The organism is Pseudomonas fluorescens (assembly GCF_004683905.1).
Classification (GTDB): domain Bacteria; phylum Pseudomonadota; class Gammaproteobacteria; order Pseudomonadales; family Pseudomonadaceae; genus Aquipseudomonas; species Aquipseudomonas putida_A.
The window spans coordinates 3,031,807-3,088,065 of the sequence record NZ_CP038438.1; the positions used below are offsets into that span (position 1 = coordinate 3,031,807).

The 56,259-nt window shown below is 59.7% G+C and carries 54 protein-coding genes (2 of these 54 cut by a window edge); 16 read left to right on the forward strand and 38 right to left on the reverse strand.

The window, feature by feature from the left end:
• From E4T63_RS13800 to E4T63_RS13820, 5 genes are all read left to right on the forward strand, one after another.
• Positions 1–433, forward strand: partial view of an AMP-binding protein gene (locus tag E4T63_RS13800; RefSeq protein WP_135295771.1) — the 3' portion only. 1,232 nt of this gene lie to the left of the window's left edge; 433 of the gene's 1,665 nt are visible here — the last part of the coding sequence; its start codon lies off the left edge, out of view; the stop codon is at positions 431–433.
• 15 nt (positions 434–448) lie between these two features.
• The gene (locus tag E4T63_RS13805) at positions 449–1,210 is read left to right on the forward strand and encodes an SDR family NAD(P)-dependent oxidoreductase (protein WP_135295772.1); all 762 of its coding nucleotides are present in this window, start codon (positions 449–451) and stop codon (positions 1,208–1,210) included.
• Between the two features lie 12 nt (positions 1,211–1,222).
• Positions 1,223–2,416: an acetyl-CoA C-acyltransferase gene (locus tag E4T63_RS13810; RefSeq protein WP_135295773.1), complete on the forward strand. Its 1,194-nt coding sequence runs from the start codon at positions 1,223–1,225 to the stop codon at positions 2,414–2,416.
• 145 nt (positions 2,417–2,561) lie between these two features.
• Positions 2,562–3,689 carry an acyl-CoA dehydrogenase gene (locus tag E4T63_RS13815; RefSeq protein WP_135295774.1) on the forward strand — a complete coding sequence of 376 codons (1,128 nt, stop codon included), beginning with the start codon at positions 2,562–2,564 and terminating at the stop codon, positions 3,687–3,689.
• A 15-nt stretch (positions 3,690–3,704) separates the two neighbouring features.
• Positions 3,705–4,478: an enoyl-CoA hydratase gene (locus E4T63_RS13820; protein WP_007968973.1), complete on the forward strand. Its 774-nt coding sequence runs from the start codon at positions 3,705–3,707 to the stop codon at positions 4,476–4,478.
• 106 nt (positions 4,479–4,584) lie between these two features.
• Here the strand turns inward: E4T63_RS13820 and E4T63_RS13825 are convergent, their stop codons facing one another.
• From E4T63_RS13825 to arnB, 14 genes are all read right to left on the reverse strand, one after another.
• A complete protein-coding gene (locus E4T63_RS13825; RefSeq protein WP_003224706.1) occupies positions 4,585–5,736 on the reverse strand; it encodes an acyl-CoA dehydrogenase family protein in 1,152 nt (383 codons plus the stop codon).
• Positions 5,737–5,739: 3 nt separating this feature from the next.
• Positions 5,740–6,846, reverse strand: a complete 1,107-nt coding sequence (locus E4T63_RS13830) for an enoyl-CoA hydratase/isomerase family protein (protein ID WP_135295775.1) — start codon at positions 6,844–6,846, stop codon at positions 5,740–5,742.
• A 253-nt stretch (positions 6,847–7,099) separates the two neighbouring features.
• Positions 7,100–7,789, reverse strand: a complete 690-nt coding sequence (locus E4T63_RS13835; protein WP_135295776.1) for an HPP family protein — start codon at positions 7,787–7,789, stop codon at positions 7,100–7,102.
• Positions 7,790–7,943: 154 nt separating this feature from the next.
• Positions 7,944–9,122, reverse strand: a complete 1,179-nt coding sequence (locus E4T63_RS13840; protein ID WP_135295777.1) for an MFS transporter — start codon at positions 9,120–9,122, stop codon at positions 7,944–7,946.
• 204 nt (positions 9,123–9,326) lie between these two features.
• Entirely contained in the window at positions 9,327–9,845 is a 519-nt protein-coding gene (locus E4T63_RS13850; protein ID WP_135295778.1) for a GNAT family N-acetyltransferase, read from the reverse strand.
• 79 nt (positions 9,846–9,924) lie between these two features.
• Complete coding sequence (locus E4T63_RS13855) at positions 9,925–11,523, reverse strand: ArnT family glycosyltransferase (protein WP_135295779.1); 1,599 nt, start codon at positions 11,521–11,523, stop codon at positions 9,925–9,927.
• The gene (locus E4T63_RS13860; RefSeq protein WP_135295780.1) at positions 11,520–12,899 is read right to left on the reverse strand and encodes a UDP-glucose dehydrogenase family protein; all 1,380 of its coding nucleotides are present in this window, start codon (positions 12,897–12,899) and stop codon (positions 11,520–11,522) included. The genes E4T63_RS13855 and E4T63_RS13860 overlap by 4 nt, the downstream gene beginning before the upstream one ends.
• The gene (gene arnF / locus E4T63_RS13865) at positions 12,896–13,309 is read right to left on the reverse strand and encodes a 4-amino-4-deoxy-L-arabinose-phosphoundecaprenol flippase subunit ArnF (protein WP_098963993.1); all 414 of its coding nucleotides are present in this window, start codon (positions 13,307–13,309) and stop codon (positions 12,896–12,898) included. Before arnF ends, E4T63_RS13860 begins: the two co-directional genes overlap by 4 nt.
• Complete coding sequence (gene arnE / locus E4T63_RS13870; RefSeq protein WP_098963994.1) at positions 13,306–13,650, reverse strand: 4-amino-4-deoxy-L-arabinose-phosphoundecaprenol flippase subunit ArnE; 345 nt, start codon at positions 13,648–13,650, stop codon at positions 13,306–13,308. The genes arnF and arnE overlap by 4 nt, the downstream gene beginning before the upstream one ends.
• Complete coding sequence (gene arnT / locus E4T63_RS13875; protein ID WP_098963995.1) at positions 13,647–15,296, reverse strand: lipid IV(A) 4-amino-4-deoxy-L-arabinosyltransferase; 1,650 nt, start codon at positions 15,294–15,296, stop codon at positions 13,647–13,649. Before arnT (E4T63_RS13875) ends, arnE begins: the two co-directional genes overlap by 4 nt.
• Positions 15,293–16,177 carry a 4-deoxy-4-formamido-L-arabinose-phosphoundecaprenol deformylase gene (gene arnD, locus E4T63_RS13880; protein WP_098963996.1) on the reverse strand — a complete coding sequence of 295 codons (885 nt, stop codon included), beginning with the start codon at positions 16,175–16,177 and terminating at the stop codon, positions 15,293–15,295. The genes arnT (E4T63_RS13875) and arnD overlap by 4 nt, the downstream gene beginning before the upstream one ends.
• On the reverse strand, positions 16,177–18,168 hold the full coding sequence (arnA, locus tag E4T63_RS13885) for a bifunctional UDP-4-amino-4-deoxy-L-arabinose formyltransferase/UDP-glucuronic acid oxidase ArnA (RefSeq protein WP_135295781.1): 1,992 nt from the start codon (positions 18,166–18,168) through the stop codon (positions 16,177–16,179). The genes arnD and arnA overlap by 1 nt, the downstream gene beginning before the upstream one ends.
• Positions 18,165–19,196 carry an undecaprenyl-phosphate 4-deoxy-4-formamido-L-arabinose transferase gene (gene arnC, locus E4T63_RS13890; RefSeq protein ID WP_134786352.1) on the reverse strand — a complete coding sequence of 344 codons (1,032 nt, stop codon included), beginning with the start codon at positions 19,194–19,196 and terminating at the stop codon, positions 18,165–18,167. The genes arnA and arnC overlap by 4 nt, the downstream gene beginning before the upstream one ends.
• Positions 19,193–20,341, reverse strand: coding sequence for a UDP-4-amino-4-deoxy-L-arabinose aminotransferase (gene arnB, locus E4T63_RS13895; protein ID WP_027611948.1), 1,149 nt, complete (start codon positions 20,339–20,341; stop codon positions 19,193–19,195). Before arnB ends, arnC begins: the two co-directional genes overlap by 4 nt.
• Before the next feature lie 438 nt (positions 20,342–20,779).
• Between arnB and E4T63_RS13900 the strand changes: the two genes are divergently transcribed.
• The gene (locus E4T63_RS13900; RefSeq protein ID WP_027611947.1) at positions 20,780–21,670 is read left to right on the forward strand and encodes a site-specific integrase; all 891 of its coding nucleotides are present in this window, start codon (positions 20,780–20,782) and stop codon (positions 21,668–21,670) included.
• On the opposite strand, the gene E4T63_RS13905 is transcribed toward E4T63_RS13900, so the two are convergent.
• The 6 genes from E4T63_RS13905 to E4T63_RS13930 all read right to left on the reverse strand — a co-directional run bounded on the left by E4T63_RS13905 (position 21,671) and on the right by E4T63_RS13930 (position 29,735).
• Complete coding sequence (locus E4T63_RS13905; RefSeq protein WP_135295782.1) at positions 21,671–22,729, reverse strand: ABC transporter ATP-binding protein; 1,059 nt, start codon at positions 22,727–22,729, stop codon at positions 21,671–21,673.
• Complete coding sequence (locus E4T63_RS13910) at positions 22,726–24,321, reverse strand: ABC transporter permease (RefSeq protein ID WP_135295783.1); 1,596 nt, start codon at positions 24,319–24,321, stop codon at positions 22,726–22,728. Before E4T63_RS13910 ends, E4T63_RS13905 begins: the two co-directional genes overlap by 4 nt.
• A 3-nt stretch (positions 24,322–24,324) precedes the next feature.
• Complete coding sequence (locus tag E4T63_RS13915) at positions 24,325–25,338, reverse strand: iron ABC transporter substrate-binding protein (protein WP_135295784.1); 1,014 nt, start codon at positions 25,336–25,338, stop codon at positions 24,325–24,327.
• Between the two features lie 186 nt (positions 25,339–25,524).
• Positions 25,525–27,042 carry an ArnT family glycosyltransferase gene (locus E4T63_RS13920; RefSeq protein WP_135295785.1) on the reverse strand — a complete coding sequence of 506 codons (1,518 nt, stop codon included), beginning with the start codon at positions 27,040–27,042 and terminating at the stop codon, positions 25,525–25,527.
• On the reverse strand, positions 27,039–28,760 hold the full coding sequence (gene arnT, locus E4T63_RS13925; protein ID WP_135295786.1) for a lipid IV(A) 4-amino-4-deoxy-L-arabinosyltransferase: 1,722 nt from the start codon (positions 28,758–28,760) through the stop codon (positions 27,039–27,041). The genes E4T63_RS13920 and arnT (E4T63_RS13925) overlap by 4 nt, the downstream gene beginning before the upstream one ends.
• A gap of 294 nt (positions 28,761–29,054) precedes the next feature.
• Positions 29,055–29,735 (reverse strand): histidine phosphatase family protein, encoded by a 681-nt coding sequence (locus tag E4T63_RS13930; protein ID WP_098964002.1) that lies wholly within the window; start codon positions 29,733–29,735, stop codon positions 29,055–29,057.
• A gap of 316 nt (positions 29,736–30,051) precedes the next feature.
• Here E4T63_RS13930 and E4T63_RS13935 point away from each other — a divergent pair, with 316 nt between their 5' ends.
• Positions 30,052–31,362, forward strand: a complete 1,311-nt coding sequence (locus tag E4T63_RS13935) for a sensor histidine kinase (RefSeq protein WP_135295787.1) — start codon at positions 30,052–30,054, stop codon at positions 31,360–31,362.
• On the opposite strand, the gene E4T63_RS13940 is transcribed toward E4T63_RS13935, so the two are convergent.
• From E4T63_RS13940 to E4T63_RS13960, 5 genes are all read right to left on the reverse strand, one after another.
• Positions 31,320–31,871, reverse strand: coding sequence for a PqiC family protein (locus E4T63_RS13940; RefSeq protein WP_135295788.1), 552 nt, complete (start codon positions 31,869–31,871; stop codon positions 31,320–31,322). The two genes, E4T63_RS13935 and E4T63_RS13940, sit on opposite strands and share 43 nt — an antisense overlap.
• A gap of 16 nt (positions 31,872–31,887) precedes the next feature.
• On the reverse strand, positions 31,888–33,543 hold the full coding sequence (locus E4T63_RS13945; protein WP_135295789.1) for an intermembrane transport protein PqiB: 1,656 nt from the start codon (positions 33,541–33,543) through the stop codon (positions 31,888–31,890).
• 117 nt (positions 33,544–33,660) lie between these two features.
• Complete coding sequence (locus E4T63_RS13950) at positions 33,661–34,962, reverse strand: NAD(P)/FAD-dependent oxidoreductase (protein ID WP_135295790.1); 1,302 nt, start codon at positions 34,960–34,962, stop codon at positions 33,661–33,663.
• A complete protein-coding gene (locus E4T63_RS13955; protein ID WP_041063835.1) occupies positions 34,959–36,047 on the reverse strand; it encodes a polyamine ABC transporter substrate-binding protein in 1,089 nt (362 codons plus the stop codon). Before E4T63_RS13955 ends, E4T63_RS13950 begins: the two co-directional genes overlap by 4 nt.
• 204 nt (positions 36,048–36,251) lie before the next feature.
• The gene (locus tag E4T63_RS13960) at positions 36,252–37,610 is read right to left on the reverse strand and encodes a glutamine synthetase family protein (RefSeq protein WP_095135836.1); all 1,359 of its coding nucleotides are present in this window, start codon (positions 37,608–37,610) and stop codon (positions 36,252–36,254) included.
• A 161-nt stretch (positions 37,611–37,771) separates the two neighbouring features.
• On the opposite strand from E4T63_RS13960, the gene E4T63_RS13965 reads away from it, so the two are divergent.
• The 5 genes from E4T63_RS13965 to E4T63_RS13985 all read left to right on the forward strand — a co-directional run bounded on the left by E4T63_RS13965 (position 37,772) and on the right by E4T63_RS13985 (position 43,355).
• Entirely contained in the window at positions 37,772–38,668 is an 897-nt protein-coding gene (locus tag E4T63_RS13965; RefSeq protein ID WP_027611934.1) for a helix-turn-helix domain-containing protein, read from the forward strand.
• Between the two features lie 95 nt (positions 38,669–38,763).
• A complete protein-coding gene (locus E4T63_RS13970) occupies positions 38,764–39,273 on the forward strand; it encodes a sigma-70 family RNA polymerase sigma factor (RefSeq protein WP_135295791.1) in 510 nt (169 codons plus the stop codon).
• The gene (locus tag E4T63_RS13975; protein ID WP_135295792.1) at positions 39,273–40,235 is read left to right on the forward strand and encodes a FecR domain-containing protein; all 963 of its coding nucleotides are present in this window, start codon (positions 39,273–39,275) and stop codon (positions 40,233–40,235) included. Before E4T63_RS13970 ends, E4T63_RS13975 begins: the two co-directional genes overlap by 1 nt.
• Before the next feature lie 67 nt (positions 40,236–40,302).
• Positions 40,303–42,705, forward strand: a complete 2,403-nt coding sequence (locus tag E4T63_RS13980; RefSeq protein ID WP_135295793.1) for a TonB-dependent receptor — start codon at positions 40,303–40,305, stop codon at positions 42,703–42,705.
• A gap of 134 nt (positions 42,706–42,839) precedes the next feature.
• On the forward strand, positions 42,840–43,355 hold the full coding sequence (locus tag E4T63_RS13985) for a cupin domain-containing protein (protein ID WP_135295794.1): 516 nt from the start codon (positions 42,840–42,842) through the stop codon (positions 43,353–43,355).
• Positions 43,356–43,538: 183 nt separating this feature from the next.
• Here the strand turns inward: E4T63_RS13985 and E4T63_RS13990 are convergent, their stop codons facing one another.
• From E4T63_RS13990 to E4T63_RS14025, 8 genes are all read right to left on the reverse strand, one after another.
• Positions 43,539–44,150, reverse strand: a complete 612-nt coding sequence (locus tag E4T63_RS13990) for a dTMP kinase (protein ID WP_135295795.1) — start codon at positions 44,148–44,150, stop codon at positions 43,539–43,541.
• A 95-nt stretch (positions 44,151–44,245) separates the two neighbouring features.
• Positions 44,246–44,710, reverse strand: coding sequence for an SRPBCC family protein (locus E4T63_RS13995; RefSeq protein WP_135295796.1), 465 nt, complete (start codon positions 44,708–44,710; stop codon positions 44,246–44,248).
• Positions 44,711–44,811: 101 nt separating this feature from the next.
• Entirely contained in the window at positions 44,812–45,198 is a 387-nt protein-coding gene (locus E4T63_RS14000) for a nuclear transport factor 2 family protein (protein WP_096796037.1), read from the reverse strand.
• A gap of 59 nt (positions 45,199–45,257) precedes the next feature.
• Positions 45,258–45,638 (reverse strand): nuclear transport factor 2 family protein, encoded by a 381-nt coding sequence (locus E4T63_RS14005; protein WP_135295797.1) that lies wholly within the window; start codon positions 45,636–45,638, stop codon positions 45,258–45,260.
• A 69-nt stretch (positions 45,639–45,707) separates the two neighbouring features.
• Entirely contained in the window at positions 45,708–46,451 is a 744-nt protein-coding gene (locus E4T63_RS14010) for an SDR family oxidoreductase (protein ID WP_135295798.1), read from the reverse strand.
• A gap of 32 nt (positions 46,452–46,483) precedes the next feature.
• The gene (locus E4T63_RS14015; protein ID WP_135295799.1) at positions 46,484–47,587 is read right to left on the reverse strand and encodes an alkene reductase; all 1,104 of its coding nucleotides are present in this window, start codon (positions 47,585–47,587) and stop codon (positions 46,484–46,486) included.
• A 119-nt stretch (positions 47,588–47,706) separates the two neighbouring features.
• The gene (locus E4T63_RS14020) at positions 47,707–48,990 is read right to left on the reverse strand and encodes a cation:dicarboxylate symporter family transporter (protein WP_135295800.1); all 1,284 of its coding nucleotides are present in this window, start codon (positions 48,988–48,990) and stop codon (positions 47,707–47,709) included.
• Positions 48,991–49,103: 113 nt separating this feature from the next.
• On the reverse strand, positions 49,104–49,529 hold the full coding sequence (locus E4T63_RS14025; protein ID WP_039762906.1) for a VOC family protein: 426 nt from the start codon (positions 49,527–49,529) through the stop codon (positions 49,104–49,106).
• 154 nt (positions 49,530–49,683) lie between these two features.
• Here E4T63_RS14025 and E4T63_RS14030 point away from each other — a divergent pair, with 154 nt between their 5' ends.
• Together E4T63_RS14030 and E4T63_RS14035 are read left to right on the forward strand one after the other, a co-directional pair.
• Positions 49,684–50,562: a LysR substrate-binding domain-containing protein gene (locus E4T63_RS14030; protein WP_135295801.1), complete on the forward strand. Its 879-nt coding sequence runs from the start codon at positions 49,684–49,686 to the stop codon at positions 50,560–50,562.
• A 202-nt stretch (positions 50,563–50,764) separates the two neighbouring features.
• On the forward strand, positions 50,765–51,424 hold the full coding sequence (locus tag E4T63_RS14035) for a carbonic anhydrase (RefSeq protein WP_095135815.1): 660 nt from the start codon (positions 50,765–50,767) through the stop codon (positions 51,422–51,424).
• Positions 51,425–51,486: 62 nt separating this feature from the next.
• On the opposite strand, the gene E4T63_RS14040 is transcribed toward E4T63_RS14035, so the two are convergent.
• Together E4T63_RS14040 and E4T63_RS14045 are read right to left on the reverse strand one after the other, a co-directional pair.
• Entirely contained in the window at positions 51,487–52,200 is a 714-nt protein-coding gene (locus E4T63_RS14040; RefSeq protein WP_135295802.1) for an SDR family NAD(P)-dependent oxidoreductase, read from the reverse strand.
• A 59-nt stretch (positions 52,201–52,259) separates the two neighbouring features.
• On the reverse strand, positions 52,260–52,472 hold the full coding sequence (locus E4T63_RS14045; RefSeq protein ID WP_095135811.1) for a tautomerase family protein: 213 nt from the start codon (positions 52,470–52,472) through the stop codon (positions 52,260–52,262).
• A 200-nt stretch (positions 52,473–52,672) separates the two neighbouring features.
• On the opposite strand from E4T63_RS14045, the gene E4T63_RS14050 reads away from it, so the two are divergent.
• The gene (locus E4T63_RS14050) at positions 52,673–53,596 is read left to right on the forward strand and encodes a LysR family transcriptional regulator (protein WP_134786394.1); all 924 of its coding nucleotides are present in this window, start codon (positions 52,673–52,675) and stop codon (positions 53,594–53,596) included.
• 210 nt (positions 53,597–53,806) lie between these two features.
• Here E4T63_RS14050 and E4T63_RS14055 read toward each other — a convergent pair whose 3' ends face one another.
• The 3 genes from E4T63_RS14055 to E4T63_RS14065 all read right to left on the reverse strand — a co-directional run bounded on the left by E4T63_RS14055 (position 53,807) and on the right by E4T63_RS14065 (position 55,522).
• Complete coding sequence (locus E4T63_RS14055; RefSeq protein ID WP_098964018.1) at positions 53,807–54,055, reverse strand: CsbD family protein; 249 nt, start codon at positions 54,053–54,055, stop codon at positions 53,807–53,809.
• 146 nt (positions 54,056–54,201) lie between these two features.
• Entirely contained in the window at positions 54,202–54,894 is a 693-nt protein-coding gene (locus E4T63_RS14060; RefSeq protein WP_245223375.1) for a DUF695 domain-containing protein, read from the reverse strand.
• Between the two features lie 43 nt (positions 54,895–54,937).
• Complete coding sequence (locus E4T63_RS14065) at positions 54,938–55,522, reverse strand: TetR/AcrR family transcriptional regulator (RefSeq protein ID WP_007967154.1); 585 nt, start codon at positions 55,520–55,522, stop codon at positions 54,938–54,940.
• 196 nt (positions 55,523–55,718) lie between these two features.
• On the opposite strand from E4T63_RS14065, the gene E4T63_RS14070 reads away from it, so the two are divergent.
• Positions 55,719–56,259, forward strand: the 5' portion of a protein-coding gene (locus tag E4T63_RS14070) for a type 1 glutamine amidotransferase domain-containing protein (RefSeq protein ID WP_135295803.1). 137 nt of this gene lie beyond the right edge of the window; the window shows 541 of its 678 coding nt (coding positions 1–541); the start codon lies at positions 55,719–55,721; its stop codon lies off the right edge, out of view.

A 56,259-nucleotide genomic window follows, 5' to 3' on the forward strand; every position in this document is an offset into this window, starting at 1 on the left:
CTTCGTCGGCGATTACTACCTCAGCGGCGACACGGTGGAATGGAACCCGGACGGCAGCATCAGCTTCGTTGGGCGTAGTGATGACGTGATCACCACTTCCGGCTACCGCGTCGGCCCGTTCGACGTCGAAAGCGCGCTGATCGAACACCCGGCGGTGGTCGAAGCCGCCGTGGTCGGCAAGCCTGACCCGGAGCGCACCGAGTTGGTCAAAGCCTTCGTCGTGCTCAACCCGCAATACCGCGCCGAACCGGCGCTGGCCGAAGAGTTGCGGCAACACGTGCGCAAGCGTCTGGCCGCGCACTCGTACCCGCGGGAAATCGAATTTGTCAGCGAATTGCCGAAAACCCCAAGCGGCAAATTGCAGCGCTTTATCTTGCGCAACCAGGAAATCGCCAAGGCTCAAGAGGCCGCGGCGCACAACGTTTCAGCTTGAATCAGGAAGTCAGTCATGCAGATCGAGAACAAGGTTTTTATCGTCACCGGCGGCGCCTCCGGCCTGGGTGCGGCCAGCGCTGAATTGCTGGTCAGCGCCGGCGCCAAAGTGATGCTGGTGGATTTGAATGCCGAAGCGGTAGCAGCCCAGGCCCAGCGCCTTGGCGCGCAAAGTGTGGTGGCCGATATCAGCAATGAAGCCGCTGCCGAAGCTGCGGTGCAGGCGACGGTGAAAGCCTTTGGCAGCCTCAACGGTCTGGTCAACTGCGCCGGCATCGTTCGCGGCGAGAAGATCCTCGGCAAGAACGGCCCGCATGCGCTGTCGAGTTTTGCCCAGGTGATCAACGTCAATCTGATCGGCAGCTTCAACATGTTGCGTCTGGCCGCGGCGGCCATCGCCGAGAGCGAAGCCAACGCCGACGGTGAGCGCGGGGTGATCATCAACACCGCCTCGGTCGCTGCGTTCGACGGCCAGATCGGTCAGGCCGCGTATTCCGCCTCCAAAGGCGCGATCGCCAGCCTGACCCTGCCGGCCGCCCGCGAACTGGCGCGCTTCGGTATCCGCGTGATGACCATCGCCCCGGGCATTTTCGAAACCCCGATGATGGCCGGTATGACCCCGGAAGTGCGCGAGTCGCTGGCCGCTGGCGTGCCGTTCCCGCCGCGTCTTGGCAAACCTGCCGAGTACGCCGCGCTGGTTCGGCATATCATCGAAAACAGCATGCTCAATGGTGAGGTGATCCGTCTCGACGGCGCCTTGCGCATGGCCGCCAAGTAAGGAGGATTTGTCATGACTATTGCCAACGATCCGATTGTTATCGTCAGCGCCGTCCGCACCCCGATGGGCGGCTTTCAGGGCGAACTGAAAAGCCTCACCGCGCCGCAACTCGGTGCTGCCGCGATCAAGGCAGCGGTTGAGCGCGCCGGGGTTGCCAGCGACGCGGTTGATGAAGTGTTGTTCGGTTGCGTATTGCCGGCCGGCCTCGGTCAGGCGCCGGCGCGGCAGGCGGCACTGGGTGCCGGGCTGGATAAATCGACGCGCTGCACCACCGTCAACAAAATGTGCGGCTCGGGCATGGAAACCACCATTCTCGCCCACGACATGCTGCTGGCCGGCAGCGCCGATGTGGTGATCGCCGGTGGCATGGAAAGCATGTCCAATTCGCCATACTTGCTCGACCGTGCTCGCGCCGGTTACCGCATGGGCCATGGCCGGGTGCTCGACTCGATGTTCCTCGACGGCCTCGAAGACGCCTACGACAAGGGCCGTCTGATGGGCACCTTCGCCGAAGACTGCGCCGAAACCAACGACTTCAGCCGCGAAGCCCAGGATGCCTTTGCTATCGCTTCGACCACCCGCGCCCAGCAGGCGATCAAGGACGGCAGCTTCAAGGCCGAGATCGTTCCGCTGACCGTGACGGTGGGCAAGGAACAAGTGCTGATCAGCAACGACGAGCAGCCGCCGAAAGCCAAACTGGACAAGGTCGCCTCGCTGAAACCGGCGTTCCGCGAAGGCGGCACGGTAACGGCGGCCAACTCCAGCTCGATCTCCGACGGCGCGGCGGCACTGGTGCTGATGCGCCAGTCGCAAGCGCAGAAACTCGGGCTTAAACCGCTGGCGGTGATTCATGGTCACGCGGCGTTTGCCGACACGCCGGGCCTGTTCCCGGTGGCACCGATTGGCGCGATCAAGAAGCTGGTGAAGAAGACCGGTTGGGGGTTGAACGAGGTCGATCTGTTCGAGATCAACGAAGCGTTCGCCGTGGTGGCGATGGCCGCGATGACCCATCTGGAAATCCCCCACGACAAGCTCAACGTGCACGGCGGTGCCTGCGCGCTGGGCCATCCGATCGGTGCCTCGGGTGCGCGGATTCTGGTGACCTTGCTCTCGGCCCTGCGCCAGAAAAACCTGAAACGCGGGATCGCGGCGATCTGCATCGGCGGCGGTGAAGCCACGGCAATGGCCGTGGAATGCATCTACTGAGGCCAACGCCCTTTCTCCCTGTGGGAGGGGGCTTGCTCCCGAAGGCGGTGTGTCATTCAGAAATTGTCTGACTGACACGGCCAATTCGGGAGCAAGCCCCCTCCCACAATGAATAGGCGGTGCGACTTGAATTTAAGGATTCACCATGATTCCCAACGAAGACCAAACCCAGATCCGCGACATGGCCCGGCAGTTCGCCGAGGAACGGCTGAAACCGTTCGCCGCCGAGTGGGATCGCGAGCATCGTTTCCCCAAGGCAGCCATTGGCGAGATGGCCGAATTGGGCTTCTTCGGCATGCTTGTGCCGGAGCAGTGGGGCGGCTGTGACACCGGCTACCTGGCGTACGCCATGGCCCTGGAAGAAATCGCCGCCGGCGACGGCGCCTGCTCGACCATCATGAGCGTGCACAACTCGGTGGGCTGTGTGCCGATCCTCAAGTTCGGCAACGACGATCAGCGCGAACGCTTCCTCAAACCGCTGGCCAGCGGCGCGATGCTCGGCGCATTCGCCCTGACCGAACCGCAGGCCGGTTCCGACGCCAGCAGCCTGAAAACCCGCGCACGGTTGGAAGGCGATCACTACGTGCTCAACGGCTGCAAACAGTTCATCACCTCCGGGCAGAACGCCGGGATCGTGATCGTGTTTGCGGTGACCGATCCGAGTGCCGGCAAACGCGGGATCACGGCGTTCATCGTGCCCACCGATTCGCCCGGCTACAAAGTCGCCCGGGTCGAAGACAAGCTCGGCCAGCACGCGTCGGACACCTGCCAGATTCTGTTTGAAGACGTGAAGGTGCCGGTCGCCAACCGCTTGGGTGAGGAGGGCGAAGGCTACAAAATCGCCCTGGCCAACCTCGAAGGCGGGCGGGTCGGCATCGCCTCGCAAGCGGTGGGCATGGCCCGCGCTGCGTTCGAAGCGGCCCGCGACTATGCACGTGAGCGCGATACTTTCGGCAAACCGATCATCGAGCACCAGGCGGTGGCCTTCCGTCTCGCCGACATGGCCACGCAGATCGCCGTCGCCCGGCAAATGGTGCATTACGCCGCGGCCCTGCGCGATAGCGGTCAGCCGGCGCTGGTCGAGGCTTCGATGGCGAAACTGTTCGCCTCGGAAATGGCCGAGAAGGTTTGCTCAATGGCGTTGCAGACGCTGGGCGGTTACGGTTATCTCAACGACTTCCCGCTGGAACGCATCTACCGCGACGTGCGCGTGTGCCAGATCTACGAAGGCACCAGCGACATTCAGCGCATGGTTATTTCGCGCAATCTCTGACAAGGAATCTTGCCCATGACTTACGAAACGATTCTGCTGGAAAACCACGGCCGCGTCGGCCTGATCACCCTCAACCGCCCACAGGCGCTGAACGCCCTGAACGCGCAACTGGTCAGCGAAGTGAACCATGCCCTCGATGGTCTGGAAGCGGATGCGAACATCGGTTGCATCGTCATCACCGGTTCGAAGAAAGCCTTCGCCGCCGGCGCCGACATCAAGGAAATGGCCGAACTGACCTATCCGCAGATCTACATGGATGATCTGTTCAGCGACAGCGACCGTGTGGCCAACCGCCGTAAGCCGATCATTGCTGCGGTCAACGGCTTTGCCCTCGGTGGCGGCTGCGAACTGGCGCTGATGTGCGACTTCATCCTGGCCGGTGACAACGCCAAATTCGGTCAGCCGGAAATCAACCTCGGCGTGCTCCCGGGCATGGGCGGCACCCAGCGCCTGACCCGCGCGGTGGGTAAGGCCAAGGCCATGGAAATGTGCCTCAGCGGGCGGATGATCGATGCGGTGGAAGCCGAACGCTGCGGCATCGTTGCGCGGATCGTGCCGAGTGATGAACTGCTCGACGAGGCGTTGAAAGTCGCTGCGGTGATCGCCAGCAAGTCGTTGCCGATTGCGATGATGATCAAGGAAAGCGTCAACCGCGCCTTTGAGGTCAACCTGACTGAAGGTGTGCGCTTCGAGCGCCGGGTGTTCCATGCGGCGTTTGCCACCCAGGATCAGAAGGAAGGCATGGCGGCGTTTGTGGCCAAGCGTGCGCCGGAGTTTCAGGGTAAATAATGCGCTGACCTGACTGACGCCTTCGCGAGCAAGCCCGCTCCCACATGGGATTTGTGTACGACGCAGATCCAATGTGGGAGCGGGCTTGCTCGCGAAGCTTTTGGCGTTACAACTGGTAGTTCTTCAGCTCCCGCGCAATTACCATCCGCTGAATCTCGCTCGACCCCTCGTAGATCTGGGTAATCCGCGCATCGCGGTAGTACTTCTCGACCGGATAGTCCTCCAGATACCCATACCCGCCATGAATCTGAATCGCCGAGGAGCAGACCTTCTCGGCCATTTCCGAGGCGAACAGTTTGGCCTGCGACGCCTCCGACAGGCACGGTTTGCCCGCCGTGCGCAGGCGCGCCGCGTGCAGGATCATCAAGCGCGCCGCGTTGATTTGCATGTGCATGTCGGCCAGCAGGTTGGCGATGCTCTGGTGTTCGTTGATCGGCTTGCCGAACTGGATGCGATCGCGGGAGTAAACCAGCGCCGCTTCAAACGCCGCCCGGGCGATACCCAAAGCCTGCGCGGCGATGCCGATGCGGCCGCCTTCGAGGTTGGACAAGGCAATCGCCAGACCCTTGCCGCGCTCGCCGAGCAGATTGGCCTCGGGAATGCTGCAGTTGTTCAGGGTCACCGCGCAGGTGTCGGAGGCGCGGATGCCCATCTTGTGTTCGGTGCGATCGACGATGAAACCCGCAGTATCGGTGGGCACCAGGAACGCAGAAATGCCTTTCTTGCCCAGATCCGGATCGGTCACCGCAAACACGATTGCCAGTTTCGCCCGTTTGCCATTGCTGACGAATTGCTTGGCGCCGTTGATCACCCACTGGCCGTCGCGCAGTTCGGCGCGGGTGCGCAGGTTGTGCGCTTCGGAGCCGGCCTGCGGTTCGGTGAGGCAGAAGCAGCCAATCGTCTGGCCACTGGCGAGATCCGCCAGCCAGGTCTGTTTCTGCGCTTCGCTGCCGTAGTTGAGCACCGGGCCGCAGCCCACCGAGTTGTGAATGCTCATGAACGCGCCGGTCGCGCCATCGCCGGCAGAGATTTCTTCCACCGCCAGCGCATAGGCCACGTAATCGACGTAAGTGCCGCCCCATTCCTCGGGCACCACCATGCCGAGCAAACCGAGTTCGCCCATCTTCGCAACCAGCGCGTCGTCGATCCAGCCGGCCTTTTCCCAGGCTTGCGCATGCGGCGCGATTTCGCCACGGGCGAAGTCCCGGGCCATGTCGCGGATCATCACTTGTTCTTCAGTCAGTTCGAGATCGTGCATGGCTCAGCTCCCGCTCTCAGTAAAACCGTGAAAGAAACTCGCGACATGCCCGGCGTCCAGCGCAGCAAGGGTCGGCGGGTTCCAGCGTGGTGTCTTGTCTTTGTCGATCAGCAGGGCGCGCACGCCCTCGATCAGGTCGCCGCGTGCGAACCACTGGCGATCCAGATGCAGTTCGAGGGCGAAACAGTGTTCCAGGCTCAGGTGCCGACCGCGCCGGAGCATCTCCAGGGTCACGGCCATCGCCAGTGGCGAGCGGGTCTCCAGCAGGTCAGCGGTGCTCGTCGCCCACTCATGGCTGTCGGCGACGGTGACTGCGCGCAGTTGCTCGACAATGCTCGGCACGTCCGGCAGGGCGAAGAAGTGGTCGATGGCCGGGCGCAGTTTCTCCAGCGGTGCATCGGCCAGGGTTTGCACGCCGTTTTTGGCGAGCAGGCCCTGCAGATCCTTGAGCGGCGTGTCGCGCCATTCCAGGTGATCGAGTTGTTCGTCGAGGCTCGACAGTTTGCTGCTGTCGACAAACCAGTCCGCCAACCCGCAGTACAACGCATCGGCCGCGCGAATCTGCACGCCGCTGACGCCCAGATAGATCCCCAGTTCACCGGGAATCCGTGAGAGGAAATAGCTGCCGCCGACATCGGGGAAATACCCGATCGCCACTTCCGGCATCGCCAGCCGGCTCTTTTCGGTGACCACTCGCAGATCCGCGCCTTGGACCAGGCCCATGCCGCCGCCGAGGACGAAACCGTCCATCAAGGCCAGCACCGGTTTGCGGTAATGATGAAGCGTCAGGTCGAGGGCGTATTCCTCGACGAAGAAATCTTCGTGCAGCGTGTCGCCGCTTTTGAAGCTGTCGTACAGCGAACGGATATCGCCACCGGCGCAGAACGCCTTCTCACCGGCACCGCGCAGCACCACGGCGTGCACGCTGGCGTCAGTCGCCCAGGCATCGAGTTGCTGCTGCAACTGACGAACCATGTCGAGGGTGATGGCGTTGAGACCGGCGGGGCGGTTGAGGGTCAGGTGACCGATGTGATTGCGAACCTCGGCCAGCACTTCGTCTGGCGTGGCATCCATGGACGGCGTCCGCGGGGATGAAGCCTGAGCAGTCATCACTAACTCCCTGCTTTTATTGTCTTTATTCGAGAAGCTCGCGCGCGAGCGTTGACGGATCGTAACAGTGCAAATTTGCCGTGTACAACCGGGATATGTGCAGGGGGAGTTTGCGTTTTTGCAGCAGGTTGAGGATTGCCTTTGTGGCGAGGGAGCTTGCTCCCGCCGGGTTGCGAAGCGGCCCGACACCACGGGTTTACGACTGCTGCGCAGCCGAGCGGGAGCAAGCTCCCTCGCCACAATGATGCGGTGGTTATCGGGTGAAGACTTCGCCGATGCTGCGGCGTTTGGCGTGCAGCTCGCTGGCATGAATCAATTGTTCGAGGTCTTCAGGGGTGACGTCGATAAACGCTTCCATGTCGGCCAGTGCCAGTTTCAAATCCTCAGCGGTAATGGCCTGGCTATCCACCGGCACCAGTGCCGGCGCTGGCTCGGCCGGGCGTTTCGGATAGCGGATGCGCGTCAGGTTGTTGTAGGCCAGCGCGCTGAGCAGCATGCACGCGGCGGCGAGCATCACCGGTTCCATGGCTTTCCAGTCCATGGCGATGGTGGCCGGATCGGCCAGTACCAGCGTCAGCGCCAGTGCGCCGGCCGGCGGATGCAGGCAACGCAGCCAGCACATCAGGATCAGCGCCATGCCCGCCGCCAGGCAGGCGCTTCCCAAGGTGCGACCGAGGACGTGGGCCACCAACAGCGCGACCACGCTGGCGCACAGGTAGCCGCCGATGATCGACCAGGGTTGCGCGAGTGCGCCGGAAGACACGGCAAACAGCAACACGGCCGAGGCGCCCAACGGCCCGATCAGGTGGTACGCGACCTCGATGCCGAACACCTGACTGCACGCCCAGACGCTGAACAAGGTGCCCAGCGCCATGCCGATCGCGGCGCGGCTCCATTCGGTGGGGCGGGTGTTGATGGCGGCGGGCAACCAGCGAGCGAGCATGTGAATCGGGTCCTTGCAGTAAATTCGGGGCAAAAAAAAGGACTTGTCCGTTTCGGAAAGTCCTCGAAGCGTTCCAACTATTGGGGGAGGAACGCGCACAGTGTGCCGTGCAAAGTCGATGCTGACAAATTCATATAAATGCTGCTTCAGTGCATTATTTTTGAATTATCGCCACGCGGCGTCCGCTGACAAAACACAAATACCCACCCAGCCCCGCCAGAGCGCTCAGGGCGTAGAACATGCTCGGCGCCGGCGTGTGCATCAGCAGGAACCCGCACATCACCGGACTCAGCGCACCGCCCAGTGCCGCGAGGTTCTGCGCACCGTAGTAACTGCCGCGCAGCTCTTCGGGAGCGAGGGTGTCGACGAAGAGGAAATCCGCCGGATAGATGATCATCTCGCCGAGGGTGAAGATGAACATCGCCACGCACCAGCCGACCAGACTGTCGGCCATGCTGAAACCGATCAGGCCGACGATGAACAACGCGGTGCCGCCGGCAATCCAGAACCGCAGGTGCTCGCGCTTGAGAAAGCGCCCGATCTGGTATTGCAGCAGGATCACCGTGATCGCGTTGCAGGCGAGCAGGGCGGCCATGGTGTCGAGGGTCTGCTCCTGCGTGTGGGTCACCAGCAGATACTGCGACAGGTACAGGGTGAAGCGCCCGTGAACCAGGGTGCTGAGCAAGCAACCGAGGGTAAACAGGATCATCGTGCGGTCGTTTTTCAGGATGATCAGCGTCTTCAGGAAGCTCTGCGGCTGGCTCGCCTGCGACAGCGGGCTGACCTCGCGAGAGACGCCCAGCAGCAGGAAAACGCTGCCAGCGGCAATTAGCCCCGCGACGATAAACGGCGCTGAAGGCTGAACCCCAGCAATTACCACGCCGATCATCGGGCCGACGGCGTAGCCAATATTGGTCAGCGTGTAGTTCAGCGAAAACGCCTTGACCCGCTGGCCCACCGGCAGGTTTTCACTGAGCATCGCTTTGGAGCAGATCAGGAACAGCGCAGAGGCGGTTTCACTGATGATCAACACCAGCGTGACCAGGTACAGATTCTGCGCGAAGGTCAGCAGCATCAGGCCGACACCGCTGGAGAGCATGGTCAGGATCAACAGCTGACGCTTGTCGAGGCGATCGATGATGTAGCCGCCGTACAGTGACAACAGCGTGGCACTGAACACGGCGATGCCCAACAGCAGACCGACATCCTGTGGGTTGAGGCCCAGTTTGTTGCTGAGAAACAAGGTCAGCAGCGGACTGATCAGGGCACGGCTGATGACGATGCTCAGCGAGGTGATCATCAGTCGGCGGATGAGGCGGGAGTAGGTGGCCACGAGGAGATCAATGTCCTTATTTCAGAATGCGCGGGTGAGCCTTGCCATCCTCACCGGGTCGCGCTCGGCGGTCAACCTGACACACCGCAAATCCGTGTGGGAGCGGGCTTGCTCGCGAAGGGGCCGGCACATCCAGCATCGTTATCAGCGGGCACACCGCCTTCGCGAGCAAGCCCGCTCCCACAGAGGGGATTGGCGGTGTTATCAATAGAGGGGCAGGAGCATGGCGCAGCGTCGCTCGGCGGCAAAGCCATGCTCGATTTCTTTCTGCAGAGCATCGAGCAAATGCGCTTCGTGCTCACCGGGTGCGACTTCCACAAACCCCATCCGCTGATAAAACGGCGCATTCCACGGCACGTCGCGAAACGTGGTCAGGGTCACGGCGTGCATCTGCTCACGGCGGGCATGTTCAATCGCGGCCAGCAGCAGTTGACGGCCCACGCCTTGTCCCTGAAACGCGAGGCTGACCGACAGTTCTTCAATGTGCAGCAAGTTGTCGAAATCCAGCGCGCGGATAAACCCTGCGAGTTGCGCCGAGGTGGTTTCGGCGACCCAGACGTGTGCATTGTCGATGGCATGGCGGTGTTGCGCGGCGCTGGCCACGTCGGTGTCGGCAAGCCAGGCGAGGGTCGGATCTGTGCGAAACAGCTCGGCGGCCGAGCGTTCGATGGCGGGGAGGGCGGCGGCATCATTCTGCCGCGCCCGGCGTACAACAAAACTCATGGTAAAAATCCCTGTAGGAGCTGCCGCAGGCTGCGATCTTTTTCCTGAAAGCGCAAAAGATCGCAGCCTCAATCAGTTCCTACAAGGGCTTCAGATACAACAGCACGTAATCGTTCTTGTCGAAACGCCCCGTCAGCACGGGTTGCAGGCTGGCCAGCGAGGTGCCTTGCAGCGATTGCAGGTCCTTGCTGTCCATCATCAGCCAGGCCGGGGCTTTGAGGGCTTCGAGTTGCTGGACTGTTTCGGTGAACTGCGGTTGCAGATCCTGCTCGACGTTGACCATGAACTTGATCGCCTTGGCGTCTTTGCCCATGCCGTGCAGCACCAGCGGGGCCGGGTTCTGCTGCACCTGCGCGAAGGCAGCACGACTGAAGGCCTGCGTGTCGTACAGACGTCGCTCTACCGGTTCGAACACCGCGGCATACACCGTCCACAACGCCAATACCGAGCACAGCGCCAACACTTCGGCCCGCCAGCGCGGGACCATCAGGCGCGACAACGCGAGCAATTGCAGAACGCCGAGCACGACCAGCACCAGGGTGATGCCGTCCAGCTGCTCGGGAAAACGGCGCTTGGCAACCAGCAGGGCCACCATCAACAGCCCCGGTGTCACCAGCCAAATGCCTTGAATTACCCCACGCAATACGCGGAACACTCGTCCGTGCAGCACCTGAAACGGGTACGCCGCGATGATCGCCGCCATCGGCAACATCGGCAGCAGGTAACGCGCCTTCTTCGCCTGTGGAATCGACAGACCGACCATGACGATCAGCCCGGCAGCCGCGCAATATTGCACCAGACGCAACGCCGGGCCGCGCTGATGCGGTTTGCTCAGCCAGGTCGCGGCCAACGCCAGGATCGCCAGCGGATACGCCAGTGCGTAATTGCCCATCGAGCTGGTGAAGTAATACAGCGAACCGCTGACGCCTTCGCTGCCGTCCATGCGCCCCATGAACTGCATGCGGATCACGTCCTGCAGGAAGGCTTCGCCACCGCTGAGTTTCGCCAGCCACAACAGCAGGCTGACACACGCTGCGAGTAACACAGAAGCGATCACGCCGAACACGAAGAGGCGTTTCCACTCACGGTTGAGCAGGTAGTAACTGCAGAGCATGCCGGTCGGTACCACCAGGCCGATAGGCCCGCGAATCCCGAAGCCCAGCAACAACAGGACAAAGATCAGCGGCCAGCGCCGGCGCGAGCCGAAGTGGTCGTGCGCGTAACCCAGATAAAACACCGACAGCGCCACGGCGGCGAGCATCAGGTCTTGCGACACCGCGCGCACTTCGGTGACAAAGGTGCTGGTGAGCATCAGCAGCGCAATACTGATCAGCGCCCAGCGCTGCGAATGCACCGCCAGCAAGCGATACATCAACGTCACGATCACGCCGCCGGCAATGGCGCTCGGCAGCCATGCCGTCAGGGTGTTGATCGCGCCGAAGGGCAACGACAACAACCAGATGAACAGCGTCGAGAGCGCTGAATAGTCGGCGTAAGGTTGACCGTATGTGGTCGGGAATACCGTTGGCCCGTGTCGCAACATTTCCTGGGCAAACAGTACGAACCGTGAATCGAAGCCAATGGGAGCCTGTCCGTAAACCCCGGCGATAAACAACAGCAGTGCCAGCAGCCCTGCGATCAGGGACTGCCGGCGGATGACAGGCGACAACGTGATCAAGCGACGTCCGCAGTGTTAGGCCACTGCTGCAGCGGGATCGGCAGTTTGCGCGAATCGCCTCGGCCGATCGGGAAGTACTTGAAGCCGTTGCGTGCCAGACGCTCGGCGTCGTACAGGTTGCGGCCGTCGAAGATCACCGGGGCTTTCAGACGCTGCTCGATCAGGTCGAAATCCGGCGCCTTGAACTGCTGCCATTCGGTGCAGATGATCAGCGCATCGGAACCCGCCAGCACCGATTCCGGAGTGCCCATCAGCATCAGTTTTTCTTCGTTCGGATACAGATGCTGGGTTTCCTGCATCGCTTCCGGGTCGAACGCGCGAACGCTGGCGCCAGCGGCGAACAACGAATCGAGCAGTACACGGCTCGGCGCGTCGCGCATGTCGTCGGTGTTTGGCTTGAACGCCAGGCCCCACAGGGCGAAGGTCTTGCCGCGCAGATCACCTTTGTAGAACGCATTGATGCGGTCGAACAGCTTGTGCTTCTGCCGCTCGTTGATCGCTTCGACCGCTTGCAGCAGGTCGCTGGAGCAATGCGCCTGTTCGGCACTGTGGATCAGCGCGCGCATGTCTTTCGGGAAGCACGAACCGCCGTAACCGCAGCCTGGGTAGATGAAGTGGTAACCGATGCGCGTGTCGGCACCGATGCCCTGACGGACTGACTCGATGTCGGCGCCCAGGTGTTCGGCCAGTTCGGCGATCTGGTTGATGAAGCTGATCTTGGTCGCCAGCATGCAGTTGGCGGCGTATTTGGTCAGCTCGGCGCTGCGCAGGTCCATGAACATGATGCGGTCATGGTTGCGGTTGAACGGCGAGTACAGGTCGCGCATCACATCGCGCACTTCGTCACCTTCGCAGCCGATGACGATGCGGTCCGGACGACGGCAGTCGGACACCGCCGAACCTTCCTTGAGGAATTCCGGGTTGGAGACGATATCGAACTGCAGCTCACGACCGGCCTTGTCCAGTGCGGCTTGAATGTGTGCACGCAGGGTGTCGCCGGTGCCGACCGGCACGGTGGATTTCTCCACCAGGATCAGCGGCTGCTCACGGTGGCGCGCCACGGCGTCACCTACCGACAGCACGTATTTCAGATCGGCCGAGCCGTCTTCGCTGGACGGTGTACCGACGGCGATGAACGCAACACGACCGTGCTGTACGGCAAGTTTTTCATCGGAGGTGAAATGCAGGCGGCTGGAGTCCAGGCCTTCGCGCACCAGGCTCGACAGGCCCGGTTCGAAGATGCTGACGTGACCCTGACGCAGCAGTTCGACTTTCTTCTGATCGATGTCCATACACACGACGTCGTGACCGACTTCGGCCAACACGGCGGCCTGCACCAGGCCGACATAACCGCTACCAAATACTGTGATTTTCATGGAGCACTCCTGAATTCGGGCGCACGAGACGGACGAGTGTTAATAGTGATGACCCCGAGCATGACCAGTGCCACGCCCAGCGATTTAGTGAAACTGAACGATTCGTTGAACAGCGGCAGACTGGCCGCCAGCAGGTACACCAGCGCGTAGCTGATGCTCAATAGTGAATAAGCCCGGCCCAACGGCAGATCGCGCAATGCCGCGAGCCAGCAGAGCATCGACAGGGCGTAGGCGAAAATCGCCGCCAGCACCACGGCCATTGCCGACAGATCGACACTGCCGGCGCTCAGCGCCGTCAGCCATTGTTCCGGTTGTGGCAGGCGCGTCATGCTCCAGCGCATGCCCAGTTGGGCGCCACTGACCAGCATTACGCTGCCCAGAGCAAAACCGATTCCACGAGCCTGGTTCATGACTGTTGCCCCAGCAAAACCACGCCGCCGATCACCAGCGCCACGCCCAGCCAATGCTGGCGGTCGATGGGCTCGCGAAAGACGAAGCGGGCAATCAGGGTGATCAGCACGAAGTTGAGGCTGAGCATCGGGTAAGCGATGCCCACTTCAAGACGTTGCAACACCAGCAGCCAGACCAGTAGCCCGCTACCCAGCGAAAACAGCGCCAGCCACAACCACGGCGAACGCAGTTTGGCGGCCCACGACGACTCAACGCCGCGCCAGCTCTCCACGGCGAATTTCTGCGCGACTTGCCCCAGGCACGTCAGCAGACACGCCGTCAGTAACAGCAACCAGCTCATGACGGATCCTTGGGCAGCACCATGATCACCAGATTGCCCGATTCGTAACGGGTACCGTCCTTGGGCAACAGGTCCAGCTCTTCGAGCTCGTCCTGGCCCTTGACGCGCATCAGCACACCGACCGATCCGCTGCGGCGCGCTTCGCGTACCCATTGTTGAACGTTGTCCTTGGTGAGTCGGCGCTCGGCGCCTTCCGGGTAGGAAAGACCGTATTTGAGTTCGCCGACCGTGTTGTACAGCGCGACCTCCGGTTGTTTCATGCGCCAGGCCAGCGCTGCCGCCGCGCCCAGATCATTGCTCAGCAGGTGCGTGGTGCCGGACAGTTCGGTGACGTGGTGGCGGATGAACTGATCCGGGGTTTTGTTGGCCACCACCGATTTGGGCAACGCCGCCGGCAGGATCCCGGCCAGTAACAGACTGCCCAGCGCCGGTGCCGCCCAGCACTGCAACGGCAGGAACGCTTGCGCCAGGTTGGCGATGATCCAGCCGATCAGGGCGATGAACACCAGCACCAGGCTGTGCAGTTCGTGGTCGTACACCGGTTTGTTCAGTTGCAGGTAAACCAGTGCGATCAGCGTGACCACACCCAGCAGCAGGTTCAGCAGACCGTTGATCCCCAGTGCCCGACCTTGTTCCAGACGCAAGCGATCAGCCAGCGCATTACCCAGCAGCAGTGCCAATGGCAACAGGCACGGCAGAATGTAGGTCGGCAGCTTGCCGTTGCTCAGGCTGAAAAAGCCCAGCGGCAACCACAACCACAACAACAGAAAGACCATGTTCGGCTGGGCCCGGGTTTGCCAGGCTTGCTTGAACGCGGTCGGCAACAGGCCAACCCACGGCAGACTGAATGCCACCAGCAGCGGCAAGTAGAACCACCACGGTGCATCGTGCTGCGCATCGTCACCGGCAAAGCGCCGGATGTGTTCGTGCCAGAAGAAGAACCGCCAGTAATCCGGTTCCTGTGCGTGCACCGCCAGCGCCCACGGCAAGCTGACGATGATCGCGATGGCGATCGCCACCGGACCGAACACCAGTAGTTCACGCCAGCGTTTCTGCCAGAGCATCCACGGCAACGCGATCAGTACTGGCAGCAACCAGGCGAGAAAGCCCTTGGTCATGAAACCCATGCCGCAGGCCAGCCCCAGCAGCGCCCAGGCGCCCAGCCGTTGCCCGGTGCTTTTGCTGTCGAGCGCAAACCACAGCGCCACCAGACTCAGGTTGACCCAGAAGGTGAATTGCGGATCGAGGTTGGCGTACCCGGCCTGACCGGCGACGACGGTGAAGCTCATATAGAGCAGGGCGCAGACGAAGCTCTTGCGCGGATCGTTCCATAACCTGCGCGCGACCAGGTAGGCCAGCAGCACACTCAAAGCCGTGCTGAGTGCCGACGCGAAGCGCACGCCGAACAGGTTCTGTCCGAACAATTCCTGGCCGATGGCGATCATCCAGTAGCCGGCAATCGGTTTCTCGAAATACCGCAACCCCATGAAATGCGGCGACACCCAATTGCCACTGAGCAGCATGTCCTGGCTGATCTGTGCGTAGCGGGTTTCGTCGGGGATCCACAGGCCATGGGTGCTCAACGGCAACAGATAGGCCAGCAGACAGAGGCCGACCAACAGCGGCAGTGCCCAGCGTCTGGTCATGCGCCTTGCACTCCCAGCCAGCCTTCACGGCCTTCGAGCACACCGCGTTGCACGCGGCCCACGGGCAGGGTGTTGAAAAACTCGGGCAACAAGTCGCCCAAGGGTTTGAAGTCAATGTTGCGCTGGCGTGCATCGGCCAGCAATTGACGAAAGTCCTGAGCCATCAGAATCCCTTCTACTTCGGCATGAATGGTGTAGACGTTGAGTGCTTGCGCCTGGAACCGGTCGAGGATGAAGGCGTTGAAGTCCTTCGCCGCCACGTGCGGGCCGACGACTTCGTCGAAGGTCGGCAGGTCCACCGGAATCTGCGGAGTGCCCAGCGAACCGTCCGCCAGCAGCGGACGGAACAGGCTCTGCCCGCGGCAATCGCTGTTATAGCGAAAGCCGAAGGTCTGCTTGGCCTCGATCACGCGCTCGTCCGCACGCCAACCGGCGGCGGCCGAACACTGGATCTTTTCGCCGAGGATGTCGCTCAAGGTGTCGACGCCGCGCCGGATCTGTTCGATCAGTTGCGCGTCGCTCCAGCGCCCGGCGTTGGCCTGCCAGCCATGGTGATCCCAGGCGTGCAGGCCGACTTCGTGACCGGCGTCCCGGGCCTGACGCATCAGGTGCCCGAGATCACGGCCAATCGGTTTGCCGGGCCAGGCAGTGCCGGCCAGCAAAATGTCCCAGCCGTAGAGGCCGGCAGCGTTGGAGCGCAGCATTTTCCAGAGGAACTGCGGGCGGATCAGGCGCCACAGATGTCGACCCATGTTGTCCGGGCCGACACTGAAGAAAAACGTTGCCTTGACCTGCGCCTCGTCGAGCATCTCCAGCAACCGCGGCACACCTTCACGGGTGCCACGGTAGGTGTCGACATCGATACGAAGACCTGCCTGCATTACTTCTTGTCCGCGATTTCGAGCATGGCTTCACGCAGGAAGAAGTCCAGGGTGTTGCCGATGGTCTCGCGCATTTCCACGGTCGGCTCCCAGTTCAGCAGGCGCTTGGCGTTGGCGATGCTTGGCTTGCGGTGTTCCACGTCCTGGTAACCGGCACCGTAGAACGCCTTGCTTTCCACGTCGCGGAAACCGGCGAACGGCGGGAAGTTGTGACGCAGCGGGTGCGCTTCGAACTGACGCAGCAGCTCTTCGCCCAACTGACGGATGCTGGCTTCGTTGTCCGGGTTGCCGATGTTGATGATCTGGCCGTTGCAGACATCGTTGTCGTTGTCGATGATCCGCGCCAGGGCTTCAACGCCGTCAGCGATGTCAGTGAAGCAACGCTTCTGCTCGCCACCGTCGAACAGACGGATCGGCGTGCCTTCCACCAGGTTGAGGATCAACTGGGTGATGGCGCGGGAGCTGCCGATACGCGCCGAATCCAGACGGTCCAGACGCGGGCCCATCCAGTTGAACGGACGGAACAGGGTGAAGTTCAGGCCCTTGGCGCCGTAAGCCCAGATCACGCGGTCCAGCAGTTGCTTGGAGACCGAGTAGATCCAGCGCTGCTTGTTGATCGGGCCAACGATCAGGTTCGAGCTGTCTTCGTCGAAGTTCTTGTCCTGGCACATGCCATAGACTTCCGAAGTCGACGGGAAAATCACGCGCTTGTTGTACTTGACGCAGTAGCGAACCAGTTTCAGGTTTTCTTCGAAGTCCAGCTCGAATACGCGCAGTGGGTTGCGGGTGTATTCGATCGGGGTGGCGATGGCCACCAGCGGCAGGACCACGTCGCACTTCTTGATGTGGTACTCGATCCACTCGGAGTGAATGCTGATGTCGCCTTCGACGAAGTGGAAGTTCGGGTGGCTGCGCAGACGCTCGATGGCGTCGGAGCCGATGTCCAGACCGTAGACTTCGTAGCGGTCGTCACGCAGCAGGCGCTCGGACAGGTGGTTACCGATGAAACCGTTGACGCCCAGGATCAGTACGCGAGTACGACGTGGCGCACGACCGGATTCGGCACCGCGCAGCAGCGAGCCATCGACCAGACCCAGTTCGTTGGCCAGTTGCGGCCCGCTGAGGTACAGGCCGTTGTCGTTGCGCTGACCGGCGTTGATCACCAGCGAGTCTTGACCGCAGGCAATGCGCAGCGGATCGACGCTGATCACGCGGCCTGGCGCCTGGCCTTCGTTGCCCTTGACGACTTCAGCGCTCCAGACGATCAGTTTGTGTTCGCCCACAGCGCAGAAGGCGCCCGGGTAAGGACGGGTGACGGCGCGCACCAGGTTGAACAGTTCTTCGGCCGGTTTGGCCCAGACCAGTTTGCCGTCCGCCGGGGTGCGACGACCGAACACGGTGGCTTTCGATTCGTCCTGTGGGGTTTCAGTGATCTTGCCTTGCAGCATGTTCGGCAGGGTGTCGCGCAGCAGGTCGCTGGCGGCGGTGCGCAGTTTGGCGTGCAGGGTCAGGCCGGTGTCGCTGCGGTCGATGGCAACGCGCTGCTGGGCAACGATGGCGCCGGCATCAGCGCGCTTGACCATGCGGTGCAGGGTAACGCCGGTTTCGGTTTCGCCGTTGACCAGCACCCAGTTCGCCGGAGCGCGGCCGCGATAGCGTGGCAGCAGCGAACCGTGCAGGTTGAACGCGCCTTTTTTGGCCAGGGCCAGCAGTGGTTCGCTCAGCAGGTTGCGGTAGTAGAAGGAGAAAATGTACTCCGGGTCCAGCTTGGCGATGCGCTCGATCCACAGTGGGTGGTTGGCGTCTTCCGGGGCGTGGACCGGGATGCCTTTGTTGGCGCACAGCTGGGCAACCGACGCATAGAACGCGTTTTCTTTCGGATCGTCGGCGTGAGTGAACACTGCTGCAATGTCAAAGCCGCTGTTGAGCAGGGCTTCAATGCCGGCGCAGCCAATATCGTGGTAGGCGAAGACAACAGTTTTTGCACTCATGAGAGAACCTGATCGGAAGTGGAAGAAGTAGCGGTAGAAGAAAGACCATCGACGGTGACGGCAGGGGCCGGATCGGCCGGCTGGCTGCGCAACACCTTTTCGATGAAGAAACGTGGACGGGCGCGCACATCGCTGTACATGCGGCCGAGGTATTCACCCAGCAGCCCCATGCCGATGAACTGACCACCGGTGAACACGAACAGTACGGCGAACAGCACGAAGGTACCGTCACCGGCCCAACCGGCACCGAAGGCCAGACGCAAGACAATCAACGCAATCGCGAACAGCACGCCCAATCCGGCCATGGCGAAGCCGACGATGCTCAACAGACGCAGCGGGGTGGTGGTCATGCAGGTGACCAGATCGAACATCAGGTTGATCAGGCGCATCGGGCTGTATTTCGAGTCGCCGTGTTCACGCTCGGCGTGGGCCACGACGATTTCGGTGGTGTGACGGGCGAAGCTGTTGGCCAGGATCGGGATGAACGTGCTGCGTTCACGGCAGGCGAGCATGGCGTCGATGATGGTGCGGCGGTAGGCGCGCAGCATGCAGCCGTAGTCGCTCATGGCGACGCCGGTGGAGCGTTGCACGGCCAGGTTGATCAGCTTCGAAGGATAACGGCGCAGCGCCGAGTCCTGACGATTGCCGCGCACGGTGCCGACCACGTCGTAACCTTTTTCGGCTTCGGCCACCAGCCGGGGGATTTCCTCCGGCGGGTTCTGCAGGTCGGCATCGAGGGTGATCACCACGTCGCCCTTGCACTGTTCGAAACCGGCCATGATTGCGGCGTGCTGACCATAGTTGCGGTTGAGAATGACCGCCACGAACGGGCTGTTTTCACGCCCGGCGGCTTCTTCGAGCATGTTCGCCGATTCGTCGCGGCTGCCGTCGTCGACCAGCACGATTTCGAAATCGTGATTCAGTTGGCGGCAGGCCGCCTCGGTACGACGCAGCAGCTCGGGCAGGCTTTCCTGTTCGTTGTAGACCGGGATGACGATCGACACGCTACGGATTGGATAAGGTTTCACAGGCGTTTTTCCATGATGTGTGCGATGGCACCGACCACCCGGTCAAGGTCTTGACCGGTCATGTCGGGGAACAGCGGAATCGAGCACAGCCGCGCCGAGTTCCATTCGGTGTTGGGCAGGTACAGGTCGGGGTCACGCTGGCGATACCAGGTGTGCAGGTGGGTGGCGATGAAATGGATACCGGTGCCGATGCCCTGATCCTGCAACGCCTTCATGAAGGCTTCGCGATCCATGCCGCAACGCTCGCTGTCGATGCGCAGGATGAACAGGTGCCAGGCGTGTTGCTGGGCATAGGCGGGCAGGGCCAGCGGTTGCACCGGCAGGCCTTCGAATTTTTGCAGGTAGCTGGTGGCCAGTTCGGTGCGCCGGGCGTTGATTTCGTCCAGACGTTGCAGCTGCACCAGGGCAATCGCGGCGTTGATGTCGGCCAGGTTGTACTTGAAGCCCGGTTCCATCACTTGCGCCTGCGGCTTGCGGCCACCGGTCAGACGGTCATAGGCGTCAACGCCCAGGCCGTGGAATTTGAGCATGCGCACGCGGCTGGCGAGCGCTTCGTCGTCGGTGACGAACATCGCGCCTTCGGCACAGGTCATGTTCTTGATCGCATGGAACGAGAAGATCGCCGTGCCTTGCGAACCGACGTGGCGCCCCTTGTAGCGGGTGCCGGCGGCGTGGGCGGCGTCTTCGATGACCGGGATGCCGTGCTTGTCGGCCAGGGCGTACAGCGGATCAAGATCGAACGCAGCGCCGGCGTAGTGCACCGGAATGATTGCCTTGGTCCGCGGAGTGATGGCCGCTTCAATGCGCGCAGCGTCGGTCATCAGCGTGTCCCGGTCGACATCGACAAACACCGGTTTGGCGCCCAGCAGGGAGATCATGTTGGCGGTCGAAACCCAGGTCTGCGACGGGGTGATGACTTCGTCGCCCGGGCCGATGCCCAGGGCCAGCAGCGTGATGTGCATGCCGCCGGTGGCCGAAGACAAGGCCACCGCGTGCTTGCAACCCACGTACTGCGCAAATTGCTCTTCGAGTGCCTGGTTTTTCGGCCCCGTGGTGATCCAGCCCGAGCGCAACACCTGCTCGACAGCGGCAATTTCCTCATCGCCAATACTTGGGCGGGAGAAGGGGAGAAACGCCTGACTCATGGGCACCTCATTGCAAAAAATAAAAGGATGGACTCACGCAACTGTTGGATCCAACCACAGCGTAGACACAGAAAAGCGCTCCTGCATCAATAACTTGGCAAAAAAAGCATGACGTCGGGGATTGATTGACTTTTCACGATTTGCCCGGCAGGTTGGGGCATAGCCACTACCGAACCTATGGGAATTAAGGTTATGCCGGTTTTTGTGAAAGGAACATGAAAAACCGGTTGGCGAATCGTTTATCTGTCACTTATACAGCCGCTGTTCAGGCTTCTGCCGTCCATCGCAGTTTTTTGTCGGACAGTGCCGCTCAAGTACCTTCTTTACTTCAAGTACATTGCATTTGTTAGTTGTTGTAGTGCTGTACGTTTTTTACTCAAGGTTTAACGTTTGATTGATTTAGTTGCTGCAACCCCCGACGCTCCAAAAACCAACCCGATGAGCCTGTACCTCGCGCGTTTGGCGCCCTCCAGCCAACTGACCATGCGTTACGTGCTGCAAGATGCGGCCGATCGCCTGGGCTTTGAAGACATGAATGTCGAAGAGATTCCCTGGCATGCCTTGCAGCCGGAAGATGTTGTTGCACTGGTCGCTGCATTGCGCGCAGACAACTACGCACCGAACACTTCTTCGTTGTATGTGAATGCGGTACGCGGGGTGATGAATGAGGCCTGGCGCATGAGTCTGATCAGCCAGGAACATCTGTTGAAGATGCGCTCGGTCAAGGGCATCGCCGGCACGCGGCTGTCTCAGGGGCGCAATCTCAAGCGCACGCTGATTCACGAATTGATGGAAGTCTGCGCCGCCGACCCACGCCCGCAGGGCCTGCGTGATGCGGCAATCATCGCGTTGCTGTACGGCACCGGCATGCGCAAATCGGAATCGGTGGACCTGGACCTGAATCAGGTCGACTTCAGCGAGCGCAGCCTGTGCGTCACCGCCAAGGGCAACAAGCAGTTGATCAAGTACGCGCCGGCATGGGCTTTCAGCAAGCTCGATGCATGGCTCGAACTGCGCCGCTCGCAGCTCAAGGAAGGCGAGAGCGACGATGCCTTCCTGTTCAACCGTATTCGCCGCGGCAGCCACATCACCCGCGAGCGCATCACCAAGCACGCGATCTATTACATCGCCCGTCAGCGCGGCACGCAGGTCGGGGTGAAGATCATGCCCCACGATTTCCGTCGCTCGTTCATCACCCGGGTGATCGAGGAGCACGACCTGTCGATCGCGCAGAAACTGGCGCATCACAGCAACATCCAGACCACCGCCAACTACGATGTGCGCGATGACAACGAGCGGCGGCGGGCGGTGGATCGCTTCGATCTCTGATCAGTTCAGGCCAAACACATGCGCCGCACCGAGTACCGACAGCTGCACCGCGCTGCCGGCGGGCGGCGCGTGCATGCCGGAGCTGCGCACCAGAATCGAACGGGGCGGATCCTGCGTCGCGGATGAACTCAGTTCAACGGTCAGGGTGCAGGTGTTGCCGGCAAAATCGCGGTCGGTGACCAGCGCAGGGCAGCTTTGACCGTCAGACGCCCCTTCGGCGATCTGCAATTGCTCGGGGCGCAGCATGATCTGTGCGGTGCCGCTGAAACCGTTGCTGTTCACCGCCACCTGACCCAGATCGCAATGCGCCCAACCCGCCTCGATTCGCGCGGGCAGGACCACCGCTTCGCCGAGAAAGTGCGCGGTCTGTTCATCCTGCGGATAGCGGTAGAGATCCATCGGATGTCCGGACTGCACCAGCCGGCCGCTGCGCATCACCGCCAATTGATCGGCAAACGACAACGCTTCGCTCTGGTCGTGGGTCACCAGAATGGTGGTGACGCCGGCGTCTTCGAGCAGGCGCGCGACCATTTTGCGCATGGCACTGCGCAAACCGGTGTCGAGGGCGGAGAACGGCTCGTCGAGCAGCATCAGCCGTGGTTGCTGCGCCAGTGCACGGGCCAGCGAGACCCGCTGTTGCTGGCCTCCGGACAATTCGTGGGGCCAACGGTTGGCCATGTTGGCGTCGAGGGCGACGCTGTCCATCAACTCAAGGATGCGCTGGGTGCGGGCCGCACCGGTCAGGGCCAGGCCGAAACCGATGTTCGCCGCCACCGTCATGTGCGGGAACAACGCGCCGTCTTGCGGTACGTAGCCGATCTGCCGTTGATAGGCCGGCACTGCGTGGCTGCGGTCGACCAGCGTCTGGCCGTTGAGCGTAATGCTGCCGCTGTCGGGAAACTCGAAGCCGGCGATCATCCGCAACAGCGTGGTCTTGCCGGAACCGGAGGGGCCGACGATGACGGTGCGGCTGCCGGTCGGCACGTTGAGGCTGACGTCGTCGAGCGCCTTTTGCGCGCCGAAGGTTTTACTGAGGTTGTGCAGTTCGAGAGCGTTCATCGGCCAGCGGTACGCCTGGATTGGTGATAGAGGATGGCCGTCAGCGGCAGGGAAAGCAGGATCATCAGCAGCGCATACGGCGCTGCGGCGGCGTAATCGATTTCGCTGGTCATCGCCCAGAAACCGGTGGCGAGAGTCCGCGTACCGTTGGGCGCCAGCAGCAGGGTTGCGGTCAGTTCATTGGTGATTGCCAGGAACACCAGCGCCGCACCTGCCGCCGCGCCGGGGGCCGCCAGGCGCACAGTGATCAGCCACAATGCGCGTATCGGCGAGCGGCCAAGGCTTTGCGCGATGTTTTCCAGCTCGACCGGGGCCTGTGCGAAACCGGCGCGCAGGCTGACCAGCGCCCGCGGCAGGAACATCAGCAGGTAAGCCAGCAGCACGGTGATGGTGGTCTGGTAGATCGGCCGGGCGAAATGAATGGTCACGGTGACCAGCGCCAAAGCAACGACAATGCCGGGCAGTGAGCTGGTGATGTAGTTGCAGCCTTCCAGCAAGCGCTGCAGTTTGCCCGGCGAGCGGATCGACAGCCACGCGATGGGAATCGCCGCGACACTGGTCAGCAATGCGCCGGCCACTCCGTAAGACAAGGTCTGCAGCAGCGCCGGCAGCAACTCGTCACCTTGCCAGACCTGCACGCCACCGGCCAGCAGCCAGCGGCCCAGCGTGAGCAACGGCACACCGAGTGCCAGCAGGCAGGTCAAGGTTTGCAGCAATAAAGCCAGGGTTGTCACGCCTCGGCCCAGTTGCACGCTGCGCTGATCCCGGGCGCTGCCGGAACCGACTCGCGCGTAGCGGGCGTTGCCACGGGCGGCAGATTCGGCGGTGAGCATCGCCAGACAGCACAGCGCCAGAACGCCAGCGAGCATGTTGGCCGCCGGGCCGTTAAACGTCGATTTGAACTGATCGAAGATCGCCGTGGTGAAGGTGTCGAAACGGATCATCGCGTACAAGCCGTACTCGGCCAGCAAATGCAGACCGACCAACAACGCGCCACCGCAGATTGCCAAGCGCAATTGCGGCAACACCACCCGAAAGAACACCGCCCACGGCTTGAGTCCCAAGGATTGCGCGACGTCTTCAATCGCCGGATCGAGACGGCGCAAGGTCGCGGCAATCGGCAAATACAGAAACGGGAAATAGGCGATCACCGACACCAGCACACCGGCCGGCAGACCGTGGATCGACGGAATCAGGCTGACCCACGCATAACTGTGGACGAACGCCGGCACGGCCAGCGGTGCGACCGCCAGCACTGACCACAAGCGTCGGCCGGGCAGATTGCTGCGTTCGGTCAGCCAGGCCAGGGTGGTTCCGAGCAGGATGCACAGCGGCAGGGTGATCAGCACCAGCAGCACGGTGTTGATCAACAATTCGCCGACCCGCGGGCGAAAGATCAGAGCTTCGATGGTCGCCCAGCCGGTGTACCACGCCACGCCGATCACGAATGCGATCGGCAGCAGGGACAACAACGACACCAGCACCGCCGAGCTCACCACCCACGAACTGCCACGCCCGGCCAGCGTACGGGGCGGGTGAAGGAGGCTGGCGGGGGCCGTCGCAACGGCCGGTGCAGGCAAGGTTTCGGGCATCACTTAGAGCAATCCGGCCTGGATCATCAGCTCGACGGCTTTTTTGCTGTCGAGGGTCGACGCATCGACTTTCGGCGCGTCGAGGGTTTTCAGCGGAGTGAGCTTCGGATTGGACGGCGCGTCTTTACCCACGGCGTATTCGAAGGAGGTGCCGGTTTCGAGAACTTCCTGACCTTCCTTGCTGGTGATGTATTTGACGAACTTCTGCGCTTCATCCTGATGCTTGCTCGAGGCCAGCACGCCAGCGCCGGAGGTGCTGACGAACGCGCCCGGATCCTGATGTTTGAAGTAGTACAGCTTGGTGTTTTTGCTGTTTTCGCCGGTCTTGGACTGATCAACGAAGCTGTAATAGTGATAGATCACGCCGCTGTCGATCTGCCCGGCGTTCACCGCTTTGAGCACCGCACTGTTGCCGCGATAGATCGTGGCGTTGGTCTTCATGCCCTTGAGCCATTCCAGCGTGGCAGCTTCACCTTTCTGTTGCAGGACGGCGGCGACGATCGCCTGGAAGTCCGCGCCAGCCGGGGAGGCGGCCCAACGGCCTTTCCAGGCCGGGGTGGCGAGGTCGAGCAGGGATTTGGGCAAGTCCTTTTCAGTCAGTTTGCTTGGGTTGTAGACGAACACGGTGGAACGGGCGGCGATGCCGACCCAATTGCCGTGGGCCGGACGGTAGGCGGAATCGACTTGCTCAAGGGTAGCGGGCGCCAGAGGGGCGAACAGTTTGGCGTTGTCCACCAGCACCATCGCCGGGGAATTCTCGGTGAGGAATACGTCTGCCGGCGAGGCGGCGCCTTCCTGCACGAGCTGGTTGCCCATCTCGGTGTCATCGCCGTTGCGAATGGTCACCGGGATTCCGGTTTCTTCGGTGAAGCCGGCCACCCAGGCCTTGGTGAGCGTTTCATGCTGCGCGTTGTAGACCACCAGACCCACCGAATCGGCGGCAAAAGCCTGCCCGGTGCCGAGCAACGCAGTGGCCAGCAATGCGCGTTTGAAGAAGGATGGAAAGCGTGGATTCATTCGGGCAGCTCCTGTTTTCAGACGTTATGAGCAAACCCTCGCAGGAAACAATGCGAACGATTTGCAAGTGTCGAGTCGCGGCAATGTAGGGTGGCAAATGAGAAAAAAACGTCAAAGAAGCCGTTAATACTTGTCATTGCCATTCAAATTTACCGCGACTCTCTCCTTTTGTCTTAACGTCATTGCTCAGGAGTGGGGAATGTAAGCCACGCTCTGGTCTGCACGCCCGTGGAATACCTGTTCGCCACGGGTCGGGGTGGTGGTGATGACCTGATGATCAGCCTTCAGCGCATCCAGTGGCACGGCGTCACCGGAACGATATTGCGCGACGAAGATCGTGCGTTGCGGATCCCAATGTTCCCCGCTGGTCCTTTCCAGCCAGGCGATCAGCGTCGCGGTGTCGCCATTGTGCGGGAAGTCCTCGATCGTTTCCGGCACGTAGTAGAACGGTGCACCACCGGTTTGCAGGTACATCGGTACTTTGTTGTCGACCTCGATCATGACCATGCGCCATTGATTCAACGGTGCCTGCTGACTGGCCTGTTCGCGAACCTGCTCGCCGAAGCGGATGACACCGCCGCCGCTGTTGGTCCATGGGTAAAGCACACCCAGTACCGCAGCGAGCAGTATAGTAGTGACAGCGAAGCCGATCTTCAGCCCACGGCCTTCGCTTTTGCGGGCGGCCATGCGCCGGGTCACCCACCAGGCACCCAGCAATTGCGCGAAGGGCACCAGCGGCAACACGTAATAGCTGCGGCGACTGCCACTGGCGGTGAAGAACAGCATCAGCAGCGCGAGCCCTTGAATCAGACAGCGGGTATCCGGTTCGATGTGCTTCCAGTTGCGCGCGGCCACCCACAAGGCGATCAACCAGCACGGTGCCCAGGGCAGGGTGTAAACCGGCAGGTAGATCAAGTAGGTGTAAATCGGCCCGAACTGATCGAACGGCTGGAAAAACCGCACGACGTTTTCACGCAGCACCAGACCGAGGCCGCTTTGTTCGTAGTTGGGCGCACCGTAGAGGTGAGACAACAGGAACGGCGCCATGTAAAACGCCCCGGCGATCAATATCGCGCTGAACAGTCGCAGGTTCAGATGACGTTTCCAGCGGTGTTCGCTGAGCAGGTGTGGCAGCAGCACCAGCCCCGGCAGGATGAAACCGATCAGGCCTTTGAACAGCGAGGTCAGCGACAGCAAGCCGAAAAACACCACATAGCGCCAGAAGCGGGTGTCATCCGGGCCGCGCCAGTACCACCAGACGGCCGCCAGCACGCCGCAGACCGTGAGAATGTCGGCGGTGGCGACTCGCGCCCAGAACACGAAATAGAAGGTGGTCGCCAGCATCCAGCCGGCGATCAGCCCGGTGCCTTTGCGGAACAGTTGCTCGCCGAGCAGATACACCAGCCACACGCTGAACCACGCGGAAATCACCGATGACAGGCGCAACGACCAATGCCCCAGTCCGCCGGTGAACCACGAGGTGGCGGTGATCAGCCAGTACGACAGCAGCGGTTTGTCGTAATAAGGACTGCCCTTGAGATAGGGGTCGAAATAATCGCCGCTTTGCAGCATCTGCAAGGCGATGTTGGCCCAGCGGGTTTCCGGTCCCCACAGCTCGCGACTGCCCAGGCCGAGCAATAACAGCAGGGCAGTCGCCGCCAGCAGAAGCAGCAATTGCCTCCGTTCAGTCCTGGTCTGGGTCATGGCTGGCTCTGGCTGAAGATGAGGATTTCGATCTGCCCACGGCGGTAGTGCTTGCCGTCTATCGGCAACAGCTCCAGTTGCTGCTCGTCAGAGGTGCTGTTGACGCGCATCACCACGCCCACCGAGCCTTTTTTGCGCGCTTCGGTCATCCATTCGCCTACGCCGTCGAGGCTGACCTTGCGTGAGGCCATGGCCGGGTCATCGAGGCCGTACTTGAGCTCGCCAACGGTGTTGAACAGGTCGACTTGCGGGCGACGCAAACGCCATGACAATGCGGAAGCGGCTCCCAGGTCGTTACTCAGCAACGAGCTGGTTTCGCTCAGTTCCTGCTGATGTTCGGCAATGAACTGATCGGGCATCTTGCTGTTTACGATGGTCGCCGGCATCGCCGCTGGCAGCAATGCGACGAGCAGGCCGATGCCCAACGCCGGCATCGCCCACAGCGTCAGAGGGCGCAAGGCTTGCAGCGATCCGGCAATCAGCCAGCCGAGCAGCACGATATAGCCCAGCGACAGGCTGAACATTTCGGTGTGTTCGTAAATTTCACGGGTCGCTTGCAGATAAATCAGCGCGATCAGTGCGGCGATGGCCAGCACTACGTTGACCACACCGTTGATGCGTAAGACGCGGCCGTTCTGGTCAGCTATCCAGTTCATCACGGTGTAGCCCATCAACAGAGCCAATGGCAGCAGGCACGGCATGATGTAAGTCGGCAGTTTGCCGCTGCTCGCGCTGAAAAAAGCCAGCGGCAGCAGGAACCACAAGGCGAGGAAGGCAATTTTCGGATCACGCTTTTCGCGCCAGGTACGCAGCAGCGTCGAAGGCAACAGCAGTGCCCACGGCAAGGTGGACGCAAACAGCAGCGGCAGGTAGAACCACCATGGTCGTGCGTGCTGTGCGTCTTCACCGGCGGCGAAGCGGCGGATGTGTTCGTGCCAGAAGAAGAACCGCCAGAAATCCGGTTCACGCGCATGCACGGCCAGTGCCCATGGCACGCTGACCAGCGCGGCCACCGCCACGGCAACCAGTCCGTAACGCACCAGTTCACCGAAGCGCCGTTGCCAGATCATGTAGGGCAGGGCGATCAGCACCGGCAGCATCAGGGCGAGGAAACCTTTGGTCATCAGGCCCATGCCGCAGGCAAATCCCAACAAAGCCCAGCCGCCCAGCCGCGCGCGCGGGGTGTTGCTGTCGATGGCAAACCAGATCGCCACCAGACTCAGGTTGACCCACAAGGTGAACTGCGGATCGAGGTTGGCATAGCCGGCTTGTCCTGCGATCAGGCCGAAGCTCATATAAAGGAGAGCGCACGCGGCGCTGATTCGCGGGTTGTTCCACAGGCGCCGGGCCAGCAGGTAGGCCAGCCACACACTAACCCCGGAGCTGAGTGCCGAGGCGATGCGCACGCCAAACAGGTTTTCACCGAAAATCGCCTGGCCGATGGCGATCATCCAGTAGCCGGCAATCGGTTTTTCGAAGTAGCGAATGCCCATGAAGTGCGGCGCCACCCAGTTGCCGCTCTGCAGCATTTCCTGGCTGATCTGCCCATAACGGGTTTCATCGGGAATCCACAGGCCGTGGGTCATCAGCGGCAGCAGATAAAACACCACGAATGCCAGCACCAGCCCGGGTATCGCAAAGCGTTCGATCAGGGAGCTCTGGTGGAGGCGCGGCAAATTCAGCGCTGCATGGTGCAGCGGTTTGTTCTCAGACGTCATGACTGGACCTTGGTGCAGTACAAAGTGTGCGTTTCAGTGACGGCCCGGCGATTTCCGTTGCAGGCGCGGCACTGGGTTGAATGAATGCAGAGGCGAGCACGGCCGAGGGGCGTGTCCTGCATTCAGAGAACGGGTCTGCTTCCAGCTTTAAGTTCTCCTCGGGAAGACAAGCTTTAAAATGAAATATTTCCAGTTCTGGAAAGTAAAAAACATTTCTTATTACAAATTTCATACACGCCAATACCCTGTGCCAGAGCATTGGCCGAGCCGTTTGTTCTCGACTAAGTTTGATGATTACTTGGCCAATCGTTGCCAGCCTTCGGGATTCATGATGCCGATTACATCAAGTTTTCCTTGTGCATCTATCCGGGCCAAAACAGTGCTGCCATATTCGGCGGCGACCGCGCGCGGGTAACCGGTCTGCCGTTCAAAATCGGCGATGCAGCCGCTGTGGGTTACCAGAATCATGTTCTGTCCCGGGGTCTTGTGCGCCACCAATTCATTGCGCATCGTCGGGCCACAGGTTTCCAGCCATTCCGCCGCCACGGCATCGTGGCCGAGCATGTAATGCGCAGTCTGCAGGGTGCGCGTCAACGGGCTGCTGAAGAACTGGGTCTTTTCCAGGCCCAGTTGCGTAAAGCCACGGCCGACGTCGGCTGCAGCAATGCTGCCAGCCTGGGTGATACCGTCCGCCGGCCCCAGGCAAGTATTGGTCGAGCGGTCGCAACGTTCGGTGTGGCGAACCAGTGCGACGACTTCACCGGCCTGCCAGGCCTTCACCCATTCCTGGGTAGCCGACGCACTCGCATAGCGCAGGTTGGGGGGCGAGCGTTGCATCCAGACGAAGCCGCAAATCAGTGCGATCAGCAGCAAACCGACGGCAATGATTGCCCAGGTGCGCGGACGAGACAGGTCCCATCGCTTGGACGCTGATTGTACTTGTACTAATTCAACCACGACGTTGCCCCTTGTCATTCCCGAGTTCCATTCAGTTCACACGCAAAGTGCAACGTAAGCTCCAGGAGATTAGTTACTTTACGGGGATCTGCTTGAATGGCTGCTGAACACTACGTTCAGAGTCGTGGCGGGGCAGTGAAGAACATGTGAAAAATTTGCGAGAGAAGCGCAGGTATTAGCGGAAAAGTCTATTTGATAACTAAACTCAAATAGTCGTTTTGTTTGTTTTGGCCACTTAACAATAGCGCCAGTGGAGGCGAAGCTGCGACTTTGGATAACGTCGTGGCGCAGCTGCTTTCAGCCCCCGACATCAGCACTGGAGTCATTGGACCGGATGGACCTCAAGCAAAGCCTCGCCAATCGGATCGTGATTGTGTTCGCCTTGATGAGCGCGGTGGTGGCCGGTGTCTTCGCGATGGGCATTGTGGCTACCGTGCATGTCGTGGAGCACAAGTTGACCATGACCGCGCTGAGCGGCGGACTGCGCCGGTTGTTGGCGATGGACGACATCAATCAATGGCGGCACGAGCCGGAAAAGAGCGAACTGTTTTTTTTCGAGAATGGCCCGGGGCCCATGGCGCTGACGCCGCAACTGGCGGAACTGCCCGTGGGGTTTCAAGAGATCACGCTCAACGGCGACGACTTCTATGCGATGGTCGAGGCGGTCGGTGGCCGCAAATATGTGCTGTTGCGCAATCAGGAAAGCTTCGAACAGCGTGAACACCTGCTGTTCGTGGTGGTGATAGTCGGGTTCATCCTCAGTGTCATGCTGGCGGTCGCGCTCGGCAGGTTGTTGGCGCGGCAGGTCATGGCGCCGGTGATTCGCCTGGCGGGGCAGGTACGTCATCGCGATCAGTTGATCGCGTTGGCGCCGGCCCTGCATCCGGATTACGCCGATGATGAAGTAGGGGAGCTGGCCCTGTCTTTCGACCAGACACTCGGCCGGTTACGCGAAACCCTGAACCGCGAAAAACTCTTCACCAGTGATGTCAGTCATGAACTGCGCACACCGTTGATGATTCTGGCCAGCTCCTGCGAGCTGTTGCTGGCCAACCCCTCGCTGGATCAGCGTTCCACTCAGCAGGTCAAACGCATTGCCCGGGCCAGCGCTGAAATGCGCCAACTGGTCGAAACTTTCTTGATGCTGGCGCGCAAGCCGGAAGAGCTTGGCACCGAATCCACTTGCACACTCAAATCGATCGCCGACGCCCAGGTGGAAATCTGGGGGCGACTGATTCGTGAAAAGGGTCTGGAATTCATCTACGAGCCGCAACTGGCGGGCACCACGCGTTATGACCTGACGTTCTTGCAGTCGGTCATGGGCAATCTGTTGCGCAACGCCTGGCACTACACCGATCAGGGTTTTGTCCGCTTGACGCTGCTCAAGGACAGTTTCGTGGTCGAGGACAGCGGCATCGGTATTCCGGAAGAGAAACGTCACGCGATGTTCCAGCCATTCGTGCGCGGTGACGAGCAGCGCGGTGAAGGCCTTGGGCTGGGATTGTCGCTGGTGCAGCGGATCTGCAGCCATCAGCGCTGGCAGGTTCAGTTGGTGACTCGCGAACCCAACGGCTGCCGTTTCACCGTCACGCTGTCGGCGGCTCAGGAGGCCGACGGGCAGACGCGAGAATTACCCGCCGCTTGATTGATCAATGCAGCCAGGCGTTTGACGTTGTTCTGTTGCGCGGCCACCAGTTCGTCGATGCTCGGGCCGGACGGAGTTTGCAAGGTTGAATGGCAGGTCAGCAGAGCATTGTCCGCCGCACCGCTGGGACGCAGGCGCCATTTGACGTCGATCAGCCCGTACTGGCCGGGGATCGAGTCGAAACGCTGCACATCGATGCGCACCGAGACGTTGCCGCGACTGCCGGTATTGCTCAGTTGATCGTTCAAGGCACTGCGCAGCTCATCCGCCAGACTCGCCCCCCACCACTGGGTTTCCAGAATCGCCAGGCCATTGTTGCCCTGACGGATGACGATTTGCGGGCGGTCGACCTGCGGCGGCACGCTGATCCCCTCGATCGGAATCTGCGCGCCCGAGCGGGACGGCGGCAGTTGCACCGGGGTCAGGGTGTGAAAGTTGATCGGCTCGCTGCGGCAGGCGCCCAAAAGCAGGAACGCAGCGAGCACGGTGATCTTCAGCGGTAAAGCCATGGGGGAGCTCCTGTGCTCAATTGCGCGGCGGTCCTTTCAGATCCAGCGGCGCCGCGTTGTCGGGACGACCGCGAATCAGCGATTCCGGATGGCGACCGAGATAATCCGACAGCTCACGCAGCGAACGCGACATGCGCCCGAGTTCGTCGAGGGTCTCGGTGAGTTTCTCGCGCTGTGGCGAATCTTCGGCCAGGGTCGAGCTGGCGGACTGCAAGGTCTTGCTGACGTCGGCCAGGGTGGTCTGCACGCTTGGCAGGGTTTTCGCGTTGAACTGGGTCAGGCCTTTGCGCAGCTCGACGAGGTTGCTGTCGAGGTTGCCGGCAATCCGTTCGACCGGCAGTTTGTTGAGCTTGTCGACCACGGCTTCGAGTTTTTCCTGCAACTGTTCGAGGCTGCCGGGCACGGTTGGCAAGACCACCGGCCGAGCCGTCGCGTCGAACGCAACTTTCTCGGCTTTCGGGAAGAAATCCAGCGCAATGTACAGTTGCCCGGTCAGCAGGTTGCCGCTGCGGGCCTGGGCGCGCAGACCATTGTCGACGAAGGTGCCAAGCAGGCGAATGCCGGCGGCTTCGTCGTTGGGATCGTGCTTGAATTCGGTCAGCATCTTTTTGTAGGCCTGCCCCAGGCGCTGCGGGTAAATGACGATGCCGACGTTAAGCGGGAAGCTGCGTTTTTTCGCGTCGAAGTCCAGGTTGATGCCGACCACCCGGCCGATCTCCATGCCGAGAAACTCTACCGGTGCATCGACCTTGAGCCCACGCAGCGACTGATCGAAACGCAGCACCATGTATTGCGCCTTGCCGTTGGGCGGGGCGAGGGCGGTCTGCTGATCGGCGAACAGTTCGAAATCCTTGTCGTCGGCGGCGGCAACGTCGTTGGGGCTGTAATCCGGCGCACGGAAGGCAATGCCGCCGACCAGCATGGTCGACAGCGATTCAGTCTTCACCGCAAAGCCGTTGGCGCCGACATTGATGTCGATGCCGCTGGCGTTCCAGAACCGGGTGTTTTCGGTGACGAACGCGTCGTTTGGCGAATGGATGAACACCTCGATGTCCACGCCCTTGCCCTCGGGGTTGAGCGTGTAGGTCACCACCTGACCGACCGGAATCTTTCGGTAGTAAACCGGCGAACCAATGTCCAGCGAGCCGAGATCCGGCGCATGCAGCATGAAGCGCTTGCCCGGTTCGCCGTAAGTGATCGGGGGCGGGTTCTCCAGGCCCTTGAAGTGTTTGGCGCGGCTGTCGGACTGGCCGATGTCGGCGCCGATGTAGTCGCCGGAGAGCAGGGTGTCGATGCCCGACACACCACCTGCGCCGATGCGCGGGCGCACGACCCAGAAGTGCGAGTCTTCGCGGGTAAAGGTTTCGGCCTGCTTGGCCAGTTTGATCGTGGCGTCGACGCTCTTCTGATCGCCGCTCAACTCGACGTCAGTCACCTGACCGATCACCACATTGCGGTATTTGACCTCGGTCTTGTTGGCGGTCAGGCCACTGCCGGTCTTGAAGTTGACGACGATGGTCGGGCCTTCCTGCATCAGGTTGTGCACCACCAGCGAAATACCGACCAGCACCGCGACGATCGGCACGATCCACACCAGTGAAATACCGAAGCGACGCGTCTTGATCGGCGCTTGACCCGGTGCTCGTGGCTCATCGGCGGCTGACGACTTCATCCATGTCCTCCTCGGTTTTGTGGATGCTGAGCGTCAGGAACGCAAAAGCACTTCATCAATATAGAAGTGCTTGGCGATAGAGCAAATAAGCGAGGAGATGGTTACGTGGTGGATGCCTCAGCCGAGGATTTCACGCAGGCGATACCAGAACATGCCCAGTGCCAGCAGCGGCGAACGCAGGGCCGGGCCGCCGGGGAAGGTCATGTGCGGCACCGCGCTGAACACATCCATGCCCTGACTGTGGCCGGCGTGAATCGCTTCGCCCAGCAGCTTGGCGCACCAGTGCGTGACGTTGAGGCCGTGCCCGGAGTAACCCTGAGCGTAGAACACGTTCGGCTGCTGCTGGAGCCGGCCGACCTGCGGGAAACGGTTGGCGGTGATGCCGATCTTTCCACCCCATTGATAGTCGATGCGCACGTCCGCCAGTTGCGGGAAGACCTTGAGCATCTTCGGCCGCATGTAGGCAGCGATGTCCGCCGGATCGCGCCCGGAATAATGACAGGCGCCGCCAAACAGCAGGCGTCGATCCGCCGAGAGCCGGTAGTAATCGAGGCCGACTTTCTGGTCGCACAACGCGAGGTTGTGCGGGATCAATTGCGCGGCACGTTCCTCGGACAGCGGCTCGGTGGCGATGATGTAACTGCCGGCGGGCAGGACCTTGCCGCTGAGTTGCTGTTCGAGTTCATCCAGATGCGCATTGCAACCGAGCACCAGACTGCCGGCGCGGACGCTGCCAGTGGCGCAGCGCACTTCAACGGTTTCGCCACGAATGATCTGCAGCACCGGGCTTTGCTCGAAGATTCGCACACCGAGGGACGCCGCCAGACGCGCTTCGCCTTGCACCAGATCCAGCGGGTGCAGATGACCGGACCCCATGTCGATCAGACCACCCGCGTAGATGTCGGCGTTGACCACTTGCTGACGGATCAGCTCCGGGCCGACCAGACGGGTCTGGTGTTGATAACCGAGTTCGTCGAGGCTAACCTGTTCGTCCTTGAACGCTGCGAATTGCGCCGAAGTGTTGGCCAGCTCGCAGAAGCCCCAACGCAGGTCGCACTCGATGGCGTTCTCGGTGATGCGCTGGCGCACCAGTTCCACCGAATCGATCCCGGCGCGCTGCAAGTAACGCACGCCGTCATTGCCGACGTAACGGGCAAAGCCTTCGACCTCATGACCGATACCGCGAATCAATTGACCGCCATTGCGCCCGCTGGCGCCCCAGCCGATGCGCCGGGCTTCGATCAACACCACCGACAGCCCGCGCTGCGCCAGCTCAATCGCGGTGTTGACCCCGGTGAAGCCGCCGCCGATCACGCAGACATCGGCGGTGAGGTCACCGTCGAGTGCCGGCCAGGGCGTACTGGCCCGGGCCGAAGCTGCGTAATAGGAGCGGGCGTGTTCTTTGCTGTACTGATTCATTTGTTCGACTTCACTTTGCTCCAGGACCGGGTCATCAGACGCATGATCGACTGGGGCGGGGTAGAGGAGATGTAGAGCTTGTCCAGCACCGCCTGGGACGGGTAGACCTCGGGATTGTTCACCAGCGCCTGATCCATGTACTGCTTGGCGGCCGGGTTCGGGTTGGCGTAACCGACCGAAGCGCTGACCTTGGCGATCACTTGCGGATCGAGCAGGTAATTGATGAAGGCGTGGGCTTCCTTGGTGTTGCTGGCGTCGGCCGGGATCGCCAGCAGGTCGAACCACAGGTTGGCGCCTTCCTTCGGAATCGCATAAGCGATGTTCACCCCGTTCTTGGCTTCCTTGGCGCGGTTGGCCGCCTGGAACACATCGCCGGAGTAACCGAAGGCTACGCAGATATCGCCATTGGCCAGATCGGAAACGTATTTCGAGGAGTGGAAATAGGTGATGTACGGGCGAATGCTCAGCAGTTTCGCTTCAGCCTTTTTATAGTCTTCCGGGTTTTCGCTGCGTGGGTCCATGCCCATGTAGTTGAGGATCGCCGGAAACACTTCGTCCGCCGAGTCCATCATTGACACGCCGCACTGGGTGAGTTTCTTCAGGTTTTCCGGCTCGAACAGCACGGCCCAGGAATCGATGTGATCGATGCCGAGCACAGCCTTGACCTTGTCGACGTTGTAGCCGATGCCGTTGGTGCCCCACAGGTATGGGACCGAGTGCTGATTGCCCGGGTCGTTCTTTTCGAGCAGTTCAAGCAGCTTGGGATCGAGATTTTTCCAGTTCGGCAACTGCTCGCGATCGAGTTTGAGGAACGCCCCGGCCTTCACCTGACGCGCGAGAAAGTGGTTGGATGGCACCACCACGTCGTAGCCGGTACGGCCGGCGAGCAGCTTGCCTTCCAGGGTCTCGTTGGAGTCGAACACGTCATAGATCACCTTGATCCCGGTCTTGGCCTGGAAGTCGGCGAGGGTGGTTTCACCGATGTAGTCGGTCCAGTTGTAGACGCTGACCTGTGGCTGGGCCAGGGCTGCGGTGCTGCACAACAGCGCCAGTGCGGCGGGAACCATGGATTTCAATAGACGCATATCGACACCTCTTGGAATTATTGGAGTTTTTCGGGTGGTTCTGGATTTTCAGATGGATCATTGTTCCCCTGCTCTTTGTGGGAGGGGGCTTGCTCCCGAAGAGGCCGGTACCTCCAACATTACAGCTGGCTGATACACCGCTTTCGGGAGCAAGCCCCCTCCCACAAAAAGCCATGCCATGGAGGAAGGGGATTTGTGCTGGAGTCAGACGCTCAGCAGCAAAAACTCGCGCTCCCAGGAGCTGATCACGCGCTTGAAGTTTTCATGCTCGGCGCGTTTGACCGCGACGTAGCCGCGCACGAATTTGTTGCCCAGGTAGCGCGCAACGGTGTCGCACTCTTCCATTTGCGTCAGCGCGTCTTCGATGGTGATCGGCAGGCGCAGATTGCGGCGTTCGTAAGCGCGGCCTTCGACGGCGGCGCTCGGCTCGATGCCTTCGACCATGCCGATGTAGCCACACAGCAGGCTCGCGGCGATCGCCAGATACGGGTTGGCATCGGCGCCCGGCAGGCGGTTTTCCACGCGCATGGCTTCCGGCCCGGAGGTCGGCACACGCAGGCCGACGGTGCGGTTTTCTTCGCCCCACTCGACGTTGACCGGTGCCGAAGTGTCCGGCAGGAAGCGGCGGAACGAGTTCACGTTCGGCGCGAACATCGGCAGGACTTTCGGGATGTACTTCTGCAGGCCGCCGATGTGATGGCGGAACAGCTCGCTCATTGTGCCGTCGGCATTGGCGAAGATCGGCTTGCCGGTGGCGATTTCCACCACGCTCTGGTGCAGGTGCATGGCGCTGCCGGGTTCGTCGCCAATTGGCTTGGCCATGAACGTGGCAGTGACGTTGTGCTTGAGCGCCGCTTCGCGCAGGGTGCGTTTGAACACGGTGATCTGGTCGGCCAGATCCAGTGCGTCGCCGTGCCGGAAGTTGATTTCCATCTGCGCCGGGCCGTCTTCATGGATCAGCGTGTCCAGATCCAGACCTTGCAGCTCGCACCAGTCGTAGACGTCTTCGAACAGCGGATCGAATTCGTTGGCGGCATCGATCGAGAACGATTGCCGACCGCTTTCGGCACGGCCCGAACGCCCCAGCGGCGCCTTGAGTGGCAGATCCGGGTCTTCGCAGCGCTGGGTCAGGTAGAACTCCATTTCCGGCGCCACGATCGGCTTCCAGCCCTTGTCGGTGTACAGCTGCAGGACTTTCTTCAGCACGTTGCGCGGCGACAGTTCGATCGGGTTGCCGAACTTGTCGAAGGTGTCGTGGATGACGATGGCGGTCGGCTCGATCGCCCATGGAATCACATACACGGCGTCGCTCACCGGTTTGCAGACCATGTCGATGTCGGCCGGGTCGAGCAGGTCGTAGTAGATATCGTCGTCGACAAAATCCCCGGTTACCGTTTGCAGCAGCACACTTTCCGGCAGGCGCATGCCTCGCTCATGCAGGAACTTGTTGGTCGGTGCGATCTTGCCGCGGGCGATGCCGGTCAGGTCGCTGACCACACATTCAACTTCGGTAATCTTGTGATCTTTCAGCCACGTGAACAGCTGATCGAAAGGGGCATTCATAAAGACCTCGTTATTGGTTTTATAGACGCCGGGGAGGGCGGGTTTCATCTTCCGCCCCTTCCCCTGTGGCGCGTTGACGACTATCTTGGGCGTGCCTTGCCGTTCCATCTATCCACTTTAAGCAGCACCAAAGCGCACCAAAAGAGTGCGCAAGGTCTCCCATGACAACGTGTAATCCGCTACAGGTTCAGGCTTTCAATACCGCTGATGTCAGCGAACAGATCCGCGCCACGCCGGGTTGGGTTCAGCATTACCAGCAAATGTCTCCCGGGCATTTCGCCGGGCAGATTCGCTATCTGGACCTGGAGGGTGTGCAGGTCTACGAAGAACAGATGAACACTCGCGTCGAGCAGACATTCAGCGCGCCATCGGGGGCCTTGGCCTTCTGTTTCGATCGCAGTGACAACGCGCTGTATCTGCTCAACGAAGACAGCCGCAACATCTGGATCACCCCGGAGAACTACCAGGAAATTGCCGTGGTGTTCGGCCCGGAATTCGTCCGTCAGCATGGTCTGGATGTGGCGAGACTCGAAGGATTGTTCATGGCACCGCTTAACTGCGGGCAGAACGCCTTGTTCAGTCGCTGGTTAAGCTCGACTCTCACGAAGTTGTCGCAAGCTGTTGATCCGTTTGATAAAGACTCACTGACTCAGCAGTTACTCGAAGACTGCCTGTTCATCCTCGACAACGCACACACCCGTCTTGATCGCGGCGGATTACAGCGGCGTAGCGAAGAACGGATGATCATGAAGCGAGTAGGGGAGTGGGCGGCGGATTCGCCGGAAGACACCGTCAATCTGCTCGAACTGTCGAAGGTCGCAGGGGTGCCGTTGCGGCAACTACAGCAGGCGTTCAAGGCCTACACCGGGATGACCCCGAGTCACTGGTTGCGCCTGCGCCGGCTGAACAGTGCACACCGCGAATTGCTCAAGCGCCGGCCCACGGAAACCACCGTGGCTGAGGTGGCGATGCGCTGGTCGTTCTGGCATCTGGGGCGGTTTTCCAGCAGTTATCGGGCGCTGTTCAAAGAGCTGCCGAGCGAGACGCTGAAACGCTAGAGATTGCAGTAACGGGCAAAAAGATCTTTGTGTCCCAAGCGAAGTTAAATAGAATCAGTCTCATTTGAATCCAACTTCGCGCAGGGTCTCTTGAGATGATTGAAGCCGCCACGCCGTCTGAGCAGAGCCTGCACGCGCTGTACCGCGATCACCGAGGCTGGCTGGAAACCTGGCTGCGTCGACGCATGGGCAACGCTTGGGATGCGGCGGATCTGAGCCAGGACACCTTCTTGCGTGTGCTGTGCAGCGCGCAACCGATTGCCGACATGCGTGAGCCCCGCGCCTATCTGCTGACCGTGGGCAAGCGTCTACTGAGCAACTTCTACACCCGCCGCAGTCTGGAAAAAGCCTACCTCGAAGCCCTCGCGCAACTGCCGGAGGAGTGCGTGCCATCGCCCGAGCAGCGTTGGCTGCTGCTGGAAACCCTGCAAGCGCTGGATGAGTTGCTCGATGGGTTGCCCCGAGCAGTGCGTCGAGCGTTTTTGTGGAGTCAGCTTGAAGGCCTCGGTTACCGCGAAATCGCCGAGCGCTTGCAGGTGTCCGAGCGCACCGTCAAACGTTACATGGCGCAGGCCTACGAGCATTGTCTGCTGGTGGAGCTTTGATGCGCGTTGCCCCCAGTGATGAAGCCCGCGAGGTCGCCCGCGCCGCCGCGCAATGGCTGGCGTTGATGGAGTCCGGCGAAGCGGGCGCTGACGATCATGCGCAATTGCAGGCCTGGCGTAACGGCGATAGCCGGCATGAACACGCGTGGCAGAAAATCCAGCGCTTGCGCGAACGGTTTTCCGCTCTGCCTTCTGCGCTGGCCATGGCTACGCTGGATCGTCCGGACGCAACGCGTCGGGCCGTGCTGAAACGCGCGCTTGGTATCGCGGCACTGGTGCCGGCTGCCTGGCTGATCAGTCGGCAACTGCCGCTGGATGTCTGGCGCGCGGATTTGCAGACGGGCACGGGTGAACACAAGACATTGCCACTCGCCGATGGCAGTTCGTTGCAGCTCAATACCGACAGTGCCGTCAATGTGGATCTTGCTGCCGGTCAGCTGACGCTGGTGCGAGGAGAGATGGCCCTTGATGTACCAGGCAACTCAGCCCTGATCATCAATGTGCCGTACGGGCGAATCATCGTCAGTCACAGTGAGATTTGCGTGCGTCTCAATGAGCGTGACTGCAATGTGTCGGTGGTCCGTGGCTCGGTGCAGTTGCAACCGTCAAGCGGGCCGGCGCTGGTCCTCAATCAGGGCCAGCAGATCAGGCTGCAGGCTTCTGGCGCGGGTGCTGTCCGAGCGTTTGACGCATCGATGCCGAGCTGGCGCGACGGTGTATTGATGGCGCAAAACCAGCCGCTGGGGGATTTTCTGCGCGAATTGAGCCGTTATCGCCCAGGCGTGCTGCGCTGGGATCCGGAGCTGGAGGCGCTGCGCATCACCGGCAGTTTTCGCCTGGATAACACCGATCAAGTGCTCTCACTGTTGGCGGCCAGCCTGCCGATCGACGTGCAGCAACGCACGCGCTTTTGGGTCTCTCTCGTTCCGCGAAAATTGTCCCAGTCCAAAAAAACAGTCTGAGACCTGTCCCTTTTTTTCGCCTCGCTGGTCATTCCAGGCAAGTGAACCAAATCGAGAGCTTTTTCCTATGCCTGCAGTATTTCCAGGTCGTTTGCGTCCGTTGTTGCAGTTGAGCCTTTTGTTGAGCCTGAGTGCCAGCCCTGTGTTGATCCCCAACAGTTGGGCGGAAAGCGCCGACCGCCGCGCTTATCAGGTGCCTGCCGGCAGCCTGGGTGCTGCGCTGACCCGTTTTGCCGGACTGGCCGGGGTCAATCTGTCGGTAGATCCGGCCTTGGTCAGCGGGCGCAACAGCAATGGTTTGTCGGGTGAGTTTGGCGTGGAGGAGGGCTTTACCCGGTTGTTGCTGGGGTCCGGTCTACAGCTGCAACCGGCGGGCGACCGCGCTTACACAGTCATTCCTGCGCCAGACGGCGGCAGTCTGGAACTGGCAGCCACTTCGATTCTTGGATCGACGGGTGGCACGGATTCAGAGGTTTTTGCCGGTGGCCAGGTGGCGCGCCGTGGTTCGCAAGGACTGCTGGGTTCCAGGGATTTCATGGAGACCCCGTTCAGCATGACCACCTACACCAGCGAAACGGTGAAAAACCAGCAGGCCCGCACTCTGGGCGACGTGATCGCCAGCGATCCCTCGGTGCGTGCGACCAACCCGGCAGGCGGCCGTTATGAGCAATTCACCATCCGCGGTTTCAGTCTGTTCAACAGCGACGTGGCCTATAACGGCCTCTACGGTGTCTTGCCGACTTACACGATCGACATGGAAATGGCCGAGCGCGTCGACATCCTCAAGGGCCCGAGCCAACTGATCAACGGGATTTCGCCGCGGGGCAGTGTAGGAGGGGGGATCAACGTGGTGCCCAAGCGCGCCGGCGATCAGCCGAATACATCGCTGACGGCCAGTTACGCCTCGAACAATCAGCTCGGCGGCGCCGTCGACATCGGCCGTCGCTTTGGTGAGGACAACCAGTTCGGCCTGCGTTTCAACGGCGTCAAACAATCGGGTGACACTGAATGGGATCACCAGAGCGTCGATCGCGACATGGCAGTGCTGGGCCTGGATTTTCGCGGTGAGCGCCTGCGGCTTTCCACCGATATCGGTCACACCGAGCGCGATACCGATGCACCGCAAGAACGTGTGCAGGTCGGTGCAAACGCGAAAGTTCCGGATGCTGATGATGTGCGCGACAACTACGCGCAACCCTGGAGCCAGGCGCGAACCAAAGATACGTTTGGTACGCTCAATGGCGAGTTCGACGTCAGCGATTCGGTCATGTTGTATGGCGGCGTCGGCGCCCGTAAAAGTAACCACGATTTCCTTCGGCATGCGGTGTCGGTGACCAACGACGCCGGCGACTTCACTGTTCAACCGCGGGATTTCACCCGTGACGAAAATGTCCGGACCGCCACGGCAGGTGTGCGCAACTGGTTCCATACCGGTTCAGTCAGCCACGAGGTCAATCTGGCGGCCAGCTACTTCTACATGGATTTCGAAAATGGTGGCGCGCGGTATGCGGCAGGGCGCAGCAATCTGTATGACCCGGTGGAAACCGCAAAGCCGCGCACGCCAACACGCTACGACGCCAGGGTCTACACGGAAAACCGCTTCAGCGGCGTCGCACTGTCCGATACGCTGGGGTTCTTCGATGATCGCCTGTTGCTGACCCTTGGTGCTCGCTGGCAAAGGGTTCAAGTCGACGACTGGAGCGATGATGTGAAGGGCGACACAGCCTATGACGAAGAAAAACTCTCGCCATCGGGCGGCATTCTGTTCAAGGCGACGGACAAGCTCTCGCTCTACGCCAACTACATGGAAGGCCTCAGCCAAGGGAAAATTGCGCCATCGACGTCGATCAACGAGGATGAAATCTTCCCGCCTTTTATCAGCCGACAAGTCGAAGTCGGGGCCAAATATGACGCGGGTTCGTATGCACTTACAGCGTCTGTGTTCCGGATCAAGCAGCCTGCTTATGAAACCAACGCCTCGACACGAGTCTTCGGCCCGAACGGCAAACGACAGAACGATGGTGTGGAATTGAGTGTGTTCGGCGAGCCGTTCAAAGGGTTTCGATTGCTCGGCGGCGTGATGTACATCGACAGCGAACTGACCCAGACCACCAATGGAACCTTTGACGGTAACCGCGCGCCCGCGACACCCAAATACAACGTCAATCTCGGCGCAGAGTGGGATGTACCCAATATGCAGGGGCTGACGCTGACAGGCCGTGGAATCTATTCGAGTTCGCAGTATCTGGATCAGTCCAACCAGAAGGAAATCGACTCATGGGAGCGATTCGACGTGGGGACGCGTTACGCCTTTAAACTGGACGACAAGACCATCACCGTACGCGCCAATGTCGAGAACGTATTGGATAAACGCTATTGGAGTTCGGCGGGCGCATCAGATGACAGTGAACCCGGTTTGACTCTTTCGACGCCACGGACTTATCTGCTATCGGCAACGGTGGATTTCTGAATTGCTTTCTTGAATAAAAGGGTCACTTAAAAGGAGGGTAAAATCTTCTAAATTCAGCGATCTACTGTTAACTACACTAAATAGCCGTTTAGTAGAGCTATCGTAAAATAAGCCGCCATCCACCGGAGCAGACCATGTCTCAACGCACAGTAAACGCACAGGCCTTGATTCAGACGCTGGATCTGCAATCTCACGTGGAAGGCGGTTATTTTCGCAGAACCTATCAGGCCGATCATAGAGAGATGCTCGATACCGTCGGTGGCCCACGGTACCTGATGACATCGATTTACTACCTGTTGACCGAGCAATCACCAGTGGGCCAGTTTCATTTCAATCATTCCGACATTGTGCATTTTTTCCATCTGGGCGATCCCATCGAGTACAGCATGATCCATGCTGACGGCTCGCTGGAAACGCTGGTAATGGGCAACGACATTCTGGTGGGACAGCATCTGCAAATGCACGTGCCTGGCGGAATCTGGAAAGCTTCGCGACTGCTCGAGGGAGAACATGGATTTGGCTTGATCAGCGAGGCCGTGTCGCCGGGATTTGATTTTGCGGATATGGAGATGGGTGATCGACGCAAACTGATTGCGCGATTTCCACAGCACCGGATGCTGATTGAAAAACTGACGCGGGATGCTGATTGAAGGTCGCCAATTGCAGGCAAGGCCGAGGTTTTGAAAAGAGGACTCAGGGTAAAACTCTGGATTGAAATCTGGCGTGCAACCGGGCTAATCCTGAAACATCTTGTTACGTGTAATGTATATTATGTTAAATCACGTATTACGCTACGCGCCTTCCTGCACCAACATCTGTCTCCACTCCAACAATCACCCCAGCACCCTATAAATCTCAGAAACCACCTGCATCGTAGTGTCTTCGATTGTTCCCTCATTACGGCACAGAACCCAACCGTGCTCCTTGACCGCTTGCTCGAACATCTCCGTACACGACAAATGCTCTGCGTACTTCTGAATCACAGTGCCGCCCAATCCTCGCGATCTTGTCGCAGCCCTTGCCCATGAAATATCCGGATCGGTGACGACGCCAACATGCAGATCCGGCACGCGCACGTCTTGATCCAGGTTCAACTGGAGAATCTCGGCAAACGGGATGGTTCGGCGAAACGCGGCATCTGACGGATACCAGCGATCGATCAGGATAATGCTGTCCAGCGGCTGCTGCGTCAGTACGTGTCGGGAAATCCAGCGCCGACTATCAGCCAGGCGCTGGCACACAGCCCATTCCAGATCCCGGGAAGGATTTCTGGCTAGCGTGTTGATCAGGGCCATGGTTTCACCCCGGAAAGGATCGCTTTTTCTCTCGCAGAGCCGGATGACTTTCCTGTTGCCGGCCCTTAGCAGCTTCGTAACGGCCTCCAACAGCGTGGTTTTGCCGGTGCCTTTGGGGCCATCCAGAGAAACAAACAGCGGACGATTCATTGTTCACATAACGATGGATTTACGGAGGGGTACTCTAACCGCATTCCTGGCATTCCAATGGCTGAATTGTCATTTCCAATGGCATGGCCCTGCCCTCACCCTACTTCACCGCCCTCCTCAGCTTGTTGCTGGAGAAATGACTGGAGACTGTTGTGGCCGTCTACGATCAGTCCTCTAACAAGCGCCTCATAGTGTTCGGCAGTAGTGAGATCTTGCAGATCGAAGCTTGCAGACCAACGGATGAACGTCTTTGACTGTCCAGTCAGCGAGGCTAATTGAACAGTAGCTACATAGTTGTCCAACGGTAACGGAGCCTCCTCGAAGCGATAAGACAGCATCGTATTGCGATCATCTACCGACAAAAGACGCTCCCTGACCACCGCACCGTCGACCAACGTGAGTTTGCGAATACAGCCAACCAATCCATCGGGCTGGTTGTCCTCAATGCTGCTTTCCAAAATGGAGGGATGCCATTTACCAATCTCACCAAACCTCTTCAACACGCTCCAGGCGTGCGCTATATCGCTGTCCAGAACAGCGGAGAACTCAACTAGCGGCATCGTGTACACCCTCAAAATCAACTGCTTTCGAACCTGACCTCTGCGCACGTCAGGTGGATGAACTCCGGTCCCGGTATGGATCAACCGGGATCGGAAGACGCTCAACCTTCGAACTGGTGATAAACCTTGGCAATGACCTTCCAGGCCCCGTCGATTTTGATCAGGGTCAGGTAATCGTTGTAATCAGCGCCGATTGCATCCTGTTCCATGTCGACACGAACCACGGCGGTGGTTGGCGTGATCGCCAGCACGTCGAGTCGGGTGATGATGTTCGGGGCATCGCCGTTCTTCTCTACGAAATCAAACAGATTCCTGATCGGGCCGCCCAGCAGTTCACCATTGGTGAATCCGTACATCACAGCGTCTTTATGAAACGCCTGCGCAACGCTCTGTGCACTGCCCACACGCAGCCCTTCAACATACTGATTGGCAATGGCGATGACAGCGTTGTACTCAGCGGTGGGTACTGCCTTGATGTTTTTCGACATGGGTCTGTTCTTCCAGTAAGGACGAGGCGCGACGCACCTCGCCAATTGCATTCAACGGCTTAGGCGCTTGGGTGGGTGTGGTAGATCTTGCTGACAATCGTCCACTGACCTTCAACCTTCAGCAGGTTGAAAAAATCGGTGAAACGAAATCCTGAAACATTGTCGGTGTCGACCCGGGCGCTGGCTGCCGAGCCTACGATGTCGATGCGAACGATCGCTGCTTGCGCTTCCGGAGATGGGCGGAACGCGTTATCGATGACGTCGTACAGGTTCTGGATCGCACCGCCGACGAGCTTGCCTTCGTTGACCCCGAACATGGTGGCCTGCTGGTTGAATGCGGGCTTCATCAAGGCGCTGTCAGCTTTGGCACCACCTTCGTTGTACTGGCTGAGCACGTCGACGATTGCGTTGTATTCCTGAACATAAGTTGAAGTGGACATGAGGTATTCCTGAGTTAGTAAATGGCTGAAGAAAGCAAGGAAGGTTTACGGACGAGGCTCGGTAAACAGTCACCAATCCTGGCGCGTCGGCGAGATGATCAAGTCGTTGACGGTGACGTTTTCCGGTTGGTTGAGCGCGTAAATCACGGCACCCGCGATATCGTCGGGGGCGATGGCAACTCGGTTGAGCGCTTGGGCAGCCTTGCGCCCTTCAGGATCACTGACCTTGTCGGCCCAGCCGGTATTGATGACACCCGGGCTGACCGTGTTGACGCGGATGCCGTGCTGCACACCGAGCTCCTTGTGCATGGACTCGGTCATGGCCTGAACGAAAAATTTTGTTGCGCTGTAAACACCCGCCGCCGGTCCGACCTGATGACCGGCAACAGAGTCCATATTGAGAATCTGCCCGGACTTGCGCTCCAGCATGAAAGGCAGCACCGCCGCCGTAGTGTTGAGGTAGCCTTTGATATTCACGTCGATCATCTTTTCCCAGTCCTGTACCGCCAGGTCGACCCAGTTGGAAAAAAGCATCAGCCCGGCGTTGTTCACCAGAATGTCTACGGTGCCGTAGGTCTCATGCGCAAATTGCGCGAGCGCTTGAGTTTGATGCGCCTGAGTCACGTCGGTGGTAAAAGCGACCACTTCGTTACCGCCCGCCCGCAACTCGGCGACAAAGCTTTCCAGACCCTGTTCATCCAGTGCAGCGGCCACTACGCGCACGCCTTGGGCGACAAGCGCGCGGGTGGTGGCGGCGCCGATGCCGGAAGACGCGCCGGTGACGATGGCTACCTTGTTTTGCAGATAATTCATGCTCATTACCTCTTATCGATAAATGCCGTCGTTCAGGCGTTCGCGGTTGGCCAGTCGATGTAACCCTTGGCACCGCCGCCGTAGTAACTCTCGCGTGGCGCGATGGTGAGCTCGATCCCGCGACGCAAGCGCTCCACGAGGTCGGGGTTGGCAATGAACAAACGACCAAACGCCACCGCATCGATCCGCCCCTGCGCACGACGCTCTAGCGCCATCGGCAGGTCGTAGTTGTTATTGCCGATGAATGGCCCTTCGAACTGCGCACTCAGTGCGTCCAGATCCACGCCTTCCGGGACCGTGCGGGAGGTCGCCGTGGCGCCTTCGACAAAATGCAGATAAGCCAGATTGAATTGATTGAGCTGCTGAATCAGGTAACCGTAAGTCGCCATGACATTGCTGTCGGGAGGTGTATTTCCGGCATCGGGTGTGACTGGCGAGAGGCGAATACCGACCCGATCGCTACCCCAGATCGAAATCACGGCTGCGGTGACTTCCAGCGTCAGTCGAGCCCGGTTCTCGATGGAGCCGCCATATGGGTCAGTGCGTTGATTGGTGGAATCGCGCAGGAACTGGTCAAGCAGATAGCTGTTGGCGGAATGCACTTCCACACCATCGAAACCGGCTCGCCGGGCATTCTCTGCGGCCAGTTTGTACTGCTGGATGATTCCAGGGATCTCCGAGGTTTCCAGTGCGCGAGGCATCGACACCTCGACAAAGCCTTTCTCGGTGTAGGTGCTGCCTTCGGCCTTGATCGCCGAAGGCGCTACTGGCGCTTCTCCGTCGGGTTGTAGCTCGACACTCGAAAAGCGCCCCACGTGCCACAACTGACTGACGATTTTGCCCCCCGCCGCGTGCACCGCGTCAGTGACTTTTTTCCAGCCAGCTACCTGTGCCTCCGACCAGATACCCGGGGTCATGGCGTAACCCCGCCCCTGGGGAGAAATATTGGTCGCTTCGGCGATGATCAAGCCTGCACTGGCGCGCTGGGCGTAGTAAGTCGCGTGCATTTCATTCGGTACGCCGTCTTCGGCCATTCGGCTGCGTGTCACAGGTGCCATGACAATTCGGTTAGCCAATTGGAGTGCGCCCATTTGCATGGGCGAAAAGAGGTCGGTATCAAACGTGTTAGCCGTCATAAAATCCTCGACTGAATAGACCGGTCGTCTAGTGGAAGGTTAAAAAAATACGCCCCTCTGTCAGCAGGCGTTTGCTGGTGATAATGCTGTTTCAAAAGCTGCCATCGTGTTCACGACTGTTACCGGCAGCGTTGCACCTGGTCACACAGGTGGTCGTCTGTATGACCCGTTCGTGAGGGCTCTAGCGCGACTTTCTCCCACTTGCTGATAACCAGCGGCGCAATCGCATTGCCCAGTACATTGAGCGTGGTGGTGCCGCTGTCGATAATCCTGAAAATGCCGGCGATCAATGCCACACCTTCCAACGGAAGACCGGCAGAGGCCAAGGTGGCTGACAAGATCACGATTGCAAACCCAGGCACACCTGCGGTGCCCTTCGAGGTCAGTACCATCGTCACGACCAACAGAATCTGCTGTGACAGAGACAGGTCGATCCTATAGAGTTGCGCCACAAAAATGGTCGCCACACCGAGAAAAATCGATGCGCCGTCGAGATTGAACGCATACCCCACCGGCACCACAAAACTGACGATCCGACGCGGTACACCGTAGCTTTCCAGTTTGGTCATCAGTTGCGGCATGACGGCGGCTGAGGCGGCACTGGAAAACGCCAGAATCAACTCATTACGGAAGTAGCGGATCAACTTGAAGATGTTTTCGCCAATCAAATAACAAATGCCACCCAGTACCACTAAAGCGAACACCATCAGCGCCAGATACACCACCCCAATCAACTTGAGCAGCGGCAGCAGCGAGGCAAAACCAAACGTCGCGACGGTCGCGCCGATCATGCCAAACACCCCTATCGGCGCGTAGGCCATCACAATGGAAACCACCTTGAACATCGCATCGGAAAGGCTCTGAACAACCGCAATAAATGGCGCGCTTTTGTCTTTGGGCAAAGCATTCAACGCCAGCCCCAACAGCACAGCGAAGAACAGTACCGACAGCAACTTCGCTTCTGACATTGCCACTATCACGTTGTCTGGAACGATGTTCTGCAAAATCACCAGCGCCCCTTTGGACGGCTCAAGCGTGATCGATGCAGCGCCATGCGAAAGGCCTGAAATATCGGTTCCTCGTCCTGGTTCGAAGAGGTTGGCAAAACACAGGCCTATGACGATGGCCAGCGCGGTAATCGCAAAGAAGTAGCCGAGCGACTTCACACCCATACGCCCGAACGATTTGCTGTCACCGCCGCCCGCGATCCCCAAAATCATGCAACAGAACACGATCGGAACAACCACCATCTTCATCATCTTGATAAAGATGTCACCGAGCGGTTTGAGGATCTCCGCACTCACCCATGTCTGATAGTGCGGATGCGTATTGAAGTACCAACCTGCAAGCACGCCAAGCAATAGCCCGGCAACGATTTGCCACACCAAGGGAATACGTTTCATGTCTAGCCTTCTTGTTGGAATGAAAGGTCTGCGTCTATTCGCAGTTGCTAGAGTCATGAGCTTCCAGCTCACTTGAGATCGAATGGCACAAACGGGTTGTGCCATGCGTGTTCCTATTTAGCGAAGAGCTGGCTCATATCCTTGAACGCCTTGAATTCAAGAGCGTTGCCGCACGGGTCAAAGAGAAACATGGTGGCTTGCTCGCCTACTTGGCCTTTAAACCGAATGTACGGTTCGATCACAAACTCGGTACCAAACGACTTCAGACGTTCGGCCAGCGCTTCCCATTGTTCCCAACCCAAAATGATGCCGAAGTGCGGAACCGGGACATCGTGTCCGTCGACCGGGTTGCTGTGAACGCTCTCTTGTGAGGCTGTTTTCGGATGTTCGTGGATCACCAGTTGGTGACCATAAAAATCGAAATCGACCCATTGCGTGCTGGAGCGCCCTTCTTCAAGACCAAAGACCTCACCGTAGAAGGTGCGCGCCGCAGCCAGGTCATAAACAGGGATCGCGAGGTGAAATGGCGAGAGGCTCATCAGAACTCCAAATATTTTTTGTTGGTTGGCGAACATTTCCACCGTCATCAACTCTCTGGGTTCAGCCGGTGCCGGGGATGGAAAACATCCTAGGACGGAAAACCAAACATAAAAATCAATATATATTTCTCAGAAACACAATTAATATTTGTGAATGATCAAAGAACTGAAAACACTCATTGCGGTGGCGCGGGAAGGCACATTCGCCGCTGCCGGGAACAAAATCGGCCTGACCCAGGCCGCTGTCAGCGCGCAGATTCAGCGCCTGGAAACCGAACTCGGTTTTGAGATTTTCGACAGGAAAGGACGTTCGGCCCATCTGAACAAAATGGGTCACCAGATACTTCTGCAGGCGCAGGAGTTACTCAGGCTATACGACAATCTGGGTTCCACTGCGCAGGGCCAACCTACCAACATACTCATCAACATCGGTGCGATCGCATCCGTGCAACGTTCCTATTTGCCCGATGCGCTGGCGAAGTTTCACCAGCAGTGTCCGCAATGCCGCACACGTGTCATTCCAGGGCTTTCAATGGAGATGGTGAACCTCGTAGACGCCGGCGAAATCGACATGGCTGTCATCATTCGACCGCCTTTCTCTCTTCAAAGTGACCTGCGCTGGACGACGCTGGCGCGAGAGCCCTACCGACTGATCGTGCCACGCGAGCTGGAGGGAGAAGACTGGTCGGAACTGCTGTCCAGCCAGCCATTCATTCGCTATGACCGATCATCTTTTGGCGGCCGGCAGGTTGATCGTTTCCTGCGACAGATGCATTTCACCTTGCAGGAAGTTTGCGAACTGGATGAACTGGAGGCCATCATCAAACTGGTGGAAAAAGGTGTAGGCATAGCGCTGGTGCCACAGACAGAGCCCCATCAGGAATGGCCCGAAGGTGTACGAGCGATCGATTTGGGACAACACACCTTTCACCGGGATATCGGGCTGGTACATCGATCTCGACAGAGTTTCACCGAGCCTGTGCGAATTTTGGCTCAGCTTATAAGTGATCAGGTAACCGCCGTTGCAGAATAATAGTCGCCAAGCGCGGATCGAAATGCTGCGCAGCGACGACGCCAGCAATGCCAGAGCTTCGTCGCCGACATCACTTGGCTCGAAGTGCATCTTGCACGACTACTGCCAACACCTGCGACGTCTGCAATAATGCCGACCACAGCGGCGCGAAGGCATATCGAGTGCTCGTGCCCACATCTGCTTTTCGGGTTTGGAGGACTTCATGCAGGACATTATTGACGGCTTTCTGCGCTTTCAGCGCGAGGTTTATCCGCAACGCGTCGAGCTGTTCAAGCAGCTCGCGACAGAACAGAATCCAAAGGCGTTGTTCGTCACCTGCTCGGACAGCCGTGTGGTGCCGGAACTCCTTACGCAGCGCGAGCCGGGCGAACTGTTCGTTATTCGTAACGCCGGCAACATTGTGCCGTCTTACGGCCCTGAACCGGGTGGCGTGTCGGCGACCGTCGAGTATGCGGTCGCCGTGCTCGGGGTACAGGATATTGTGATCTGCGGCCACTCGGACTGCGGGGCGATGGGCGCGATTTCACGCTGCACGTGCCTGGACCATCTTCCGGCGGTTGCTAACTGGCTACGTCACTCGGACGCCGCGAAAGCGATTAACGCAGCACATGAGTTCGACACCCCCCGCGCCAAGCTTGATGGTCTGGTGCGGGAAAACGTGATCGCGCAACTGGCGAATCTGCGGACGCATCCATCGGTGGCCCTGGCGCTTGAGCAGGGACGCATGAATCTGCACGGCTGGGTCTACGACATCGAAGCGGGATGCATCGATGCTCTGGATGGCGCGACCCGCAAATTCGTGTCACTGGCTGATTCGCCGACCACCGTTGCGATCGCTGCGCGTAACGGCAAACAGATGTGATGGCGACAGATAAGTAAGGCAGAAGCCGCCTGGGGCGGCTTCTTGTCGACTCGCTTTCTTCATCAGTGACCGGCGCTTTGGCCGCCATCGACATGCAGGATTTCGCCAGTGACGAAGTTGGCGCTGTCCAGGTACAGCACCGCCGCAACGATGTCTTGCACCTCGCCCATGTGTCCGACCGGATGCAGGCTGCCCAGAGCGGCGTGATTTTCCTCGCCATGCATCGGGGTCTTGATGATGCCAGGCGATACGGCGTTAACGCGGATGCCGCGCTTGGCGTACTCGATCGCCAGGGATTTGGTCGCGGCGTTCATGCCACCTTTGGTCAGCGACGCCAGCACCGACGGCACCCCATCGATGGCATGATCGACCAGCGATGTGGTGATGCTGACCACGTGTCCACCCTCACCTTGTTTCTCCATCTGGGCAATCGCCTGCTGCGACATGTGGAAGAAGCTGCCCATGTTGGTGGCCACAGTATTTACATACTCTTCGCGGGTATAGGCTGTGAACGGTTTGGCGAGGAAGATCCCGGCGTTGTTCACCAACGTGTCAATGCGGCCGAAACGCGCTACGCCTTCGCGGATGATTTTCTCGGCAGTCACCGGATCGGCAATGTCACCGGCGACGGTCAGGATGTCCGGATCCGCTGACGGTTTGATGGAACGCGAAGTCGCCACCACTCGATAGCCGAGTTTGCGAAAACCTTCAACGATGCCTGCGCCCAGCCCTTGGGATGCGCCAGTGACCACAACGACTTTTTTTGAATGGCTCATGATAATTCCTCAATAGTTTACGAAAGGGGTTTCACACACAGACGAGCCTGATGGCGTCATTACTTGGGCTCCACCAGCGACTGGCGGTACTCGGTAGTGGTTATTCCTGCGTAGCCCCAGTTATCGGTATCGACTTCCTCGATCACGATGTGCGTCAGGTGCGGATCCTTGTTGAGCACCGTCTGCATGGTTTTGGTGATCTCGGCGATGACCTGGGCTTTCTGTTCTTTGGTAACGCCGTCGCGGGTGATACGAACGCTGATGAAAGGCACGGGAGAGTCTCCAGTTCGCGCCTCATCGGCATGAGGAGGCGGCAGTGGAGTGAACTCTAGGAGGTTGCCTTCAATGAATAAATGCGGGTGCGGTTACTTCATTTGTGACGCGGTGTAATGAATCGATCCCCGGTCCTCGCCACTGCATCATCGACATCGGTATGCTTTCGGGCACTTCGCGAATACCCGGTGTGATTAATATGAAGCGCCATTTTGATGACCTGCAGTTAGGCAGCATCGAGCTGTTTTGCCTCGCCTCGGAAACCGGCAGTTTTACCGCAGCCGCGCAGGTCGCCGGTGTGACGCCTGCGGCAGTAAGCCGATCGATTTTGCGTCTTGAGGAGCGTTTGGGATCACGCCTGTTCGTGAGAACCACGCGCAGCATCCGGATGACTGAACCGGGGCGGGTGTTCTACGAACAATGTCGACAAGCCCTGACTCAACTGGTGGAAGCGCAGCAAGAAGTCATGGGCGCTCAATCGATGCCTTCAGGGCGGCTGCGTATCAGTCTTCCGACCACCTATGGGCATCACCGGATCTTGCCGCTTCTGCCGAAGTTTCGAGCGCTTTATCCAGACGTCAGCGTAGATATCCACTTGGGTAACCGAAATATCGACTTCGTGGCGGAGGGCTATGACCTGGCGATTCGGGTTCGCGCTCAACCGGACTCGACCCTGATTGCGCGCTTGCTCGAAGACGCACAACTGGTCGTGGTCGCAACACCTGAATACCTGAGCAAGGCCGGCACGCCAACGACACTGGATGACCTCGTCGCTCACGAGTGCATTCAATTTGAACTGCCGAGCAGCGGTCGACGCATCTCATGGCTGTTCGACGTCGGGGGCAAACATCGGGAGATCTTCACTGAGGGCAGTTATTGCTGCTCGGATGATGTGCTGGGCGGCGTTACCCTGGCCAAACACAGTGCGGGTCTGTTCCAGACTTACAAATTCATTGTCGAGCGCGAACTGGCCGATGGCAGCCTCGTCGAGGTACTCCAGCCCTACAATGGACGCTCCAGGCCTTACACCCTGCTCTACCCCCATGGCCGCTATGTTCCTCAGCGGGTTCGGGCATTCGTCGACTTCCTGTTGCAGTATCGAGCCGATTGGGCGGCGAACTGAGCGACGGGATGGATTGGGCGGCGCGCTCATCTTCCAGAACATCATCCACTATCACTGAGAAGAACACTGCATTTCCCGCGCATTGAGCGGGATGTCGTTGAATCCATAACGTCCATGAAAGGCTGGTTAAAAAAAAGAGCCCCTAAGGGCCCTTTCCTTTAATTCAATTTTCCTGTCTTTCAACGTCTGGTGAAAAACCCGGTCACTCACTCAGCGACGAAAAATTCGGTTTATCAGGATCAATGCCGCAGCACCTATCGCGATTGCAGCTATCGGTTTTTCTTTGACGAAGGTCGATACGTTATCCAGTGCATCGCCGTAGGATTTAGTCAGCTGTCCAGCCGCCTGATGTCCGGCACCTTCAGCTTCCATCTTCGAATCACCCATCAGTTTCCCGACCGCGCTCTGCGCCTTGCCAGCCAACTTTTCCGCTACGCCTTCTACCTGTTCACTCTTCATGATTCATAAACCTTCGTTTAAGTGGGAAGCTCTGAGTCTCGACAGAAAAGTTGACTGGTGGCTGGGAGTTGGAGTTCCACTTTTTATGGCTGCCGCTCGTCAGTGGTGCTGAAAAAATGGTAATCGCCGCGCCCGCGGCACGCGTTTCATTCCATACACAATTTGGGGGTGACACGGATGTCTTGTGCTGGTTGCCTCCCGACGCTGGGCGCCGCGTCCCTCTGTGCCTTTAACTCGACGGGGTATGGACCGGTCTGCGCCAGAGCGGCTCGTACCTTGGTGATGAAGGCCTCATCGCTTTGCGTATAGAAGATCCACTCCCGCTGTTGCCCACCGGTGGCTGTGCATACCCACTTCGCCAGCCCGTTTTCCTGCACCGCCGACATGATCAGCACCTGCATTTTCTCCATCTGCAGGGCGTCTCGGCGCTCTGGCTGGAGGCTCGGTGAAGAATATTTCCAGACTATCCGGGCCTTGAACGGCAGCGCTTGCTTTTCAGCCAGCGAAATCGAATCCACTCCCCTGTAGGACATGGGGATGGGCGTATCCGGGAAATCAGAAGATTGGTACTTGCTCTCGGGCATTTCGATGATTTGCAAGTGCTGCAGATGAGCCGGGTCATCGTCAAGCAGCGCTTCAAGTGCTTCCTTCCTTTGGCGATCCCGCTCAGCCACACAGTGATCGTACCCGAGACTGTTTACCGGGCCTGCGTCGAGGCAAGGGTCGCGCTCGACAGGTCGGGGCACCGTGTGGCTGGAGCAGCCGCTGAGAAGCACGCCGGCCAATGCCAAGATGCAACCTGTTGGCATGTGAAAAAAAGGAGTATGTCGCAGGCCCATTTACGCTTCCTTGGCGGGTCGGGAGAAAGGGTTGTGGGGGTCCTCAGCTTTGCAAAAGCTGTTTGGTCATCACCATCGACGTCTGCAACGACTGCCCCGTGCGCTGCAGTTTGTTCAACAGACTCGCCCCCAACCACAGTTGATAGAGGGTTTCTGCCAGTTGCCGAGCGTCAGTCTGCGGCAAACTTTTATCCAACTGCCCTTCTTCCAGGCACGTCGTAATTCGCGCAACGATGCGCTCGGCGCCGTCGCGCAAGGTCAGGCGCATCGACTCGGACAGGTCGGCGACTTCCGCGCTCAACTTCACCACCAGGCATTCATCACCATGGCCTTCCAGGGTGCAGCGGTTCTGCCAGCCCTGCCAGTAATCCATCAGCCGCTCATAGGCACTGAGCCCAGGCAGAGTCAGGCGTCGCTCCATATCTGCCAGGTAGCCGACAAAGTAGTCCTCCAGCAGCGCCTGGCCGTAGAGTTCCTTGGATTTGAAGTAGTGATAGAACGAGCCCTTGGGCACACCGGCGGTCTGCAGGATCTCGCTCAGGCCAACGCTGGTGAAGCCCTTTTCGGCCATCATGCGGTGGCCGGTGTCGAGCAGGTGTTGGCGGGTATCGTCGTAGGTCGGTTTCATGGGGCGCAAAATACCAAACATTAGACCAGTCGTATATTTCTGATGAGCAGGAGTTTGCCACAGTGATGGCGCGGAAACACGAGCGTAAAAATTTACTAGACGACCGGTCTAATATGAATCTATTCTGTGGCCGTCACTCCTTCCGAGGTGTCGCAGACGAACCCGTCGAGGACACCAGACCAATACAGGGCGCTCTATGAAAATCTTGATGGTTCTGACTTCCCACGATCAGCTTGGCAACACCGGCAAGAAAACCGGCTTCTGGCTCGAAGAGTTCGCGGCCCCCTACTACGCCTTCAAGGATGCCGGCGCGCAGATCACTCTGGTATCGCCGGCCGGCGGCCAGCCACCGCTCGATCCGAAAAGCGATGAGCCCGATGCGCAAACCGCTGAAACCGACCGCTTCCGCAAGGACCCTGCTGCTCAGCAGGCGCTGGCTAATACCGGGCGCCTGGCGGATGTCAGCGCTGAGGATTTCGATGCCGTGTTTTATCCCGGTGGCCATGGCCCGCTGTGGGATCTGGCCGATGACAAACACTCGATTGCGCTGATCGAAGCGTTCGACCGCAGCAACAAACCTCACGGTTTCGTCTGCCATGCGCCGGGCGTTCTGCGTCGCGTGGTGGCTGCCGATGGCAAACCGTTGATTCAAGGCCGGGACGTCACCGGTTTCACCAACGCTGAAGAAGCCGCTGTAGGCCTGACCGATGTCGTGCCGTTCCTGATCGAAGACGAAT

What these genes read in the sequence shown, in the direction of transcription:
- E4T63_RS13805 (WP_135295772.1), top strand. Translation starts at nt 449, where the DNA reads ATGCAGATCGAGAACAAGGTTTTTATCGTCACCGGCGGCGCCTCCGGC.
- E4T63_RS13810 (WP_135295773.1), top strand. Translation starts at nt 1,223, where the DNA reads ATGACTATTGCCAACGATCCGATTGTTATCGTCAGCGCCGTCCGCACC.
- E4T63_RS13815 (WP_135295774.1), top strand. Translation starts at nt 2,562, where the DNA reads ATGATTCCCAACGAAGACCAAACCCAGATCCGCGACATGGCCCGGCAG.
- E4T63_RS13820 (WP_007968973.1), top strand. Translation starts at nt 3,705, where the DNA reads ATGACTTACGAAACGATTCTGCTGGAAAACCACGGCCGCGTCGGCCTG.
- E4T63_RS13825 (WP_003224706.1), bottom strand. Translation starts at nt 5,736, where the DNA reads ATGCACGATCTCGAACTGACTGAAGAACAAGTGATGATCCGCGACATG.
- E4T63_RS13830 (WP_135295775.1), bottom strand. Translation starts at nt 6,846, where the DNA reads ATGACTGCTCAGGCTTCATCCCCGCGGACGCCGTCCATGGATGCCACG.
- E4T63_RS13835 (WP_135295776.1), bottom strand. Translation starts at nt 7,789, where the DNA reads ATGCTCGCTCGCTGGTTGCCCGCCGCCATCAACACCCGCCCCACCGAA.
- E4T63_RS13850 (WP_135295778.1), bottom strand. Translation starts at nt 9,845, where the DNA reads ATGAGTTTTGTTGTACGCCGGGCGCGGCAGAATGATGCCGCCGCCCTC.
- E4T63_RS13860 (WP_135295780.1), bottom strand. Translation starts at nt 12,899, where the DNA reads ATGAAAATCACAGTATTTGGTAGCGGTTATGTCGGCCTGGTGCAGGCC.
- arnF (WP_098963993.1), bottom strand. Translation starts at nt 13,309, where the DNA reads ATGAACCAGGCTCGTGGAATCGGTTTTGCTCTGGGCAGCGTAATGCTG.
- arnE (WP_098963994.1), bottom strand. Translation starts at nt 13,650, where the DNA reads ATGAGCTGGTTGCTGTTACTGACGGCGTGTCTGCTGACGTGCCTGGGG.
- arnT (WP_098963995.1), bottom strand. Translation starts at nt 15,296, where the DNA reads ATGACCAGACGCTGGGCACTGCCGCTGTTGGTCGGCCTCTGTCTGCTG.
- arnD (WP_098963996.1), bottom strand. Translation starts at nt 16,177, where the DNA reads ATGCAGGCAGGTCTTCGTATCGATGTCGACACCTACCGTGGCACCCGT.
- arnA (WP_135295781.1), bottom strand. Translation starts at nt 18,168, where the DNA reads ATGAGTGCAAAAACTGTTGTCTTCGCCTACCACGATATTGGCTGCGCC.
- arnB (WP_027611948.1), bottom strand. Translation starts at nt 20,341, where the DNA reads ATGAGTCAGGCGTTTCTCCCCTTCTCCCGCCCAAGTATTGGCGATGAG.
- E4T63_RS13900 (WP_027611947.1), top strand. Translation starts at nt 20,780, where the DNA reads ATGAGCCTGTACCTCGCGCGTTTGGCGCCCTCCAGCCAACTGACCATG.
- E4T63_RS13905 (WP_135295782.1), bottom strand. Translation starts at nt 22,729, where the DNA reads ATGAACGCTCTCGAACTGCACAACCTCAGTAAAACCTTCGGCGCGCAA.
- E4T63_RS13910 (WP_135295783.1), bottom strand. Translation starts at nt 24,321, where the DNA reads ATGCCCGAAACCTTGCCTGCACCGGCCGTTGCGACGGCCCCCGCCAGC.
- E4T63_RS13915 (WP_135295784.1), bottom strand. Translation starts at nt 25,338, where the DNA reads ATGAATCCACGCTTTCCATCCTTCTTCAAACGCGCATTGCTGGCCACT.
- E4T63_RS13920 (WP_135295785.1), bottom strand. Translation starts at nt 27,042, where the DNA reads ATGACCCAGACCAGGACTGAACGGAGGCAATTGCTGCTTCTGCTGGCG.
- arnT (WP_135295786.1), bottom strand. Translation starts at nt 28,760, where the DNA reads ATGACGTCTGAGAACAAACCGCTGCACCATGCAGCGCTGAATTTGCCG.
- E4T63_RS13930 (WP_098964002.1), bottom strand. Translation starts at nt 29,735, where the DNA reads ATGACAAGGGGCAACGTCGTGGTTGAATTAGTACAAGTACAATCAGCG.
- E4T63_RS13935 (WP_135295787.1), top strand. Translation starts at nt 30,052, where the DNA reads ATGGACCTCAAGCAAAGCCTCGCCAATCGGATCGTGATTGTGTTCGCC.
- E4T63_RS13940 (WP_135295788.1), bottom strand. Translation starts at nt 31,871, where the DNA reads ATGGCTTTACCGCTGAAGATCACCGTGCTCGCTGCGTTCCTGCTTTTG.
- E4T63_RS13945 (WP_135295789.1), bottom strand. Translation starts at nt 33,543, where the DNA reads ATGAAGTCGTCAGCCGCCGATGAGCCACGAGCACCGGGTCAAGCGCCG.
- E4T63_RS13950 (WP_135295790.1), bottom strand. Translation starts at nt 34,962, where the DNA reads ATGAATCAGTACAGCAAAGAACACGCCCGCTCCTATTACGCAGCTTCG.
- E4T63_RS13955 (WP_041063835.1), bottom strand. Translation starts at nt 36,047, where the DNA reads ATGCGTCTATTGAAATCCATGGTTCCCGCCGCACTGGCGCTGTTGTGC.
- E4T63_RS13960 (WP_095135836.1), bottom strand. Translation starts at nt 37,610, where the DNA reads ATGAATGCCCCTTTCGATCAGCTGTTCACGTGGCTGAAAGATCACAAG.
- E4T63_RS13965 (WP_027611934.1), top strand. Translation starts at nt 37,772, where the DNA reads ATGACAACGTGTAATCCGCTACAGGTTCAGGCTTTCAATACCGCTGAT.
- E4T63_RS13970 (WP_135295791.1), top strand. Translation starts at nt 38,764, where the DNA reads ATGATTGAAGCCGCCACGCCGTCTGAGCAGAGCCTGCACGCGCTGTAC.
- E4T63_RS13975 (WP_135295792.1), top strand. Translation starts at nt 39,273, where the DNA reads ATGCGCGTTGCCCCCAGTGATGAAGCCCGCGAGGTCGCCCGCGCCGCC.
- E4T63_RS13980 (WP_135295793.1), top strand. Translation starts at nt 40,303, where the DNA reads ATGCCTGCAGTATTTCCAGGTCGTTTGCGTCCGTTGTTGCAGTTGAGC.
- E4T63_RS13985 (WP_135295794.1), top strand. Translation starts at nt 42,840, where the DNA reads ATGTCTCAACGCACAGTAAACGCACAGGCCTTGATTCAGACGCTGGAT.
- E4T63_RS13990 (WP_135295795.1), bottom strand. Translation starts at nt 44,150, where the DNA reads ATGAATCGTCCGCTGTTTGTTTCTCTGGATGGCCCCAAAGGCACCGGC.
- E4T63_RS13995 (WP_135295796.1), bottom strand. Translation starts at nt 44,710, where the DNA reads ATGCCGCTAGTTGAGTTCTCCGCTGTTCTGGACAGCGATATAGCGCAC.
- E4T63_RS14000 (WP_096796037.1), bottom strand. Translation starts at nt 45,198, where the DNA reads ATGTCGAAAAACATCAAGGCAGTACCCACCGCTGAGTACAACGCTGTC.
- E4T63_RS14005 (WP_135295797.1), bottom strand. Translation starts at nt 45,638, where the DNA reads ATGTCCACTTCAACTTATGTTCAGGAATACAACGCAATCGTCGACGTG.
- E4T63_RS14010 (WP_135295798.1), bottom strand. Translation starts at nt 46,451, where the DNA reads ATGAATTATCTGCAAAACAAGGTAGCCATCGTCACCGGCGCGTCTTCC.
- E4T63_RS14015 (WP_135295799.1), bottom strand. Translation starts at nt 47,587, where the DNA reads ATGACGGCTAACACGTTTGATACCGACCTCTTTTCGCCCATGCAAATG.
- E4T63_RS14020 (WP_135295800.1), bottom strand. Translation starts at nt 48,990, where the DNA reads ATGAAACGTATTCCCTTGGTGTGGCAAATCGTTGCCGGGCTATTGCTT.
- E4T63_RS14025 (WP_039762906.1), bottom strand. Translation starts at nt 49,529, where the DNA reads ATGAGCCTCTCGCCATTTCACCTCGCGATCCCTGTTTATGACCTGGCT.
- E4T63_RS14030 (WP_135295801.1), top strand. Translation starts at nt 49,684, where the DNA reads ATGATCAAAGAACTGAAAACACTCATTGCGGTGGCGCGGGAAGGCACA.
- E4T63_RS14035 (WP_095135815.1), top strand. Translation starts at nt 50,765, where the DNA reads ATGCAGGACATTATTGACGGCTTTCTGCGCTTTCAGCGCGAGGTTTAT.
- E4T63_RS14040 (WP_135295802.1), bottom strand. Translation starts at nt 52,200, where the DNA reads ATGAGCCATTCAAAAAAAGTCGTTGTGGTCACTGGCGCATCCCAAGGG.
- E4T63_RS14050 (WP_134786394.1), top strand. Translation starts at nt 52,673, where the DNA reads ATGAAGCGCCATTTTGATGACCTGCAGTTAGGCAGCATCGAGCTGTTT.
- E4T63_RS14055 (WP_098964018.1), bottom strand. Translation starts at nt 54,055, where the DNA reads ATGAAGAGTGAACAGGTAGAAGGCGTAGCGGAAAAGTTGGCTGGCAAG.
- E4T63_RS14060 (WP_245223375.1), bottom strand. Translation starts at nt 54,894, where the DNA reads ATGGGCCTGCGACATACTCCTTTTTTTCACATGCCAACAGGTTGCATC.
- E4T63_RS14065 (WP_007967154.1), bottom strand. Translation starts at nt 55,522, where the DNA reads ATGAAACCGACCTACGACGATACCCGCCAACACCTGCTCGACACCGGC.